This window comes from Paenibacillus silvestris (genome assembly GCF_009882985.1).
GTDB lineage: Bacteria > Bacillota > Bacilli > Paenibacillales > NBRC-103111 > Paenibacillus_E > Paenibacillus_E silvestris.
The window spans coordinates 343,999-401,669 of the sequence record NZ_WTUZ01000020.1 but is presented as its reverse complement, the minus strand read 5'-3'; the positions used below and the strand labels follow the sequence as shown (position 1 = coordinate 401,669).

Below are 57,671 nucleotides of genomic sequence, written 5' to 3'. Positions count from 1 at the left end.
TATATAAAACGACGCAGCAGCGCGTTTTTTGGGGCCACGTCAGCGCCTATCTGTTTTCCAGCGAGGCTCTGAAGCAAGGGATTAGTAAATTTATGGACGGATCTGTTCGATACAGTGAAACAAGATTTACCCAATGGATCTATAGTACAGATGAGTCAATTGAGGCCATTTTCTCGGTTGTTCCTTTTTTCAATGTCTCCCCGATGGCTTCTATTTTGATGAATCCTATTGAGAATTATCACCAATTGTCCTATATACGTCCATTCCGATTGTACAGGGTTGCTGCTTTGCTTCGTGAACCTGGTTACACCTTGATGATGCCAAACTTGAGTATTCAAGAAGATACCTGGAAGAAAAGTCAGAAGCCTGATCCTAAGCTAGAAGTTAACGGTGTTTATGCGATAGGAAAAAACAATCTGGTCGAATGGTTTTCATATAATCAGTTTAAAGGAGACCGCTGGATGGAGAAAAGCAGCGCTCGTTCGCCATTAGTCGTTTATATGAATGGGAAGCCTGTTCAAACCGTTTCAGTTGAAAGACCGAAACCCCACATTAGGCTGCGCAAAGACAGTAATCAGATCTTTGATGTGCACATGAAATGCAAGGTGATCACGATTGAATCCCTGGAGAGAGCGGACGAGGCATCCTTGCAAAAACAAATTGAAAAGCAGATCGCAGAAGAAATTGAGCAAACATTCAAGATGGCCAAAGACCGAGGCGTTGATATCTATCAGCTGGAACATAACTTATATAGACAGGATTTTAAGTTATGGGCTAAGCTGACTTTGAACGGTAAGCATTCGCTTGAAGACTATGAGTTGGGGGATGTCCGGGTGGACGTTCAGCTTACGCATTCCGGGATGTTGAGAGAGAGGGTCAAAGATCAGCAGTACTGATCATAGAGAACAGTGTTTTTATACAGGAGGTAGTCTTAAGAGGTGAGCGAAAGCTTGCCTTTTTTTGCTATGTCCTTTGTCAGGTATTGCTGTTGATGAGGAACTGGAATCCGCTATTTTCCGGGAAATGCAACATTTGGCGAGTGAGGGGAACTCTGTTCCGCTATTTCGTCATTTTTGGCTCGAACATGTGACTTAAGAGGGAAATAAGACCCTGTAGTTCTTCTGTGTCGGTGGAGAAGGCCAATTCTGCTTAAATAGCGGACTCTAGTTCTCTTATGTGAGGGAGGGGAGGCACTCTCCGGCAGAGGAGGGACTGAACATGAAAATAGTACAGTAAATATTCGAATATTTGAGAATTCGGGAGATAAACCTGCATAATGTACATCAAATCATCGGGGGTATGCACATTATGAGGGATTTCCGTGAAATTTGCTGTACAAATTACATGATCTCTTATCCAAACGGTGGTGAGGAGGTAGTTTTGATGTACTTTTACAGGTGGTTTAGGAATTACCTACTTTATCAGCTCCCTCGCAACGTTAATTCGTATATCAGAGTCAATTCACCGCGCCGCGCCTATTCTTATCACCACAAGTCGCTCCATACCTCCCGCCTACATGCTGACTATCTTAGCTACTCCCCGCCCTGCGCCCACATGCACGATTAGAGTGACTTCCACCTCCCGTCTACATGCTGACTATCTCAAGCTACTCCCCGCCCTGCGCCCATATACACGATTAGAGTTACTCCACACCTCCCAGCTACATGTTCACCACGCAAGCCACTTCCCACCCTGCTTCTACATCTGCATCTCCGCAGTTTAGAAATATTTAAGAATTGTTTTAGGCGAGGTTAATAGGTGATTTAGAGGCAATTAAGATCGGCGGGATAAGATGATTATATGGAAGCGAGGAACGCATCCAAATTAGATAGAGCGTTAGAAGACGCGGAGGCTATAAGGTATGAATAAAAAGTTAGCGATGATGGGATTAGGCGTGGCGGTAGGCAGCATGATGCTGGTAACGTCGGTATACGCTGGTGTGGGCGATGCGCCCGGGTATGAGACGTTCAAATCAGCCGTGAAACAAACGGCAACGGTACACAATGTAACACGCCAAGTGAACGTGACCTTGCAGGATAACGGAGCTCAATTACTTAACGTGAAGTCCACGATTAAAAGCAGCGGTGAGAATCACGCAGGAAGCGCAGAAGTGACCGTCAATAACGGCACGGCCGAACAAACCATTCATTTCTACAACCAAGAAGGCAAACAAATTATAAAAACAGGCGATTCCGATGTTTACAAAGTTTTAGAAGGCAAGGGCATGGGTGGCAAATTCAAAGATTATGAAGGCACAGGACACACACCGGACCCTCAAGTTGTTAGCGAAGTGGAAAATGTGGTAGACGCCCTGGTCGGCAACCTCAAAAACTATGTCACCATGGATGAAGCCCCAGGCAACGTGAAGGAGATTCATTTTAAATTATCAGGCAGCCAAATTTCTCCGGTGGTCAACACGATCGGCTCCCTTGCCATCAAACATGGTGCAATGGAGAACAATCAACGTCCAATGCCATCCAAGGCAGATACGCTTGGTATCGATGTAACGACACTCAAAAACAGCCTTCCTCAGTTAACCTCTGACATCAAAATGGATGAAGTGGAAGTAAACGCCAGCGTGGATAGCGATAATCATATCACCAATCAAACCGCACAAATTCATATTTCCGGTAAAGATGCACAAGGTACAGCACACAACGTCGTATTGAGTGTGGATATGACACTGTCCAGCTTGAACTCGACAACACCGGATACCGTAGATTTGACTGGTAAGCAGCTGGAAACCGTTAAGATTGACCCAGAGAAAACTCACCACAGAAATTAAGGAAAAAGGAAGGAGGCAAGGGCAAGTGCCCACCTCCTTATTTCCCTGAAGGGCGGCTAATGTATGAAGCCAGTCGTAGAAATCAATCGTCTCACGAAAATTTACAATAACTTGCGCGGCATCCACGAGGTGAACATGACCGTGCAGCAGGGCGACATTTATGGGTTCTTCGGACCGAATGGCGCCGGAAAGACGACCGTCATGAAGATCATGACCGGGCTAATCAAAGCGCAGCAAGGGGAAGTGAAGCTCTTTGGTCATCCGGTGTCAACGCATTATGAGCAGGCGATGGCCAAGGTAGGCGTGCTGATCGAAACCGCTGAAGCCTACTCCTATATGAGCGGTAGACGGAATTTGGAGCTGGCCGCTAGGTTTTATCCAGGCATCGGTAAGCAGCGTGTAGACGAAGTTTTGGAGATCGTCGGACTTACCCCTTTTCAGAAGGAAAAGGTAGCAGGTTACTCGCTGGGCATGAAGCAGCGTTTAGGACTCGCGGCAGCGATGCTGTCGAAGCCGGAGCTGCTCATCCTTGATGAGCCGACGAATGGCCTGGACATCGAGGGGATGGTTCACATCCGCGAAATCATTATGCACCTGGCGCGAGAAGAGCGCATCACCTTCCTGATCTCCAGCCATCTCATCCATGAAATGGAGCTGATGTGCAATCGCATGGGCATCATTCATCAAGGCCGGCTTGTCCGTGAGGGGCTCGTGTCCGAGATAGCACAAGGAAGCGCGACGCTGGAAGAAGCGTATCTGCGCGAAATTAAAGAAGTAAGGAGGCTCGCTGCGCATGCATAGCCTAACCGCCAACGTCTGGAACGAGACGATCAAAATGACGTCCAAGAAGAAAACGATTTTTTTCCTTGTAGTTACGCTGCTGCTTCCGCTCCTAGCAGGGCTGCTGCTGTCACAGTTTCAGAGCGGCATCGGAATCGGAGCCATTGCTTCGCAAGATTTTCCCATCATCATGCTGGGGCTGCTTACGAGTATTTTTCTGCCGTTGTTCGTTTTCATGGGCGCTGCTGATGTATTCTCCGGTGAGATGGGCGACCGCACGATGAAGAACACATTGACGCGGCCTATTACGCGGTTCAAAGTGTTCGCTTCCAAGCAGATTGCGCTTGGTGTTTTTATTGCACTGTACCTAGTTGCCGGTTTAGTGGCATCCGTCATTTCAGCGCTGTTTTTCCAGAATTATGGCGGCTTTGGCACGATTATGACCTGGTTCCTCGCTTATGGCGCGGCTTTCCTGCCACTGGTGGTGCTTAGTATTGCGGCTGTGTTTCTGGCGCAGTTCTTCTCCAGCTCCTCCTCGGCACTCACGGTGAGCATACTTCTCTATTTGGCGTTTAAAGTGGCCGCCTTTTTTATCCCGCAGATTGCCACGTACTCGCCTACTGCCTATACAGACTGGCATATGCTTTGGATTGGAAGCGGTATGGCGCTTGGCAAGGTGAGCAGCATCTTTATGTTTCTGATCGCGTGTAGTATATTGTTTTTTACAGCAGGTTTTTATTTGTTTGATAAAAAGGAGATTTGAACACGATGTCGATTCGCTTACGGCTGGTACTCTCATACATTGCTATGCTGCTTGTACCTCTCGTACTCTCGGTGCTAGCCGTAATTCTAATCTCCATCGCAACATTCGGTACGCTGAAGTCCGGTTTTCAGGTCGATTTCTCGCAAGGCAACCCGATCAAACGCGTCGTCGATCAAGAACTCGAGAATGTCGCCTACATGAAAGCAAAAACGGAAACCGAACCGGATGCATTTCTCGATCCCGTGTTTATTCAGGATTTGGAAGACCGTTTTCATAAAATCAATATGGGCATTATCATTCGCAAGGATAAAGAAATCACGTACAGTTCTCCTTATCTGAAAGAGGGCGAAGCGCAGAACAACGCCAAACTTCCCGCTTACGGCACCTCATCAGGCCAATTCCAGCGCAATCAAGGTTCCCTGTGGATAACTCGGCAGCAGGATTTCCTGTTTTCAGACAATAGTAAAGGGTCCGTCTTCGTATTTTTGGATGGAGGTCCTTTTCAGAAATATTTGCATCAGTTTTCAAAATCAGTGATTTTGACGTTTATCCTTATTCTTGTTGGTACGAATGGTGTGCTGACTTACTTCGTTTCTCGCAGTATCATTAAACCTCTCAGGGCTCTCAAGCGGGCGGCAGAGGAAATTAAAGACGGCAATCTGGATTTTGAAGTGGTACAGCAGTCCGATGATGAAATCGGGGAGCTCAGCAGAGCCTTTGAAGAAATGAGGCGCAAGCTCAAGAAATCCGTTGAACTTCAGCTTCAATATGAAGAGAACCGCAAGGAGCTCATCTCTAACATTTCGCATGATTTGAAGACGCCGGTTACAGCGATTAAAGGATACGCCCACGGCATTATGGACGGTGTCACGAACTCTCCGGATAAGCTGGAGAAGTATATTCGAACCATTTATACGAAAGCGGCAGATATGGATCGGCTGATTGATGAGCTGTTTTTATTTTCGAAGCTGGATCTGGGCAAAGTGCCGTTTCAGTTCGAAACCGTGGATCTGGGACAGTATGTGCTGGATTGCGCGCAAGAATTACAGTTCGATATGGAGAAAAAAGGCGTTCATTTCGCGCTTACCGAGCTGCCCAAAGAGCCTCTGCTTGTAACGGCAGACCGAGATAAGCTGCGGCGCGTATTGCTGAACATCATCGAAAATGCAGTCAAATACAGTGATGAAGGCAATTGCCGCATCACCTTAACACTCAGAGAAATCGACGGCAATGCCGTCATACAAATAAAAGATTCCGGTCAAGGCATCTCGGAGGAGGCGCTGCCTCATATATTTGACCGATTTTATCGGGCAGACCCATCGCGCAATACGGCGACCGGAGGAAGCGGGCTCGGCCTTGCGATAGCCAAACAAATCATGGAAGAGCACGGCGGACGCATTGGTGCAACGAGCATGATCGGGCAGGGAACGACCGTCTATATGGCATTACCGCTTAACAAGCAGGAGGAGAGTCAAGGATGAGCCGGATTTTAATCATTGAGGATGAACAAAGCATCGCCGAGCTGGAGCGGGACTATCTAGAGATCAGCGGCTACGAAGTCGACATCGAAAATAGCGGAGACAAAGGGCTGCAGCTTGCGCTCTCCACGGAGTATGACCTCATCATTCTCGATTTGATGCTGCCGAAGATGGACGGTTTCGAGATTTGCCGGCGCGTTCGCAGCGAGAAGGACATTCCGATTCTCATGGTTTCCGCTAAAAAGGAAGACATCGATAAAATTCGCGGTTTAGGCCTCGGCGCCGACGATTACATGATCAAGCCCTTCAGCCCCAGCGAGCTGGTGGCGCGGGTCAAAGCGCATCTCGCCCGGTATGAAAGGCTGATGGGCCGTCGTGAAGCGAAGAACGACGAAGTTCGTATTCGCGGTTTGATGATTGATAAAACAGCGCGGCGCGTTTTTGTGAATGAGCGGGAGGTTGTCTTTACGACGAAGGAATTCGACCTTCTGACGCATTTGGCGATGAACCCTAATCGGGTGTACAGCAAAGAGCAGCTATTCGATCTCCTCTGGGGGATGGATGCTATGGGAGAAATCGCGACAGTCACGGTGCACATCCGCAAGCTGCGGGAAAAAATTGAGCAGGATCCTTCGAACCCGCAATATATTGAGACGATTTGGGGCGCGGGATATCGGTTCCGTATTTAAAGTGAGGCCTGGAAAGAGTGTTAACTCTGGATGGGCTTTTTTTGTTTACTTAAAATATACAAATTGTAATAATTTTTCATTTTAATGGGGGATGATGTGTAGTATTTTTCACGATAGTTTCAGTTATCAAAAAGAAGCCCGCCAGAGTGAGCAACTCTAGCAGGTTTTTTTTGTATTTATTTCCTAAAAAAGCAATTCATTCATCCCTGTTTATATACACTCTATTAATGTTAATATATTGTAAAGGTTATCAAACATAGGGGAGACTACAACGATGATGGTGACTGTGGACATACACGATTTAATAAAGCTAGGAATCGCAGCTATTTTTGGGTTAATTATTGGTCTAGAACGAGAAATCAGAAATAAACCGCTGGGGCTCAAAACCTCTCTAGTCATTTGTCTAAGCAGTTGCTTGCTGACAATTGTATCTATTGAATCTGCGAATAAATATGCAGTTCCCGGGCTTCATGTTATGGATCCTATGCGGCTTGCGGCGCAGGTCGTTAGCGGGATCGGGTTTCTTGGCGCAGGGGTTATTCTTAGGAAGAACAATGATGTGATTATTGGATTAACGACGGCGGCGATGATCTGGGGAGCGGCTGGGTTAGGAATTGCCATTGGCGCAGGCTTCTTTGTTGAAGCGTTTGTGGGACTGCTGCTAATTATGGTGAGTGTCGTGGTATTGCCGTACTATATTAAAAAGATAGGGCCAAGGCCGCTGCTAATGAAAGATTTGCGTGTCAAGCTTATCGTGTCGCATGAGGGTAGTTTAACGAATATCATTAAGGACATTATTGCTAGAGGATATAGAATGAAAAGTGTACACATCAAAGAGTTGAGCCAGGAGCTGCAGGAACTCAATTTCATTGTTTTTATTGACCGTAAGTACGCTTCAGAAGTATATGAAGAGTTAAAGAGCATGCCGTATATTGAAATGGCTGAAGTAGAGACTCTGTAGAGATAGGATTGGAGCAGCGGATTAGAGCTGCGTTCCGATCCTTTTTTGCGTGGTTTAAAAGGTTGTGGCGGGTGCTTTGTTGCATGATGTGCAGCAAAAGAGGAGATTTTCGCTACCTGAGGGGTAGTTCGTTGTACAAAATACAACGTCATCAGACAAATGGCAGAGAATCGGGCGATTCCAGCTAAAATGGTTGCACAATATACAACGAGGAACGGAGACGATACTTCTTTTAATCCATAGTATTGTAATATGTGCAATATAGGTTGGGACGATCTCAATAAGAAGCGAGCCTAGCAAGGTGCCAAAGCCCGCCAACATGTATTAGGCCGAAACAGCGACTGCAGCAGCGAATTTCGCACCTAGCTCGCGACATAATTTCTTTTGCTCGCTAGTCGGATTAAATTCGATTTTCAAACCGTCAAACACTTTCTCAGTACCGATCTCGGCAAGTCTCTCTTCGATTGTGTCTACCGCTGCACCGAAATGTGTGTAGGAGGAATCAGCGGAACCGAATGCACCGGATTTGCGGCCACTTAGATCCAGATCTTCTAATTCATCGTAGAAGTCTTCGAATTCGTCTGGCAGATCGCCGTCGCCCCATGTATAAGCGCCAAGCAGAATACCATCGTAGTTCACGAGATCTACACCACTCACATCCATGACGGACTTCACAACAGGCTCAATGCCTGCCTCACGAATACCTTCTGCGATTTCTTCCGCAATTTCCTCCGTATTTCCTGACATGCTGGCGTAAACGATAATGATTTTTGGCATGGGAATCCCTCCACGAATTGTTTGTATAGGTATGTAGTCATCTTGTAAATGTCTTGTTGTTACCAACCACCTTCATATTATTTGATAATGATTATCATTGTCAACATTTAATTGAGAATTAATTGAGAATAAACATTTTTGGCTGAGGTGGCCGGTTAGGAAGGACTATACGACTTAGAGGCAGAAATCATGTTACAATATCGAAAACATGTACTTATCGCAGCTTATGAAAAGGGGAACTGGCATGGAGGATATCCACCTGCATTTGAAAAATCTCGGCTTCACAGACTTGGAAGCCAAGTGCCTGCATGTGCTTGCTGAAAGTGGCACACAAACGGGTTATGAAATCGCCAAGCAGCTTGGCGTATCGCGTTCGAATGTTTACTCCGCGCTCCAGAAGCTGGCGGAGAAGGGCGCAGTGCTCACCAGTCACGGTGAGCCGACGCACTACCAAAGCGTGCCGATCGAGGAGATCGGCGAGCGTGTTGAGGCGGAGCTGCAAGCGTCGATCCGCTATGTGAAAGAGCATATGCCGAAGCAAGGTGCGCATCGTTCGGAGTATTTCAGCTTGGAAGGCGATGCCAAGGTGCTTGATCGCATCCGTACGGAGCTGAAGAAGGCGAAGGAAGAGGTGCTTTGCGACCTGTGGGCGCAGGAAGCGCAGCTGCTGAAGGAAGACCTGCGGAAGGTTCCGGCGCAAGGTGTGCGTCTGCTTGTTTCGACGATCGGCGATGCGTCTCTGCCGAGTGGCGTGCAGCAATTCTCGCATAAACGTGATGCCCTGTGGAACGAGCGCAATGGGCGGAAATTTACGCTGCTGATCGATCGCAAGCTGGCCATTGTCGGCACAAGAGGCGGCGATGAGCCGACACTTGCGATGCTGACCGAACATCCAGCGATGGTGGAGCTGCTGATGAATAGTTTCATGCGCGATGTGGTGATTCACGAGCTGCAGCAGGACATGGGCGCGAAGCTCGAAGATAAATATGGGAAAAATTTTAAGAAAATCATACAGAAGTATACGGCTGCTGAAGGTAGAGAGAAGGATGCACCCACTGTTGAGGCAGAACGGGAACCTGTAACTGTTGAGAGTGAAACGGTTGAAGAAAAGCTCAAAGATGGAAAAGCTAGTGAAGGAAAGTCTAGCGAAGGAAAGTCAGGCGAAGCGAAATCCGGTGAAGGAAAGAGGAAAAAGAAGAAATGACGCAGCATGATGGGGAATATTTAGCGAGAGAGCAACAAGAGAGCATTCTGCTCGCGGCGGAGGCGCTCGTGAAGGAGAAGCTGGAGCGCGATAGCAGTGGCCACGATTGGTGGCACATCTATCGCGTTGTGCAGACGACGAAGCGCATCGCCGCCCAAGAGGGCGCCGACGCTTTCGTCTGCGAGCTTGCAGCGCTGCTTCACGACGTCGTCGACGAGAAGCTGAATGCGGATCCAGCCGCTGCGCAGCGCGAGCTGGAAGCATGGCTGGCCGCCAGTAGTGCGCCGGCGGCCGCCGTGGATCACGTGCTGGAGATCATCAGCACGATGTCGTTCAAGGGCGGCGCGCGGCCTCCGATGCGCACGCTGGAAGGCCAGGTCGTGCAGGATGCCGACCGGCTGGATGCGATAGGCGCGGTAGGCATCTCGCGCGTATTTGCTTATTCGGGCTGGAAAGGCCGCCCGATTCATGATCCCTCCGTCACGGCGCGTGAGCACCTGACGGAAGCGGAGTACCGCGCGGGGAATGACACCGCGATTAATCACTTTTACGAGAAGCTCCTTAAGCTGAAGGAGCTGATGAATACGGCTTACGCCCGCAAGCTTGCGGAGGAGCGGCACCGCTTCATGGAGCAGTACCTCGAGCAGTTTTATGCGGAGTGGGAAGGCGAGCGTTAATCTTTTGGCTGGATAAGCGCAAGAGCTTGTCTCGTGCGACATTCGCACCAGATATGGAAATGAACAGGAAATTCTCCCGTTAATTTCACCCAAATGAGCCATTTGAGGAGATTAACTGGAATTTCTCCATCTAAATGCCACCAGAAACCCCCAAAGCAGGTATCCGTGGCTGAATTAACAGGACTTTTTCCAGTTAACTCATACGAATAATGGACTTAAGTGGAAATTAACGCCACTTTTTCCTGTTAATTTCCTACTTAATCGATACCCAAGAAAAACCGTCAGGCAAAGTGCCTAACGGTTTTTTGCGTTTTCACTCAAAGGATGGCTTCGTCAACGGACAATTCGGCAAAGCAAGAATCTCCACGTTGTAAGCAGCCAGTTTCCGCAAGAAATAGCACGTTTCCGGCAGGTGATGCTCAAGGAAACGCAAGGTTAATCGGCTAAGCAGCTCGGTATCCTGATACTCTCGGACCACCTCTTCGACGACCCGATAGAAGCCGATAACCGTCTCCGCTACTTGTCTGGCGAACTTCTGCTGGACCGGAAATCCCGGTGCTGTGAAGCGGAGGAAGCCTCGGATGGCCGTGTTTTTGACGATATGTGCGCTGAATTGCTGCGCGTATTCTTGGGTGCTTTTCAGCAGCTCAATTTCTGTTGGGTCCAAATGATTGCTCAGAAGCACGGTATGTCCAAGTTGATCCTCCAACCACATCTCCATGAGTGCAACAAGCGGCAGGGGCTCGTAAGGCACACCATTCATCCAAGCATGCAAAATCCGTAGATACTCGCCGTTTTCCAACAAAGTTCCGTTAAAATACACAGGCGTAAGCGAGATGACGACCTTATTTTCTATTCGCAAATGTTGCATATAGCCCTCAAACTGATAGTACCCGTGCGCAACGGGGTAAATATCTTTAGAGAGCTGAATCATAGTTTCCGAGGAGATCGGCAGGGAAGGATTTGTTTGCAAAATGCGGTTCCGCAGTTCGGTGAAAGCGGCTATGTACCGTTTGGCAGTGGCGATCCACTGCACCTCTTCATTAGCAAGCGCCTCGTCCACAAAAATGGCGTGATCCTGTAGGATTTCAACCCAAAACAACTGTTCCTGCCAGGGCGTGATGGTCTCATTTAGGCTCATGGAAAGGTTCCTCCTAGGTCTCTTAACTTCGGGCAAAGCCTTGCCGATACTACACTTACCGAAGTGTATTCAACAGTTTCAGGTTCGAGAACAGCTTTCGTCGGAATTTGTGGTAAAATAGAACGAATAGTGATTGAAAATCGAGAAAGAAAGAGATGTTATGACGATGAAAAAAGAAGCAAAGTATATAGCAACGGTTTCTTTAGGTGTGATGGGTGCAGGCTTTTTGGCTACAATTCCTGTAGCTTCCACGGTGTGGGGAGGCTTCCTGCAAGGCGGCTTTGAAGCTGGGGTTGTAGGCGGTTTGGCGGACTGGTTCGCGGTTAGCGCTTTGTTCCGTCACCCGATGGGCATTCCGATTCCGCATACAGCGCTGCTGCCGAAGAATCGTGAGAAAATTACGAACGCGCTAGTCTCCACAGTTCAAAATGAGCTGCTCTCCAAAGAAACCATCCGTGCCCGTTTGCAGCAAATTCGTTTTCTTGAAAGAGGGCTTGAGCTGGCGGAGAGTCATTTGGACAGCGAAGCGCTACACAAAGGCCTAAGCATGCTTGCCAAACAAGCGTTAAATGCTATTGATTTGGAAAAGTTAACACCGCTGCTGGCGGATGAGATTAGCAAAGCGCTTCAGGAGGTAGATACGAGCCGGCTCGTTCGCGCGCTTGTTGATACGGTCAAGGACGGCGGTTATGATGGCAAAACGTTTGATTTTGTCCTCGATAAAGTGGAAGCGTGGGCATTCAAAGCAGAGACACGCGATCAGCTTGGAGCCATGGCGCTCAAGGCGTTCGAGGGGCTGCAATCCAATGGCTTCATGGCATTTGCTGTGAACGCGTTCATCGGGATGGTCAATGAAGAGAAGATCGGGGGCATTATCCAGAACTTCTTGCTTTCCTACATTGAACAAATGCGCACGAAGCAGCATCCACGTAGAGAGGCTGTGCTTTCCTTCATTCGAAGTGAGCTGAATAAGTTGGAGAGAAATCCGAAGCTTTTGGCCGAACTGGAATCGCTCAAAACGAAGCTGCCAGATATGTTCGAATTGGATACGAAGCTATCAGGACTTCTTGCACGTCTGAAAGCTAGAGCTGAGGAGTTCGTGGATCAGCCTGATTTTGTTCCTGTACATGTCGTTCCGATCATTCGGCATGTGCTTGCCTCCGTGAAGGAGAACGAAGCTTTGCTGCAGCGCGGCGAGATCTGGGTGCAGGAGCAGATTGCTTCCTATTTGGAGAAAAATCATAGCAAGATCGGTCAACTCGTCAAAGAAAACCTGGATAAATTCGATAACGAGAAGCTGACTGAGCTGATGGAAGACAAGATCGGCAAGGATTTGCAATGGATTCGCGTCAACGGTGCGATCTGCGGATTTATCATCGGGCTTGGTCTCGCAGGATTAAAGATGCTGTTTTAATATAAACGACTACGGGACATACCCGAGTGGGGGGAAGCATTTTGATCGAGATGAAAGGTGTCAGCAAGACGTTCGTACAGCGAATCGGCGGCAATTACAAGGCGCTTGATAATATCACATTAACGATAAAAAAAGGGGAGTTCGTCTCCGTTCTGGGACCATCTGGCTGCGGGAAGTCGACGGTGCTGAACCTCGTTGCAGGCTTCGATACACAAACGGAAGGCACGATTGAAGTGAATGGTAAAAAGGTAACCGGCGCTGGGGCAGACCGGGTGGTCGTGTTCCAAGAGCACGGCCTGTTCCCGTGGCTGACTGTACTCGACAATGTCGCATTCGGCCTTAAGCAGAAGGGCATCCCCAAAAAGGAGCGCCATGAGCTCGCTATGGAGCAGATCAAATCGGTGCATCTCAGCCGCTTTGCAGATCGATACCCGCATGAGCTATCCGGAGGGATGAAGCAGCGGGCAGCGATTGCCAGAGCGCTGGCGATGGATCCTGAAATCCTGCTCATGGATGAGCCGTTTGCGGCGTTAGATGAGCAGACTCGCCTTATTTTGCATAAGGAATTGGAAGAAATCTGGATGCGTACACGTAAAACGATTCTCTTCATCACCCACAACATCCGGGAAGCGGTCATTCTATCAGACCGAGTTATCGTCATGTCCACACGTCCTGGCACGATTAAGAAGGAGTTCGCCGTGCAGGCGGCAAGACCCCGCGATACCGCAGATCCACTGCTGCATCATGTAGAGAACGCGGCCATGGACGCGCTGGCGGATGAGCTTGAGAAGGTGGTAAGGGAGGAGACGGGTGATGAGTACCGCATTAAGAAGAACGATTTTTCTGGTACTGCTTCTGATAGCTTGGGAGGCGGGATTTAGGTTGTTTGATTGGGGCTGGAAATTTCCCTCTCCGACCCAGACGCTGCAAGCTTTCTATGACGGATTGGTGCATGGCGAGCTGCTGGCGGCGACCTTGGCCAGCATGATCCGGTTATTGGTTTCCTTCGCCTTGTCGCTAGCGATAGGGACGACGTTAGGTTTTCTATTCGCACGTTACCGTCTGCTGGATGATACGCTGGGCTTTTTGGTTGTTTCGCTGCAGACGATTCCAAGTATTGCTTGGCTGCCTTTTGCCATTATATGGTTCGGTCTTAACGAATCTTCGGTTATTTTCATTACGACCCTTGGTGCAACATGGACAATGGCTCTCGCCAGCCGCACAGGCATCAAAAACATTCCGCCGATTTACCTGCGCGCCGCACAGACGATGGGAACAGGCAATGGGTATAAAATGTTCGTGCAGATCATGATTCCAGCGGCTTTCCCACATTTAATCAACGGTGTGCGTACAGCTTGGGCCTTTGCTTGGCGCGCCTTAGTTGCCGGGGAGCTGATTGCCAAAGGGGCAGGGCTCGGTCAGCTGCTGCAGGACGGGCGTAATTTGGGTGATACTTCGCTCATGCTGTGCATTGTCATCATTATCGCTGTGCTTGGTACGGTCTCTGATCATTTCTGCTTCAAGAAACTAGAAGACAAAGTGCTGGAGCGCTACGGCCTCGCCGGCTCGAAGTCTTAGCAGGGAGCGGTTGCATGAGAAAAAAAGCATGGATGCTGCTGCTGTTGTTGTTGTTCGTTGTTACGATGCTGAGCGCCTGTGAGGAGAAGCTCACTGCTTCCGGGAAGCCACAGGTGGTCAGGGTCGGTGTATTTAAAAATGTTACACATGCCGCAGCCTATATCGCACTGGAGAAAGGCTATTTCGCCCGGGAGTGGGGCGATGAGGTGAAAGTGGAGGTCACGGCCTTCGATAACGGCTCAGACTTATCTATTGCGATGGCGACAGGAGATATCGATGTGGGCTTCGTAGGTCCTGGACCTGCGACAACATTTTTCCTGAAAAGCGGGAATTATCGGGTCGTTTCCGGCTCCAATAATGGCGGTGCGGTGCTTGTCGCCCGTAATGGCGCAGGAATTAATGGCGTTAAGGATTTGGTGGATAAAACAATCGCAATCCCGTCCAAAGGGAATACGAATGAGATTTCACTGCGGATGCTGCTGCAGCAAGAAGGCATTTCCTTAGGCCGAGACACGGGGAGCGCGCATCTTATCGTGCGTTCTCCATCGGATGCGCTCATTTCCTTCCGGCAGAAGGAAATTGATGCGACGCTTGTTCCCGAGCCATGGGGGACGCAGATTGAGAAGGCCGGGCTCGGCAAGGTCGTCGTCGATTGGCAGGGGGTACCGCCGAATCATGGCGATTATCCGACGGTGATTATGGTGGCGAGCGATTCGTTGATCCAGCGTCACCGGGATATTGTTAAGGGCGCGATCAAAGCCAATATGGATGGCATCGCGTTCATTCAGAACAATCCGGAGCAAGCCTATGAGCTCATCAACAACCAGCTGAAGCAATACAGCGGCAAAGGCATGGACAAAGGCTTGATCAAAGCCTCCCTCAGCCGTCTGAAGCTCACCACGGATGTTGATGTCAAAGTGATGGAAGAGATGGCGAGGGTCTCGATCGCGGCTCGATATATTAAGGGCATTAAGGAAAATGAACTGGATCTACGCAAGTTCGTTGATTTATCGATGCTCGAAGAAGTGAAGAGTGGGAAGTAGGGAAAGAAGCCTGTATCGATCCGAATCTGGATGGGGTACGGGCTTTTTTAATGCAGTTAAAAGTTCCTATTTGTTACAATTGCTGCTGATATGGATAGTTAAGCAAGCTATTAGGGAGAAACACCAAAAGGACCCTCAGGGTGAACTGTTCCACAGTAAAAGCCTGCCCACGCCGCGCATTTTGCCGCGCGAGCAGTAGAAAAAGACCGTCTCGCAAGCCGAGAAGGCCCAGAGATCCAAGTGAGACATCCCAAAAGGCCATCTCACAGTAAAAAGTCATTCGCGGCGCTCGAGCGAAAACCCACAAAAAAGATGTTGTCAAAAATAACCAACTCAACTATACTTGGTTTAATCCCATATGGAAGCGATACCAGAAAACGCTTACTTAAAGCCAATCCTCTGCATGAGGATTTTATTTGAGGGTAATCTGGAATCGATTCCAGAAAGAATGAGAACGCGATAGGAAGGTGGTCATGACATGGAAACGAATCTGCCGCAAGCGGGTGTCAGCACTGCGGTGAAGAAGAGAAATGCTGATCTGGGAAAACGAATATGGCAGCACAAGCATTTGTATCTCATGCTCCTTCCCTGTGTGGTGTTTTTCGTTATTTTCTCGTACATCCCCATGGGCGGATTGATGCTAGCCTTTAAGAATTATCAGTTCAACAAAGGGATCCTGGGCAGTCCATGGGTGGGACTCACATATTTCAAAGCATTTTTCAACGACTACCAAAGTGGGAAATTAATTAAAAACACATTGATAATTAGCAGCATTAAAGTTTTCGTAGGACTGCCTTTTCCGATTCTGCTTGCATTGATGTTTAATGAGATCAGACATCGGAGATTTCGAGGAATCACGCAGAGCATTTCGTATCTGCCGCATTTTCTTTCTTGGGTTATCGTTATTGGCCTCATGCAGCGGGTGCTTGCTCCGGATACAGGGCTGCTCAACGAGGTGATTCGATTTTTCGGAGGAGATGGAAGTACGTTTTTCATGATGGAAAGCAAGTACTTTTATCCTCTCATGTTTGGAAGTCATATCTGGCAAAGTATTGGCTGGGATTCAATCATCTATTTGGCCGCTATTGCTGGCATTAATCCTGAACTGCATGAAGCTGCCAAAATTGATGGCGCTAATAAATGGCACGAAATCTGGCATGTTACCTTGCCGGGTATTCGCTTAACGATATCCATTTTGTTTATTTTATCGCTGGGTAATATTTTGCAGGCAGGCTTTGATCAAATCTATCTCATGCGAACCCCCGGCAATATGGAATTGGCAGACATCCTTGATACCTACATTATTCGGGTAGGACTTCAAAATGGGCAATACGGCTATGCAACGGCTGTTGGCTTGATGCAAGGCATTATCGGATTAATTCTTGTTGTGGCTGCAAACCGAGCTTCAAAAAAGTTTTTTGACGAGTCAATATGGTAGCGATACCAGAACCATTCACTTTTCGACAGTTAGAGTGTTGAAGATCACCGCCAGGTGTTATTCATAATATTTAATGGAAAAGGGGAGTATGGGATGAGCAAAAGATGGATGAAATGGGTGACCATGCCGTTAGCCGCAAGCTTGCTGCTAGCAGGCTGTGAAAGCTCCGATCAACCTGCGGCAGGAGGAGACACAGCTTCTACAACACCTTCATCTGCAGCCAGCAGCGGCAAGCCCGCAACTTGGATTGCAGACCGCACCATTAAGGGACTACTGTTTATTGACAGCGATGATATAACGAAGGATATTAACCCCGAGATTGCCAAGAAGGTCAAGGAATTGACGGGAATTACGCTGCAAATGGAAGGTGTAAATTCCCAGCATGCCATTGACGGACTCATTGCAGGGCTGGCTTCCAATGATTTACCGGACTTCATCGTCTATTATCTAAATAACAGCGGCCGGCCGGAAATGCCCGTCATTTTGAAGGCAGCCAAAGAGGATATGCTCACAGATTTAACACCTCTTATCAAAGGAACGAAGGTGTTCAGCAAGTACTTGGATGATAAATATTTACCGCTGGACACGAAAAATGGCGTGATGTTCCGACCGGAATTTAACGGCTCCAGTTATTTTGTCCACATGAATGTCCAGAGAGAAGGCGGCTACGAGGAGCGCAAGTATGTTTCTGGCCCCTACATTCGTAAAGACATTGCCGAGAAGCTCAACGTTGATCCACGAACGATTAAAACAACGGATCAGGTGTATGAGCTGGCGCAAAAGATCAAAGCTGGTAATTTCAAGGATAAAAACGGTAAAGATATTCTGCCGCTTGGACCTCGTTATTGGGGGAACAGCAATCATGAGAACGGACCGCTCTTCAGCGATTTAACGTGGGGAGCGATTGACCAAGGCTTTGACAAGAATAAGGAAGGCAAAATCGTTCACGAAAGTAAAACGGAATTTCCGATGAAGCGAATTGAGTTCGTTCAAAAGCTTTTGAAAGAAAAATTGATGGTGCCTGATTACTACGCCATGCAGGAAAACAAAGCGACGGAAGGCGCGATTAACGGGTCATTTGGGATCATCGGCGATATGCATAACTATCTGGATTTTAATAAAGACATGAGTTATATCCCGCTTGGGCCTATTAATTCCGTGGATGGTACCTACCGGATGAACGTTGATTATAAAAGCGGGTATATGGCCTGGTCCATTCCGAAAACAACGAAAAATCCACAGGACATCGTCAAATTCGCCGATTTTCTCGCTAGTCGTGAAGGGAAATTAATCTGGCAGTACGGTCTGGAAGGAAGGGACTATACGCTGGATGCCAAAGGCAATCCTTTGGTCAAAAAAGAAGTGCTAGAGCTTCGTAACAAGGATCCAAAGGCGGCCAAAGAGCTGGGTTTTGACGGCGTAGGGAATGGCTGGGGAGGTTACCTTGGCAGTACGGACATTAACAGACTAGGCGATTTCGGTGAGATGCAGTATGCTGATAGCGTCTCTCCGGAAGCTAATGCGACACCACTGAAAATTGCCGATTACTGGGGCTACGATGACAAAAAGAAAAACGCGCTTATCAACGATGGTTATCGCCCGCTTTCATTCATTAATGAGCTTCCTACTGGCAATGAGTTAAAGACAGCCTTAACGAACTATAATGAAAGCATCATTCGCGCATTTTATGCGAAAAGCATGGATGAAGCGCAGAAAATTCTTGATTCCGCGAAAAAGCAGCTGCAAGCAGCAGGTTTGGACAAATTCGAGGAGTTGCTGCAGAAGAAAGATAGCGACCCTAAAACGAAAGTGATTCTCAAATAGTTCAAGGTTGAATTGGGAGGCTGGCGCTCCCGTAAGGATGACGGGAGCGCACTTTTACTAAGAGGAGAGGTTAACGTGGGAAATGAATTCTATAAGATCTCAACAGGTGAGAAAATAGTTAAGTTCGTTAATTATGCCCTAATTATTCTCCTGTGCTTGTCCATCGTGCTTCCTTTTCTGAATATATTGGCACTTTCCTTTAACGCAGGTAAAGATGCAGAAAGAGGGGGCATCTACTTCTGGCCCCGCGTGTGGACGTTAGAAAATTACCATGAAGTGTTTACGTCGGCTAATATCGGCAGAGCCTTTGCCATCTCTATATTTCGTACAGCTTTGGGTACGATTGCAGGCGTCTTTCTATCAGCTATGGCAGCTTATACGCTAAAAAGCAAGACGATGCCGGGTGTCCGATTTTTTACGCTGATGGTTTTCTTCACCATGTTGTTCTCCGGCGGGATCATTCCTTATTACATGCTGCTCAAAAGCTTGCATTTGACGAATACCATCTGGGTTTATGTCCTGCCAGGGCTGTATAGTGCATGGAATTTGATTATTATGCGCACGTTTTTCCAGCAAATCAGCATCAGCTTGGAAGAGTCGGCGAAGCTGGATGGCTGCAGCGATTTTGGCATCTTCATGCGGATTATTATGCCGTTAAGTAAACCTGTGCTAGCAACAATCTCCTTATTTACGGCTGTGAGTCATTGGAATGATTGGTTCACGGGTGCTTTTTTTGTCAGAACCGCATCATTGAGACCTCTGTCTACCTTGCTGCAGGAGATGTTGACCAAGCAAGATGCCATTCGGGAATCCCTGATGCAGGCAGCAGGCTCGAACCAATTTCAAATGCTTGAAAGGATGCAGCTAACGGGCGATTCTTTGAAAATGGCGACGATTATTGTGGTTGTAGCGCCCATTATTGCGGCCTATCCATTTATACAGAAATATTTTGCAAAGGGAGCTATGATTGGATCGGTCAAAGAATAAACAGCTGCAAACTGGATAATTCATGACCTTCGTCATACCCAATGTGTGATAATATGTATAAATATGGTTCTGTCGAATAACAGAGAAAAATGTTCTAGGTTGCGAGTTAGGAAGGATGATAATCATGGCGCCAAAAATTAAAGATGTAGCCCAAAAAGCGGGAGTATCCGTCACGACGGTTTCCAGGGTATTAAACGGAGAGAAGTACGTGAAGGACGATCTGAAGGCCAAAGTGAAACAAGCGATTGAGGAACTTGGTTATGCACCCAGTCATATCGCGAGAAGCTTGGTACGGAAGAAAACGAACCTGATTGGTGTTATTGTTCCCGATCTAACCTCAAGCTTCTATTCGACGATCTTGAGCAGTATCGAGGAAACGGCGAGCTTGAATGATTACAACCTGCTGGTCTGCAACATTATTGAGGATACGGATAAAGAACTGAAATATTTGAATGTCTTTCATGAGATGCGTGTAGATGGCATCATTATTATGCATGAAAAGTTAAGTGATGAAATTCGCAGCTTCATTCATAAATTGGATATTCCAATCATTTTTTCAAGCGTAAGACCTGTAGATCATAAGTTCATATCTGTCATTATCGATGATTACGAGGCGGCTTATGATGCGACCAAGTATTTAACGGAGCTCGGTCATGAGCGAATTGCTTTTTTAGGCGGAGATATGAGAGATGTTACCTCAGGGCAGAACCGCTATGTAGGTTATCGCAATGCTCTGAAAGATCAACGAGTGAGAATTATCAACGATTATATCCGGTTTGGTGACTACAAAACACAAAGTGGATATGACTTGATGAAGGAACTGCTGGCATGTGAACCTCGTCCAACTGCATTATTCGCCGTGAGTGACGATATGGCAGTAGGGGCTATGAACTGTATACATGACCATCAGCTTAAAGTTCCTGACGATATATCGATTATTGGCTTTGACGGAAGTCAATTGACGGAACTCGTACGCCCGAGGTTGACCTCGATGGAGCAGCCTATTCAAGATATGGGGAAAATTACGGTGAATACGATGATTGAATGCATCACGAATCCTGCTTCCAGTCCGCGTGAAGATTTGATATTGGGACATAAGCTCGTCGTACGCGACAGCTGTAAGGCATATCAGCAAGAGAGATAGGCAGAGAACAGAGCGGAAGAGGGAGAGCGGAGTGGAAAAGTTTGATGCGGTAGTCATCGGCGATGCCAATGTTGATCTCGTGGTCGTGGGCTGTAATCAAATCCCTCAACCCGGTCAAGAGATTTTCGTAGATAATATGATGATGCATGTTGGTGGAGGCGCAGCTTTATTTACGATTGCATTAGCCAAGCTAGGTCTGGATGTCGCATTCGACGGTGTTCTTGGAGATGATGGCTACGGTCATTATATCCGGGATCGTTTTGCTGGATATGGTATCGATACCAGAATGATTCGAACAAGTGAAACAAGTCGTACTGGTATCACAATTGCCATTAATCCTGAACAGGATCGTTCGTTTATTACCTACGTAGGTTCCAATGCTGAGATGCATGTTGAGGAGTTGGATTTAGCTCAAATCGCGTTAGGCAAACATGTCCATGTCACCGGCTACAGGGGACGGCGCAATCATATCGAATTCGTGGAAATGGCCAAGAGATTGAAAGAAGCGGGAGTTACCCTTTCTTGCGATGTAGGGTGGGATGATACCGGAGAATGGTATTCGGGCATTTTTGAGTTGATGCCATATGTGGATGTATTTCTGATGAACGAAACGGAGGCTCTGCATTATACGGGTTTGGAGCAGATTGATGAAAGCTTAAGTTATATGTCGCGCTTCTGTCGTCACATCGTCGTTAAGCTTGGGCCTAAGGGAGCCGCAGCTATGAAAGACGGCTTGCAGACGAGCAGCCCCGGATTCTCGGTGGCAGTCATAGATACGACAGGAGCGGGGGATTCGTTTAACGCTGGTTATATGTATGGCTTTCTGACGGGGCTTGATGTGGAGACATGCCTGCTGTATGGCAATGTATGCGGAGCTTTGTCAGTTGGAGCTTACGGTGGCAGCACAGGTACACCAGACAGAGTAGGGTTAGAGACTTTTATCAAGCAAAATCGGTGAGGAGGAATCTGGATGAAGGCTATGCATATACAGGGTGTGGACAAAGCTATCTCGCGCTTGATCATGGGTACTGGGGATTTGAGGAAATTGGAGGAGCCGGAACGGATGATGCTGGATGCTTATATTCGCGCAGGTGGAAACACCTTCGACACCGCTCATCAATATCGGAATAAAGAGGTTATTCTTGGCCAGTGGCTTGCGGAAAAGAAGCTCCGTGAGCAGGTCGTCATTCTTACGAAGGGGGCTCATCATGACGATGGCAGCCCTGGTCCGCGGGTAAATCCACAGGCAATCCGAAAGGATCTGTTGGAGAGTTTGGACAGATTAGGTACGGATTATGTGGACTTGTACGCTCTCCATCGTGATGATCCTGATGCAGCGGTAGGTCCGATCATGGAAGAATTAAATGAACATATTCAGGCATCGCGCATCCGGGCCATCGGAGCTTCAAACTGGTCTTTTCAGCGCATTCAAGAAGCGAATGAATATGCTGCTTCCCATGGGTTGATCGGGTTTACATTCAGCAGCCCTAATCTAAGTCTTGCTAAGCCAAATGAGCCCAGATGGGAGGGCTGTGTGTCGGCAGACTCAGACACCTGCGCTTGGCATGGGCGGAATCAACTGCCACTCCTTGCATGGTCCTCGCAGGCAGGAGGTTTTTTCTCGGGTCATTTTACGCCGGACAATCAAGAAAATCTTGAAATGGTTAGGGTTTACTATAGTGCTGACAATTGGGAGCGTTATCGCCGTGCGGCCAAGCTTGCCGCGGATAAGAATGTCAGCCCGATTCAAATTGCGTTAGCTTATGTGTTGAATCAGTCGTTTCCGACTTGTGCTATCATTGGCCCCAGAAATCCTGATGAGCTTCAATCATCTATTGAAGCTATGCATATTCAATTTACGCTAGATGAGCTTGCGTGGTTAAATCTAGAACGGGAGGGAGCTGCGAAATGATTAGACACAAGCTGGCAGCCCAGTTGTATACACTAAGAAATGAGCTTAAACAGGATTTTCCGAACGTGTTAAGAGAGTTGAAGAAGATGGGATGGGCAGCCGTCCAAATCGATGGATTGCATGGGTATCCTGCTGCAGACATTGCTGCTGTTATGAAGGAAACAGGACTGCGTACCGCAGGCATGCATGTTGGCTTAGATCGGATGAAAAACGATCTTGAGGCTGTATTGGAGGAAGCAAAGCTGTTCGATACCAAAGATTTGATCTGTCACTCCTTGCCGGATGGGCTGCAGAATCCGGAAGGCTACCTCAGCGTGCGCAGCGATTTGCATCAAGTTGCCTCTAAGGTCAGCAGCTCAGGTTATCGTGTTGGTTACCACAATCATGATTTCGAATTTCATACAACGATGGAAGGAAAGTTTGCGCTCGAATATTTGCTTGAAGACCCAGCTGTTTATCCGGAAATCGATACGTATTGGGTCCAAAAGGCGGGCCAAGATCCGTTGTCCTTCATCAGCCAGTATGCACATCGTATGCCGATTCTTCATTTGAAGGATATGACGGCAGACGGAAGGCAATATTTTGCCGAGATTGGTACTGGACTGATCGATTTTGCGCCTATTTTGGCATGGGGATTACAAAGCGGGGTTGAATGGTTCGCTGTTGAGCAGGACTACTGCCCAGGCAGCCCAATGGATAGTTTGGCCATCAGTTTAGCTCATTTGTTGGAGCTGGAGAAAAAATTGGTTTAGGTTGATTGAGCTTCGAGTTACAGGCTACAGGGTACGAAATACGAAATACGAAATTGAGATATTGGGAACTGTGGTCTTCTATTTCAGTGGAAATCGACTCTATGGCCGATGAGAGGGAACTAGGATCCTCTATTTCGCTAATTTCGGCTTAAATGTAGGTTTTTTAGGCGAAATAAGACCCTGTAGTTCTCCTGGCATCGCCATTTCGCGGATTTAGCTGAAATAGCGCCCTGTAGTTCCCTCGGGCGCATACAAATAAGGACTGTCCCCCAAAGAAGATTGTTTTCTTTGGAGGACAGTCCTTATTAATTTCCGCCCGAAGCAGCTTGCTGCTCGTTCTTCTGCTGCTTATGCGCCTGCGCGTCGATGACCTTGCCGCCTTTGTCACTTATCGCTGCGATCTGCATCGCGCTGCTGCCTTGGAAAATCCCGCCCTCCTGAATAATGAAGGAGCGGACATCGATGTTGCCCACCAGCACGCCGGAGCTAGTGACGATAAGCTTGCCTTTGGTCTGGATGTTGCCTTTCACTTTGCCAGCAATGATGACGTCGCGCGCCAGGATGTTGGATTGGACGACAGCATTCTCGCCAATCGTGATATCACCTGCGCATTCAATATCGCCATGCAGCTGGCCTTCAATACGAAGGCTGGCTTCGGACATGATTTTACCTTCGCAAATGGTGCTGCCCCCGATCAACGTGTCCGTTGTTTTCGTATCAATGCGCTTCGATTTTGAGCTTCCAAGCATTAGCGTTCATCCTTTCTATTGCTTATTAGATAAGGGGTTGGGTCAATGGGGACACGGTTTTTCTGTACCTCGTAATGCAGATGGGAACCGGTGCTTCGTCCTGTGGAACCAAGCAGGCCGATCAGCTGACCTTTTGTTACTGATTCTCCGCGTTTAACGAGCATTTTATGCAGATGCATATAACCGGTTTGAATGCCGCGCGAATGATCGACAAGGATACGGTTGCCGTATTCACTGTCGAAGCTGGCTTCGATTACTTTGCCTGAAGCCGTTGCATAGACGGGGTCACCTAACTCGCCGTCAAGGTCAAGGCCCGTATGCATGGACGGCTTGCCGTTGAAGGGATCTCTGCGGATGCCGAAGCCTGAGGTAAGACTATGCGTTGTGATGGGCCAGAGGGTTGGCGTGATGCTCCGCAAATAGTCGGCTTGCTGCAACCGTGCTTCGGACTCGCTGAGATTAATAAGCAGTGCGTTAATATCCCCGACTAAGCTAGAAAGCCCTTCTTTCGTGCTGCTAACAAGCTGAGTCACTTCCTGTGAACTGACCGGAACCTCGTTGCCTCCGACATCGGTGTCAGAAGCGGAATTACTTAAAGCGGGCAGCTTTTTGCTTGTCCTGTTTGTCTCTTCTGATTGGCTCATTAACTGTATGACATGATCTAGTTTCTTAATTTCTTCGAGCTTAATCTTGAACTCATCGGCTTGCTGGGATAAGTCAATCAAATTAGTTTGAAGCTGCTCAAGTTCATTATCTTTAAGTGTAATTTGATCAACTAGTTGGCGCTCTTGTCCATCGAACGTTCGCTGCAAGTTTTCTTTTGTTTGATGGGAGTAGGTATTCATAAAGTAAATCGTGACAAAAAAACCAATCAGCACGAGCAGGATCACGCTAGGCACAATATACAAGCTACTGTGCGGAAGCTTGAATCTTACGGTACGGCGGTTGGCGCCCGGAATGATCATTAAGGTTAGTTCTTTTTTACCCCATATGAATCTCAACCGATCCTCTTCCTTTCCGTAATAAAGTCCCCCCTCCTTGATTGGATTGTATTCGTAAAGAAGATGAGTCATGCCTAATTTATTATTTTGTGAGAATCTGCCAATGAATGACTTGATGCAGGACATACTAAATTTGGGTATAAATATGGGTGTAGGCAGCCTGCTCTGAACTCAACTTTTTAATGAAGAGTTACGTCTATAGGGAAGAGTGGCGCATGACAAGAATTGGAAGGAGTGAAGATGATGTTGAAGAAATATGTACCTATATTGGCCTTAGCTGTTATGACGCTTACCGGATGTGAGTCGTCAGGAACAACGAATGGAGCTGTGAATGTTTCCGACCCGCCGCAGTCGACTGCGGCTGCAACATCACAACCAACCGAGCAGCCAACCGCACAACCAACGGATACAACAACAACTCCCTCTGGGACACCTGTAGCAGGAACAAGTGATAAACCATCAAAAGTAGCTATGACTGGGGTGACGGCTGTCCGTTTAGCGGATGCCAAATCCGGATGGATTGGCGGCAATGGCTGGATAGCTCATACAGATGATAGCGGTGCGAAGTGGCAGGTTCAATATGAAGGCAAAGGCGATGTCAAACAATTGTTTGCTCTAAATGGTAAGGAAGCTTGGGCGAGTGTCGGAACGGAAGGCAGCTTGCTGAGCACCCAGGATGGAGGGCAACATTGGGCATCTGTTGGTAAAATGCCGAACACCGCATTCTTTCATTTTGTATCGAAGGGGGAAGCCTTCAGCGGGAATGCGCATACCGTTGATGGCGGTGCAAAATGGACGAATATGCCTATACCCGAAGGTATTACGGGAGATCCCTATTTCCATGATGCCAGCAACGGGTGGGCTGTCAAGCAAGGGAAAGGCACCGTGGAAGTTGTGAGAACACAGGATGGGGGCAAGAGTTGGAAGACCGTGATGTCCCGCAATAATGCCGCCAATCTCACAGGTGCCGTGATTCGTTCCGCCGGAGCGAACGATGCATGGATTGAGCTAATCGGGGAGTCAGGCATGACCCAAACGTCGTATTCCTTGTTCCACACGAAGGATGGCGGGAAGACCTGGCAGACGGTGCTCGCGAATAGCACGGCTGGAGGCGGGCCAGCCCCCGGTATCGCTGCAGGGGATACGGCAGGGCCGAAGAACACGGGCTCGAAGCCAGGGCCGCTATACGTCGTAAGTCCCGACGTAGCTTTCATGGGCGGCCAGTGCCCGAGCTGCGACAAGCCGAACTCCGTCGGATGGACGAAGGACGGCGGCAAGACCTGGGTGAACGGCAAAGAGACGTTCACGGGCTACGGCGAGCTTCTGCTGGGCATGGCAGATGCGAATCAAGGCTGGCTGATCACGAATGATAATGAGCAGCCGAGCGTGATGTACACCACCGGTACAGGTGGTGTGAACTGGACGAAGGTGCATACCTTCGATGCACCGAAATAACAATAAGCCTTACCGGAAGCGGACTGCTAACGGTAAGGCTTTTTCTCACATCCATGAAATTCCAGAGATTACGACCCCCTGACCTCGGGGGTGGGGTGAGAATGGTATGTGTAGACTTGCTATCTTTGCACATACACAGGAGGTCAGACATGCTAGCCCCTAAATATACGATTTCCACGCTAGTCATCGCACTTGCCGTGCTAATTGGTTTTACTGTGCAAAATCCAGAAAATATGGCGCTGAACGCGGCATATACGAATACGACGAATACAAATGCGAACGCGAACGATCCAAAGACCATAACGACGGAACCGACACTACCCGCTGAATCGGCGACTCCCGAATTAACGACATCGGCCACGCCAATAGCCAAGGGGATGATGGTGGAGACAGCAACTTCCACGTCATCTCCGGCGCGAACAGCAAAGCCAATTGCGAAGCCTGCAGCCACGCCCAAAGCAGCAACCCCAAGCCTCTCACCACCTGCGGTTCTACCTAGTGAAGTAGAGAGTAGTCCCACTGTGGCACCAGTAGCAACGGCAGCCGTGCAAGAGAACTTAGCACCACAAGCAAGTCCTACCCCATCTGTGGTGATTGCTGCGACTGCGACCCCGCCCATAAATAAGCCTGAACAAGTACGAGAAGGGGATGACCCTATTCCAGGTGTGAAGAAGGTGAATCTCGCTTCAGCCGAGATCGTGAAAATCAAGGAACAATACGAACAAACTGCGGATGCTTCCGATAACAAGGATGCAACGTGGCAACGCAAAGCCGACGCCATTATTGTCAAAGGAATGAGCTTCCTTGGCACCCCTTATGTGTTCGGAGCAAAGGAAGGTCAAACGAACTCGTTCGACTGTTCCTCCTTCCTCCAGTACCTGTTTGCGACCCAAGAGATAAATTTGCCGCGTGATGTAGGACTGCAAAGTGAGCGAGGGACCGAGGTGTCGATCGATGAGCTGCGCGAGGGTGATCTCGTGTTTTTCACCACACCCAAGCGAAAAAATAAAGAAGGTACCGATCAGATTGGCCATGTGGCGGTCTATATGGGTAACGGACTCATCCTGCATACCTTCCGCCTAGGCATCGGCGTAACGGTATCGGAACTCGATGCCGTTTGGAAAGATCGTTTTGTTAAGGCCAAGCGTGTGCTGTCTTAATGAATTTTCGCGGGGATGGCCTTGTTATAGCCCAGAAGCTCTGATACGGTGATTAACTTGTATCCTCTGTTTTTTAATTCAGGCAAAATAATCTTCAAAGCTTCGATGGTTTGCGTTGGACCTTCAATATAGTCATGAAACAGAACGATGTTCCCATTTTTTGCATTTTTAAGCACCGTATTCACAATACGATTGACCCCTGGAGTATTCCAATCCTTCGTATCCAGCTGCCAGCTCCACATAATCATTTTGTATCCCTCATCTTTAACGACAGACACAAGATGCTCGTTGTAGAAGCCACCAGGTGGTCGAAACAATTGTGCTCGTTGTCCTGTTTTCGCAACAATCAGATCTTCCGTCGTGTTCAGTTCTTTCTTGATGTTGGTATTCCGTCCGATGTAGGCATGGCTATATGTATGATTAGCAATCTCATGACCTTCTCGAGCGGTTTGTTCCAGTACATCAGGATAGAGCTGGATTTTGTTGCCGACAACGAAGAAAGTCGCCTTCGCATCGTACTGTTTAAGCAGCTCTAGAACTTGAGCCGTATACTTAGGATGTGGGCCGTCATCAAAGGTAAGGGCGATCACCTTCTCATCCGTATTCACTTCCCAGACAATTTCTCCGCGTGTTTCATAGTAGGTGCGGTCTTTTTTCGGAGCGGCACTGGCTGCTACGGGCTGCATCAACAACAAGCAAGTACACAAAGCTGCAATGATTCTCATGATGTCTCCTTCGCCTATTTGATACAAGTAGCGTTTCCAAATATCCTCAAAGGAATTCAAGATTTTGGGGGTTCGCTCCCGTTTCCAGTGCCATTCCCATTTCCGTTCGTACTTCCATTTCCATTGAAAAAAGTCGTCGTAAGCGCCTTGATTTTTTCCATAAATTTACCATACCCGTATCCGGTCAAAAAGGCGATAGAGATTCGTGCTGACATGGAATCGTCGACTTGCAGCAGCATAATGCCGCTCTCGAATAGGACGATAGTGATGATTGCGGAACCGAAACAGAGGATAGGCCGCATGAAATACCAGTACATCCACTGCGGAGTCAGGTCATGGTAATGCTCGTGGAACATCCTAAGGCCGTATAACGCTCCACCCAAAGCGCCTGCAAAGCCAAAGCAGGCATACTCATGGTACAGACTTACGTCAACGCCTAACAGCTTCCCCTGGACGGATCCGCTGCCGAGCACAGCCATCATCCAGAGACTGCCGATGAACCAGATGAGCAAATAAACAAAGATGATCTGCTTGCCGAAACGTTTCAAGGGGTCCAAAAAAAATCACCGCCCTATACATGGTTAATACCATTGTATGAGCGGTGTTGTTGTTGATGCCTGCCGATAGGGGCGTTGGTCGGATAACTTTAGGTACTGAATGATCGCTCTAGAGCAATCTTGGGCGCCGAATTTCTGATGCTTGCGAATCGTGATGCGGCGTTTCGAGAGCTCGGGATACTGTTCCAGCAACAGCTTGAACCAGTGGTCGACCATTTCGAGTGATGTAATCATTTGACCGTAACCTTGATCCTGGAAATACTGGCAATTCGTTTCTTCCTGCCCTGGAATGGCGCTGTAGAACAGCATTGGAATGCCTTTGGCCATGGCCTCTGTGCAGGTCATCCCACCAGGTTTGGTGATCAATAAATCCGAAATGTCCATCAGCTTATTAATCTCATTGGTGTATCCAATCAGGTGGATATTCGGCTGGCGGAAAATCTCTTCCTCTAAAAGCTGCTGGCGCGCTTTCTCGTTCGTTCCTAAACAGATGAGAAGCTGTATATCCTTGCTCCAACTTGCCAAATACGTTAGCAACTCTTCTTTTTCCTCTTTTTTAAAAACACCCCAGCCGCCGCCCATCACCATCACCGTAGGCATGGCGTTAAGCCCGAACTGCTTGCGGGTCTGCACTTTGCTATGCTCGAGATGGAAATCAGGGTGCACGGGAATCCCTGTGACTTCAATGTTCGTCTCTGGTACACCGCGGGCAATAAGACGATCCTGCACCTTCGGCGTTGACACAAGGTACTTGTCTACAGCAGGGTCAATCCAAGTGCCATGCACATCGTAATCCGTGATGACTGTGAACAGAGGGACCGTAAGCCCAGCACGTTTCAAGCGAGAAACGATGATGCTCGGAAAAGGGTGTGTGCACACGATAATATCCGGCTTGAGCTGCTGGATGATCGCTTTGGTCTGGGAATAAAACATCCGATGCAGGAAAAGTCCAGCGAAACGGCCCAGCGACTTTTCATATTGATTGCGGTAAAGCATACCATAGAGTTTGGGTTGTGAAGTAACCGTGCGGCGGTATGCCGAGAAGATCCAAGGTGCAAGGGTAGGGTGCAAAAATGCGCCGAGCTCGATAACACGCGTAATAATTTCCGAAGAGTTCTGTCTCAGCTCAACGGAAAGTGCGTGCGCAGCTTGTGTATGACCTTTCCCGAAGCCCTCAGATAAGAGCAAAATCCGTTTTTTTCGCAAGGAACTCACCTTTCTTTGACAACCATATCAATCTTATTCGTAGATTAGACGTAATTTGCGGGTAAATCCCTGCAAGTTAGACGCTAAGCGTTGCTTTCAGCTTCGATGCATAGCATTTGCGGCAAACGGGAACATAACTCTCATTACCGCCAATTTGGATCTGCTCGCCATGGAAAATAGGCTCTCCATCCTTGCAGCGCATATTCATGATCGCTTTCTTATCGCAATACCAACAGACCGTCTTAATTTCCTCAATCGTATCGGCAGCCGCAATCAGCGCAGTGCTTCCCTCAAAGAGTTGCCCCATGAAATCCGCCCGCAAGCCATACGCGATAACAGGGATGTTCAGATCATCGACAATCGTGATCAGCTGCGCGACCTGCTTTTTGTTCAAGAATTGAGCCTCGTCCACAAGAATACAGTTGGGAGACTCAACTTGCGCGAGTTCAATCATATCCAAAGTATCGTCTACAACAATGGCATTCTTTTGCATACCAATTCGGGATACGACCTTGCCAACACCAAAACGGTCATCAACGACGGATGTCAAAAGGAGAACTTTCTTGCCTTGTTCTTCATAATTATGCGCAACGCGCAGTACTTCAATGGATTTACCGCTGTTCATCGTACCATAACGGAAATATAATTTTGCCAAGCTGGCCAGTCCCCTCTGTAGGTCTAGGATCGAATGGATGTATGACTATATGTTAAAAAAATAAGTAGCTGAAAGAGATTGAAGCTCTTCTAATTTCACGGCAGCTTGGAAGCTTGTTTCCGAAGCTGGTTTGTCGCCGATCAGCGGCTGTTTCTTGTATATTTTACGAATATTAACTTCTATGCTGCCTTTAACTGGCTCTTCGGTAATTTGAATGCGATGCGGTTCGTACATTAAGACATTCATCGTGTCCCTAGCTACCTTGTTTGCACTTTGCAACAGCTCCTGAATAAGCTCGTGATCCAATAAGGATGGAAGCCGTTCTTTCATACCCGGGTTCTCTTCGCAGTGATGAGCAACCGCTTTGGCGAGCAGCGCATCCATGGCAAGGAAGGGTGGGCTTAGGAAAATACGGTGGTCTTCCACGACTGCATGAACGAGGGCCGCCGCCGTTTCTTCATCTGTTTCTATATAATTCCCGCGAAGGCGAAGCTTTCGGACGAGATCAGAAGGCGGCATGAGCTGCTGCCCAGCATAGGTAGTATCCCGCAGGAAACTGTCCAGATGATCAAGACCCATCAAGGAAGTTTTATTCGTTAGTGGGCTGTCCTGATTCAAAATAGACACGATCGCCGCTGGGGAGATCCCATGCTCAGTCAGGATGTCAGCAACTGTTCCGCTGAGGATCAATCGCTCTGTATGTTGGTGGTGGTCGTAACCGAGTGTCCGTTCCACCGCATGCGAAAAGGGCAAATGGCCGATGTCGTGCAAAAGTGCAGCAATGCGAAGCAAGGGTTCGTCCGGGCAAAAATGGGCCATCAAGGACCACACACCTACGGTGTGCTCGAACCGTGAATGGGTCATTGGTGAGAAAAGCGCGGATGCTCCGAAGTGATGCAAAAACTTCAAACGGCGAACCGGCTGCGATCGGAAAAGCTGGACTTCAACCGGATGGGCTGGTATGTGCCACTTATAAAGGGGCTCCCAAATCATCCCAGTCGAAAAAGTATGCTGTAGACTCAAAGCAGCGTTCCTCCTAGGCTGTGGAATCTGGATGTATATTTCATTTCAGCGCATTAGCTATCATAGCATGAAACATAGAAAGTTTGCTATCATGAGCGAATGAAAAGGCACCGTTAAACAGGCACGACAAGCTGCAAATCCAATGAAAAAGGAGGTAAATGGCCGTCCTCTAACGGTCCTTCCTTTTTTTAGGACTATATTATAAAAATATTAAAATGAAAACCTTTACATTTAGATTGAACTATACTATTTCTGGTGTTAATATAATATAAAAAATATTGGGACTATTTCATCAATTTGCATTATTCAATATATTCAGATGGAATAGGCGGCACCATGTTTCGACCATGTAATACTTTAAAGCGTACATTGGACAAAGTGAGTCCAAAAACCAGAAAAGAAAGGTTGCACAACATGACCAAAAACGGGTTACCCCCCAAGCAAGGATTGTACGATCCTCAGTTCGAGCGTGATGCCTGCGGTATTGGCTTCGTAGCCAATATTAAAGGTATTAAATCGCATGAAATCGTCAAGCAAGCGCTTCGTGTACTTTGCAATTTAGATCATCGCGGTGGTCAAGGCAGTGAGCAAAACACAGGCGACGGAGCGGGAATTTTGATGCAAATCCCGGATGCGTATCTCCAAATTGCTTGTGCGGAGGAGAACATCAAGCTTCCTGCAGCAGGTCACTATGGTGTAGGTATGGTCTATTTGCCTCAGGATCTGGAGGCACGCCAAGCATGCGAGAAAATTATTGAGCGCATTGTTAGCGAGGAAGATCAGCAATTCTTAGGTTGGCGAACTGTTCCCACGGATAACAGCTCACTTGGAGAATCCGCACAGTCGGCAGAACCTTTCGTACGTCAAGTGTTTATTGGAGAAAGCGCAGGTGTGGCGAGCAATCTCGATTTTGAACGGAAGCTGTATGTCATACGTAAACTTTCTGAAAACGCTATCAAGGCAGCGCAGCAGGATGCGCAATTTTACTATTCTAGCTTGTCTAGCCGAACAATCGTTTATAAAGGGATGTTGACGCCCAAGCAGGTCGACGCTTACTACGTAGAGTTGCAGGACGAGAAGGTAGAGTCAGCGCTTGCGCTCGTTCACTCCCGTTTCAGTACGAACACATTCCCAAGCTGGGAGCGTGCGCATCCCTATCGCTATCTCATTCATAATGGTGAAATCAACACCTTGCGCGGAAATGTGAACTGGATGTATGCACGTCAAGCGATGTGCGATTCAGAACTATTTGGCGAAGACTTCAAACGCATTCTTCCTATTATTGATACGGACGGCTCCGATTCACAGATGTTTGATAATACACTTGAATTCCTCATGCTTTCAGGACGCTCACTGCCACATGCAGCGATGATGATGGTGCCTGAGCCGTGGTCCAAGCATGAGTCTATGGATGACTCCAAAAAAGCGTTCTACGAATACCACAGCACACTCATGGAACCATGGGATGGACCGGCAGCAATTGCCTTCACGGACGGCAGCCAGATTGGCGCTATTCTTGATCGCAACGGATTGCGCCCATCGCGTTATTATGTCACTACGGATGATTTGATCGTTTTGGCCTCAGAAGTTGGTGTCCTGGATATTGAACCAGAACGAATTTTGTACAAAGATCGCCTCAGACCAGGGCGCATGCTGCTTGTTGATACCGTAGCAGGCCGCATTGTAGCCGACGAAGAAATTAAGAGCGGCATTGCCAGCGAGCAGCCTTATCGCGACTGGTTGAACGAGCATCTCGTTTCGCTCGAGGATTTGGATGATGCGCCTATCGTGCTAGGTTCCGATCACGACACGGTCTTGCAGCGTCAGCAAGCTTTTGGATATACATTTGAGCAGCTGCGCAAGGTTCTTGAGCCTATGGCCAAAACAGGCGTAGACCCTATCGGCTCTATGGGCACGGATGCGCCTTTGGCTGTGCTGTCCGACCGGCCGCAGCTGCTGTACAACTACTTTAAACAGTTGTTCGCGCAAGTCACGAATCCGCCGATTGATGCGAATTTCGAAGAGATTATCACCGCGCAGGGCACAACGATTGGGCCAGAACGCAATCTAATAAGCCCTGAGCCAGCGAGCTGCCGCCAGATTCGTTTGAAAACGCCGTTCCTCTCTAATGAAGAACTGGCGAAGCTGCGTCATATTCAGCGTGATGGTTTTAAGACAGTAACACTGCCTACGCTTTTCGAGGCCGCTCAAGGTACCGCAGGCTTGGAAAGCGCGATGCAAGCCCTTTATGCCGCCGCAGATACGGCCATCGAGGACGGTGCGTCCCTGTTAATTCTTTCGGATCGCGGTGTTGACAGCCAAAAGGCGCCCATTCCGGCGCTGCTGGCAACGTCAGGACTGCATCACCATTTGATTCGCCAAGGCACACGGACCAAAGTCAGCTTGCTAATTGAGTCGGGTGAACCGCGCGAAGTGCATCATTTTGCTTTGCTGCTTGGCTATGGTGCAGGTGCGATCAATCCGTATCTGGCTTTGGAAACGTTGGATGATATGATCAGACGCAACCAGCTTGTCGGTATGGATCATGAGAAAGCCACCTATAACTACATCAAGGCAGTGACCAAAGGCGTTGTGAAAGTTTTGGCCAAAATGGGCATCTCCACGATTCAAAGTTATCGTGGGGCGCAAATTTTCGAAGCGATCGGTCTCAGCCAAGAACTGATCGATGCGTATTTCACATGGACCTATACGCCGGTTGGCGGGATAGGTATCGACGTTGTGGCTACCGAAGCGGTGCTTCGTCACAAGCGTGCCTTCTCTGAGCAAGAGGGACGCGATAAGGTGCTCGATACCGGTGGGGATTTGCAGTGGCGCAGGGATGGGGAAGACCATCTGTATACACCAGAAACGGTGCATGCTCTTCAATCAGCGGTCCGTACGAACAATTACGCCCAGTACAAGAACTTCACGAAGCTCATCAAGCGTGAGGATGAGAAATATATGGCACTGCGCGGGCTGCTAGCCTTCAAGGCAGGCAGCGGGCCGATCCCGATCGAAGAGGTGGAGCCGATCGAATCGATCTTCAAGCGCTTCAAGACCGGAGCCATGTCCTACGGCTCCATCTCCAAAGAAGCGCATGAAACGATCGCGATCGCAATGAACCGCATCGGCGGCAAGAGCAACACCGGCGAGGGCGGCGAGCATCCGGAGCGTTTCACGCCGGATGCGAACGGCGACCTGCGCCGCAGCGCGATCAAGCAGGTGGCGTCCGGCCGCTTCGGCGTCACGAGCCATTATCTCGTCAATGCCGACGAGATTCAGATCAAGATGGCGCAGGGCGCGAAGCCCGGCGAGGGCGGCCAGCTCCCAGGCACCAAGGTTTACCCTTGGGTGGCTGAGGTTCGCGGTGTTACGCCAGGCGTAGGCTTGATTTCGCCGCCGCCGCATCACGATATTTATTCGATCGAGGATCTCGCAGAGCTGATCCACGATCTCAAGAATGCCAACCCTCGTGCACGAATCAGCGTTAAGCTGGTATCTGAGGTTGGGGTTGGCACGATCGCTGCCGGCGTAGCCAAAGGGAAAGCGGACGTGGTCCTCATCTCCGGCTACGACGGAGGAACGGGCGCGTCGCCGCAGACGAGTATTCGCCACGCGGGATTGCCGTGGGAGCTGGGTCTGGCGGAGACGCATCAGACGCTCGTGCTCAACAACCTGCGCAGCCGTATCACCGTCGAGACGGACGGCAAGCTGATGACAGGGCGCGACGTTGTAGTAGCTGCGCTGCTCGGTGCCGAGGAGTTCGGCTTCGCGACAACTCCGCTGATTACAATTGGCTGCGTAATGATGCGCGTGTGCCATCTGGACACATGTCCGGTTGGGGTAGCTACGCAAAATCCGGAGCTTCGCAAGAAATTTGCCGGCGATCCGCAGCATGTTGTGAATTTCATGACCTTCATCGCGCAGGATGTGCGTGAGTTGATGGCTGAGCTTGGATTCCGCACCATTGAGGAAATGGTCGGCCGCACAGATGTGCTTGAGTCTAAGCAAGCTGTAGCGCATTGGAAAGCCAAAGGCGTTGATTTATCGCCGCTTCTGCATCAGCCGGATGTTGGTGAGGACGTGGGTCGATTCTGCCAAATGGCGCAAGACCACGGCTTGGATCGCTCTTTGGACGTTAGCAAGCTGCTTGAGATCTGCGAACCCGCGATTGAGCGCAAGGAACATGTGCATGTGAGCATGGACATCGCCAATACGAATCGGGTGGTCGGCACGATCGTGGGCAGTGAAGTGACGCGCCGTCATGGTGTGGAAGGTTTGCCGCACGATACAATTCGCTTACACTTTAACGGCTCAGCTGGGCAAAGCTTTGGCGCTTTTGTGCCCAAGGGAATTACGCTCTCCCTTGAAGGAGATGCGAATGACTATGTGGGCAAAGGGTTATCCGGCGGCAAGATTGTTATTTTCCCGCCTGCCCAGTCCACTTTTGTCCCAGAAGAGAATGTCATTATCGGAAATACCGCTTTCTATGGAGCAACAGACGGTGATGCTTATATTCGAGGCATTGCTGGTGAGCGTTTCTGTGTTAGAAACAGCGGTGTGCGCGCAGTTGTCGAAGGCGTCGGCGATCATGGCTGTGAATATATGACAGGCGGCCGTGTTGTTGTTCTAGGCTCGACTGGCCGTAACTTCGCAGCAGGGATGTCAGGCGGAATAGCTTACGTACTCGATGAGAAGGGTGATTTTGCCGACAAGGTGAACAAAGAGATGATCCATCTTGAGCAAGTCGAGGAAGCTTTTGAAATGAATGAACTGAGAACGATGATTCAGCATCATGCTACATTTACGGATAGCAGCGTTGCCCACCGCGTCATTCAGCACTGGGATGAATACGTTTGGAAGTTCGTGAAGGTGATACCGAAGGACTACAAGCGGATGTTTGATGCCATCGAGAAGGTGAAACGATCCGGACTTGGCCAGCAAGAGGCAATCATGGTTGCTTTCGAGGCGAATATGCGGGATGTTTCCCGTGTCGGTGGGAACTAACGAATCAGAGCAGAGGCTTACGGCGTAAGTTTTGTTGAAGCAAAACTCTTAGGAGGGATTAAACGTTCATGGGTAAACCAACCGGTTTTATAGAACATCGCCGTGAAGTGGCAACCGAGGCTGCTCCGCTGGTCCGAATAGGCCATTGGAAAGAGTTCGCGACACCGCTGACGGATGATAAATTGCAGACGCAAGGTTCAAGATGTATGGATTGCGGCATTCCATTTTGCCACACGGGAGCTTTGATTAGCGGCATGGCTGCTGGCTGTCCCGTTAACAATCTCATTCCGGAATGGAATGATCTCGTGTATCGTGGCCAATGGCGGGAAGCGCTGGATCGTCTGCACAAGACGAATAATTTCCCGGAGTTCACGGGTCGTGTATGCCCGGCGCCATGTGAGGGCTCCTGTACAGTGGGGCTTAAGGACACGCCAGTTACGATCAAAAGCATCGAGAAAGCCATTATTGATAAAGGCTTTACTGAAGGCTGGATCAGGCCAGAGCCGCCTGAAGTACGTACAGGCAAAAAGGTTGCCGTTGTAGGCTCGGGTCCTTCCGGACTCGCTGCCGCAGCGCAGCTGAACAAGGCCGGTCACTGGGTGACGGTGTTCGAGCGCGCGGACCGCGTCGGCGGACTGCTGATGTACGGCATCCCGAACATGAAGCTGGACAAAAAGTACGTCCAGCGCCGTGTAGACCTGCTTGAAGCCGAGGGCGTCACGTTCATTACCTCCGCGCACGTCGGTGTGAACTATCCGATTGAGAAGCTTCAAGAAGAGTTCGATGCCATCGTGCTGTGCGGTGGAGCCACCAAAGGACGCGACCTTCCGATTGAAGGCCGCGAGCTTGGCGGTATTCACCTGGCGATGGAATTCCTCAGCAAGAATACGAAAAGCTTGCTGGATACAGAGCATTCCGACGGCGAGTTTATCTCCGCCGAGGGCAAAGACGTGATCGTCATCGGCGGCGGTGATACGGGGACGGACTGCGTGGGCACTTCTTTGCGTCACAAGTGCAAAAGCGTGACGCAGTTCGAGATCATGCCGAAGTCTCCGGAGACGCGTCCGGCGAACAATCCTTGGCCGGAGTGGCCGAAGGTGCTCAAAGTAGACTACGGCCAACAAGAAGCTGCTGCGGTTCAGGGCGAGGACCCACGCCAGTACTTAATCAACACGAAGAAATTCGTGGGGGATGAGCACGGGAACTTGAAGGAGCTGCACACGGTGCTGATCGAGTGGCAGAAGAACGAGAAAGGCGCGTTCGTGCCTGTGGAAGTGCCCGGCAGCGAGAAAGTGTATCCAGCGCAGCTGGTCCTGATCGCGATGGGTTTCACTGGACCGGAGAACACGGTGCTGGATCAGCTTGGCGTCGCCAAAGACGAGCGCTCCAATGCGAAAGCGGAGTACGGCAAATTTGCGACGAGCGTGGACGGCGTTTTTGCCGCTGGTGACATGCGTCGCGGGCAAAGTCTTGTCGTCTGGGCGATCAATGAGGGGCGCGCGGTGGCTCGTGAGGTTGATCGTTATTTGATGGGATCGTCGAATTTGCCATAGGATGTAAATAAAGCTGCTTGCAAGTAAGTAATTTACTTGGCAAGCAGCTTTTCTATTTGAAATGGCTTCATCATTTATCTGCCAGTATTCATCCATTTATCAAACTGATCATGAATGCCATGGTGAAAGGGGTATTTATCTTTAATCGCAGATAACTGTTTCAAGGCTTCCGTACGGTTGCCCTTAGCGTAGTCAATTTGACATTTTAAAAGATGTACCTGTGGATCTTCGGGATTGCGTTCAATTGCTCTCCCAATTTCATCTTCCGCAATGGCTAAAGCATTATTAACCTGCTGGGGAGGATTAAGATATTCATTTATTAGTAGTCTTGCGATCTTCTCATGTTGCTCTGCTGGAAAAAACGCATACTTTTCACTTTGCTGTAGTAATCCGATAGCTTCTTTTGTATTTTTCTGATTAAGCGATATTTGATCGGATTTAATAATCAGAGATTCGGCAATACCTAATCGGATGCTGAAGTACGCAGCTATGAGGAGACTTAAGGAGAGTGCAATTCGGACTGTCCAGCTATTGCTAACATTTTTTAATTTCGGATTAGTAGGTTCAAGTGATCTTTCTGAGAATAGAGGGAATATGGTCCAAAGTGCAAATAGCATGGAATAGCTGAAGCTAAAGTCAATTGTAGAGTGGCACAAGAGACAAATGCCTGCAAGAAAACAACCAACAATCCAAGTTTTGGTGTGTCCGGTTGCTGTTCTGTACTTTAAGAGGCTGATCCAAATAAAAGTAACTACCATTGAACTTAGAAGGAGCAACCCTAGCAGCCCTGAATCAATCCAAGTCTCTAACCAGAAATTATGCAAATATCGGACCGTATAATCAGCCGTTTGATATTGGTATTGAAGAATGTGCCAAGCTCCGCCACCATATCCAAGCAGGGGAGAATCCATAATGATGGACCAAGCGTCTCGATAGTAACCAAGCCGTGATGTCCACTCTGAAGCCTGAAGATTAATATTCGTTAATCGCTCTAGTGAGCCTGTTTGATGTGAAATGAGTACGGCAGTAAAGAGTATGGAGAGTGAGGCAGCCAAGTATACAGTTATCCAGAGGATTTTTTTTTGAGGCATCATTGATAACCATCTATTTTTACCTACTAGCAGAAGTTGCAAAGGTATCAAGATTAACATAAGCACGAAAACGGTACGGGATCCGGTAAGCAGTACACCACCAATGAGTAGGAGGCTTATCCATTTATCTGCTTTTTTATTGTCTATCATAGAGACTGTAAAGTTTAAAATAAGTGCTGCAAGAAGCAAGATTCCCCAAGAGTTGGCATACCCCAAAGTTCCTTCGAAACGCCCATCCCGATATTGTTTGAACAATAATCCGACTACGATCCAGCCTGAAGATAGATAAATCAGTATGCGAATAAGTAGTAGTCTGTGCTTGTTCGTAAGTTGTGAAGCTAGAATTACAAATGGGATTGCTAGAGAAAAACGAAATGCTGTGTTTAATGCTTCCTGCTGGTTGATAGCATACGAAGTTGTCAAAAAAGTCCAGCCTACGAAAGAGATTAGGAGGTAAAAGAAAAGCTGTTTGGGAATGAATCCGCGAATGATTAGCAGGCTAGCACCAATATAAAGAAGGCTGCCTATGATTAAATATTCTGGCTTAAACAATAAGCCATGTTGCATGAAAGCAAGAAACAGGAAAAGGGTAAGTAAGGCTAAAGATAGTGTTGAGGTCCAATTGGAGTCACTGATCCATTCATTTTGCCGCCGAGACATCTAGTATTGTCCTCTCCAATCGAAATTTAGTGAAAATTTAATGATATGTTCCTGTATCTTCGCCTAAATCTCGGTTGACGAATATTGTCGAAAATTGGGATTTCAACTATTATTAGATTTGCTGTTACATTTATCCAATAAGAGGAGGGAGTTACTTGTTATTGCAAGATAATTCACATAAAAATTTGGTGGGTCGCGCATCTGCAACAATCGTACTTCTATTAATGTTAAACTTATTTACCCCGCTACTAGCATCTGCGGCATCTTTCTTTAACTTTCAGTTTAATCCTGTTTCTGGTGAGGTATATGGATATATCTACTCCGATCAACCGTCTGTTTCGGTTAGTATGTATGATGAGACTTACGGAACTAGATCAGTTGTCCAAAATATGAATTCGGAGTATAGAGGCAACGGCTCCTACTATTACAATTTGGATGGCACGCCAAACAATGCCTTGATTGGTTTAAAACCAGTAACTGCTTCCGTATACGAGAATCCTACAACACCTATTGTATCAACTTTAAATAATGTTTCTGGAAATGTCTATACATACGGGAATAGTTATACAATTGGATCATTGACTGGACTACATGCAGAATTTAATCAGGGTTCTTGGGAAATTAAGTGGGATCCGATGAAATCCCCGGCTATAAGTGGGATTAAAGAATATAGAAATGGATATCCATACCAATATTCGATGGATGGTATGCCCGGTTCTTGGAAAACTTCATATATATTCGGCAGCGGAGTTACCGAATATCAGTATAGCCTAGTAGATGTGTTCGGCCATGAAACTCCGCTTAGCGAAAAGCTAGTTTTAGAAGCGGACGATAGGCCAGATGGATACGTTTATCACGGAAATATTTATCTTAACGGATATCCTGCGGCAGGAACGCAATTTGTAGTTAAGGATAGAGACGGTGAAATTGTATACAACCTAGCCTATGAGGATCATGCAATCTCAGATAAATCAGATTTAGGGAGCTATAGTATCTTTACTACGGATCCGGGTGGTTCTGATAAATATTTGGAGTGCTATTTCAGCTTGCCTAGCGCGGATTACCACGTTGAAGTAACGAATTCAGTGGGAGACACATATAAACTAAGCAATTATGAAACAGATTTAGGGTACCCGAGTCCAGACGAGGGTAAGTTCTCCTTAGTGAATTTATCTGATGTGATTATGCAAAAGAATTTTAAATCTGCGCCTATTTTTCATTTTAATAATAAGGAAGTAGGTCATTGGTTAGCCCCTAATGAAGATATAGTAAGTTTTACTCCTTCCAGAAGCCTCGGAAATCAATTGACGGTTTATTTCCCGTATGATCGTTGGCATACAACTGAGTTTGGAGAAAACAATTCTACTACCATTCAAGAAGCTGAACTTCAAGCATCTGATGTACAATTAATTAAAAAATCGGATAATTCGATTGTACCTATTACCAATTGGATACATGCTAGGAACCTTTACCAAAAAGGGCTCATTACTTTTATGCTGGATAAAGAATTGAAAGCAGATGAAGAGTACGTTTTGAGGATGTCGTCGACAAGTAAGTCGAATGAAATCAAATTGCCGACTTGGCCTGGGTCAAGATTTAGTGCTGGTTTGGCAACTTCAAAATATCAAGTATCTTATTTTACTGAAAGTGTTCCAGGTATGTATGAAATGTATGAGGCATCTGAATCTATCACGATTAAAAGTCCCCCAATTGTTCAAGCACCTGTTGTTATTGGCGGTGGTGGTGGTGGCGGATATGACAGCAAGACATACGAACTTACAGATGATGGTGCTAAATTAAAACCCGAAGCGATGACGATTGCCAAAGAAAACGGAGTAGATGGGAAAGAAGTTTCCATTATTCGGTTTAAATCAGACTCCGTTCGTAAAGCGATAGATGCACTAAAAGAAAATGATAATAAACATACTAGATTAACTCTAGGGGCAACGGATACTGATAATGGAGCAAAAATCGAGATTTCAGCGTCTGAACTTAACGATGCTATTACCTCAAAATCTAATGTGCTTCTCTCCATTCAAACGGATGCGGGAACATATCATGTTCCTGTTAGTGTGTTCAATCATCTTGCTGAGAAATTTCAAGGAGATTTGAAAGACGTAAAGTTAACGATTTCGATAACAAAGGCTTCTGAGAAATCTTACGAAGTATTAAAGCGAGTGAATCCGGATGTAAAGCCTTTACTGGTAAATCCAATTGAATTCAATATAACGGCAGAAAAACAGAATGGATCTAAAGTAGAGGTAAACGATTTTGGCGGTACGTACATTGAGCGAATTATTATTTCACCAAACGTGGTTGATGGAAATACAACGGTCGTTTCCTATGATCCTACTACAGGTAAAATGGTGTTCATTCCTGCTGTCTTTCGTCAAGTCAATGGGAAATCCGAAGTGACCATTAAATCTTCCCATAACAGCATCTACACGTTGGTAGAAATGAAAAAATCCTTTCAAGATGTTCAAGGGCACTGGGCTCAAAATGATATTGATCAGCTAGCATCTAAATTCATTCTTCAAGGCACAGATGATCAATCATTTGAACCAAACCAGTATGTTTCCCGTGCTCAATTTGCATCTATGCTAGTCTCAGCTCTAGGATTAATACCTGATGATACAGGGGCTGCTTATAATGATGTGAAAGCCAGTGATTGGTTTGCAGGGGCAGTAGGTACGGCTGCCAAGAAAGGTCTAGTACAAGGTAATGAAAGTGGGCAATTCCAGCCAAATGAGCTTATAACAAGAGAACAAATGGTGGTTATGATTTCAAGAGCCATTCAATTCGCAGGTAAGGGGTCAGCATTGGCGATATCCCAAGATAATCTATCCAAGTATACAGATGGAAATGAGATTAGTGATTGGGCAAAAGGTGCCGTCGGACAAACAATTCATGCTAAAATTGTAAATGGGTTGACCGAATCAAGGTTTGCTCCACAAGATTCTGCAACACGCGCACAAGCTGCTGTCATGCTGAAAAGGTTTTTGCAATATGTACAATTTATTAATTAAAAAAATCTAACAAAATAAAAAGAGGCTGCTCAGAGTTGTTTGATGAACTGAGTAAGCCTCTTTTTTATAGTGAGATTAACTTATTTATCTGATGACTATTGAAACCGCCGAATCGCCGGCACACAAAGCACACTGGCGACAATAGCCAGGCCTATTGAAGCGAATATCGTGATAGTAATCACACCGCCAATTTGATCAGCAATCCAGCCGACAAGGAAATAGCTTAGCGGCAACAAGGCAAAAGATCCTAACAAATCCAAACTGACCACCCGCCCGAAAGCTTCGGGGGGCACTAATTCCTGAAGGCTGGTCTCCCAGATGAGACCGAAAATCATAAGTCCAAACCCTTGGACGGCCATGAGCAAGGAGAGCGCAACAGGTGACGTTGTGAAGGTCATTGCCAGCAGTGCTGCGCCACTCAGGATCACTGCGCCATAGGCGAGTATACCACGGTGACGCCAGTGCCGTTTGGACCCGAAGAGAAGTGCTGCCGTAATAGCTCCAGCGCCGGAGCAAGTGATGCCTACGCCATAAGCGAGTGGATCGAGCCCTAGATGAACCTTGAACAGCCAAGGGACGAGAATGACAATAATGCCCGTGTAGCAAATATTAATGAAACAGAAGGCAAGGATCGTGATCCAAAGCCAGGGATGACCTTTGAGAATGGTAATACCTTCAAGGAGTTCACGCTTCCAGGCAAAGGATAGCTTGCTTGTTGAGGTTTCAGGCTTGTTTTGGCGCGAAACGAATGCTTTTTTTACTAACACTAAAAGACACAAATAGGAGATCAGATAGGTGAGCGCATCCAATCCGAATCCATAGCTGGCAGACATGGAGGATATGATGAGCCCGCCTAGGATAGGGCCAATGATCCTGACCCCTTGATTGCTCACTTGTGTCAGCGCATTGGCAGCATTGCGAATGTCCGGTGTGAACACAGTGGCTCGCACTGCGGAATAAGCCGGGTGAAAAAGTCCTTCCATAAGGCCATAAAGGCTTACCAAACCGAAAAGCATGCGGACAGACAAGCTGTCTGTGAAAATAAGCACCGCAATGGCCAACATGACGATGAAGCGGACGATGTCGGAAAGCATCATAATTCTCACACGATCATAACGGTCGACAATCCATCCCGAGAGGGGGAGCATGAGGACATAGGGCAGCATATAGGCAGTCATGACCAAGCCCATCATCGTCGTTGACCCTGTGAGCGAATAAACGACCATTGGTAAAATAACGGTTGTGACAGATCCTCCAAGCATCGAAATGAGTTGACTTAGCCATAAATAAGGGAAGGAGCGTGATTGGATAAAGGGAAGCAGGAATAGGTCGAACATGCGTGGCTTCTTTTTGAGTGGTGCATCAATTTGCATAGGAATTGGCCCCTTCAGCTTAATTAAGAGTTTGAGTAGATTATAGGCCAAGAATAGTGAAAGCACGATTGGAAGTCAATGGGAAATCAAAAAGGTGAACATTTCCGCAACTTCATGTACAATAAGATGGATAAGCAGTGGAACGATTGCTGCGACATGAAACGGTAATGGAGGAAGCCCATGAAGAAAGAGAATCTCATGACGGCTGCGGAGCTGTATGCGCTGTTAGCCGAGAATGGCGAAGACGCTCCAGAATTTGACGCGGATGAACCTATGGGGACACAACATCTGTTATTATTGCAAAAAGTGGTCCTCCTTCTTTCGCGGCAGGTAGCCGATCTTCAATCTCAGCTTCATGAGCAATATGAGCTCCATAACAAGCAGCATGAACAGCTGCTTCGGCAAATGAATCATCAGATGGAACATAAGCTCTATGAGCAGATTATTAACCGGGTTGTTCGAAGACTCGACTCTCCAGTGGATGAGGAACGAACCACGCTGCAGGTCATCGAAGAAGAAGAGCCTTCAACTGCATTGACGCTGTATTCGGAAAGTCCAACATCGGTGGAGGAGCAGCCTACTTATTCCCGAGTGAAAAGCTATCGGAAGATTCGCAAGAGGAAAAAGGGCTTTCTAGAAAAGCTTTTTGAGTAGTCAATAGCTACGCGGCTAGGCTCCAAGGAACAGTGGTCCGCTATTTATCAGTAAGATAGCCATATGGCAGATAAATGGGAACTGTGTTCCGCTATTTCGCGGATATAAGCTCAACAGCAACTGCCGGATGCCAAATAAGGCCCTGTAGTTCCGCATTACGGTTGAAATAGCCGATTTGGGCTAAATAGCGGCCGTATAGTTCCCTTAATCTGTGGAACACCCAGGAACGGTGCCGTGCAGTGTATGCGGCAGCTTGAGCAGTAAGTTTGAATTCCAGCAGCCGATCCAGATTCTGCTTTCGTACTCGGCTTCTTTTTAACAAACAAAGGGTTTCCCGGAAGTCACCAAAATGACCGAGGGGAACCCCTTTTTTTGAGCTTATGGGACAGCCTTATGAACTTCGCCCTAAAGCATACCTTCCTCATGCGCCTTCTTTGAAGCTTGCACACGGTCACGAACGTCCATTTTGGAGTAAATGCTGGAAATGTAATTTTTCACTGTGCCTTCGGAAAGGAAAAGCTTCTCGGCAATTTCCCGGTTGTTCAGCCCGTCAGCGATGCAGTGCAGCACCTGCACTTCGCGATCGCTCAGGCCATATGCGTCCGTGCGAGCCGGCTCTTCGCTCGCCGATCTCGAAAGCTCCGTATCACGAACGGTTGACTCCGCAGCGCCTCTGGCTTGCTGGACGAGCATTTTCGCGATATCCTGCGGGATGAGGGTGCCGCCTTGATGCACCCATTTGATACCTGCGGCCAAATCCTTCGGATGTATGGCCTTAAGCAGATAGCCTTCAGCTCCCGCTCCCAAGGCATCAACGACATAGGTGATCTCCTGGAAGGTAGTCAGGATAATGACACGGATTTGCGGCCATGTCTCCTTGATCTTCCGGGTGGCCTCGACCCCATCCATAACAGGCATGTGAATGTCCATCAGGACGACATCAGGGAGATGTTCTTCGCACTGCTCGATGGCGACACGGCCGTTCTCGGCTAAGCCCACGACGTCAATGTCCGGGTCCATGCCCAGCACAATGTGGAGGCTTTCTCGTATTAAATCCTGATCGTCAACCAGGAGTAGTTTCAGTGGGACATTGTTCATACGGGACTCCTCCTAGTAGCGTAACTTGCTTGTGTTGTTAGCCATATTGTATCATCCAAGGCTGACAGCTTGAAAGAGAGGTTTTAAAAAGAAGGTAAACGCTTAGCAGGAATGAAGCACTCAACAATCGTCCCCTGACCGACGGCTGAGCTTACCTGTAACGTCCCTTGCAGCGCAAAGATCCGCTCCTGCATGGCATTAATTCCAAAGCCGACTTTGAGCTGCTCGGTACCGACGCCATCATCTTCGATACGAATTCCGACACCTTCGTCCTGATAATTGAGCTTGATTTCTACAGAGGTAGCACGGCCATGCCGTTTGGCATTCGTCAAGGACTCCTGCAAACAGCGAATGAGCGAGAGCTTAGTTTGTTTAGGAATATCAAATTCCTCCCCAACCGTCGTAAACCGGATCTGAGTGCCGGTATGGAGGGCAAACTCGTTAGCCAGCCTTGTTAATTGTTGCGATAGCAGCATATCGCCTTCTTTGGGCACCATTTGATGAATGCTTCGTCGTACTTCTTCCAAGCCGTTGCGGGTGACAGTTCGCAGGACGTCTAGCTTTTCCTTGGCTTTGTCAGGCGCAGCTTCAATTAAATAGGAAACAGCATCCATGCCCATGATGACGGAAGTGAACGTATGCCCGACGGTATCGTGCAGCTCGCGAGCCATCCGATTGCGTTCTTCCAGCAGAGTCAACTGCTCGATTTGGTTGGCGTACTGCTCTAAGGCATTATTTTGCTCATGGATTAAATAGTATTGACGTTGATTTTCCGCTAAAAGTTTTTCCGTCTTCTCATTAGAGGTTACAACTCTCTGCAAGCTGAGGCCGATGGCGAAAAACAGCACGGCATTCAGGATGATGCTGAATAACTCGCTAACACCCATCCCCATACCTCGATGAAGGATTAAGAAATAGGCAACAGGCATCGCAACTAGTGAGATTGGAGCGGCCCACCATGCATTTTTTCGATCTGTGAGGAATCCAATGACCATTAATGGGCAATTAATAGTAAGGTAGGCATCTTCTTGCATCCATGATAGATAGATTTGTAGAGGAATCCCTGTCAGTAATACGGAAATCGGGTACATCGTTGTGTTAATGTAGGTAGGTCTCCAGAATAAAAAAGGAACACCGTAGGATAGAAGCAGGGCTAATATGGTTAAAAAGATATTACCGTGCTCATTCTCATTCATATGGAGCAGCGCGTAAAGCAGGCCAAGCAGCACAGAGCCGGTCAAAACGATAAATAACGACCACTCCACACCATGCCAAGGTCTTCTTTGAATCATAGAGGAACTCCTTCTAGTTAAAATCGTATAAGATCATTGTACCTAATTGTTGGAAAAATCCATAGTGAGCGCAGTCATATTGTCAGCAGCACCTCTGTATGACTCTTATGACTTATAGCGGTAGGGAGCGATAAAAGATGGCAGCAGCAGCGCAAGACCAATCGCCGATTGTACAGATCGAGCGGATTACCAAACGAATCGGCGCTAAGACGATTATTGATCAATTAACGTTCGACGTCCCGCGGGGGGAAGTTTTTGGATTTCTGGGCCCGAACGGGGCTGGTAAAACAACCACGATCCGAATGATGGTCGGGCTCATGTCGATTACGGAAGGGGATATCCGGATTGGCGGGTATTCGATTCGGACCCATTTTGAACAAGCGATTCGCCATGTTGGCGCTATTGTTGAAAATCCGGAAATGTATAAGTTTCTGAGCGGCTATAACAATTTGGTGCATTACGCCAGAATGTTTCCGGGAATAGGGGCGGACCGTATTGATGAGGTCATTGAGCTTGTAGGCATGGAAAACCGGATTCATGATAAGGTGAAAACCTACTCTTTGGGCATGCGCCAAAGACTCGGTATTGCGCAGGCCTTGCTGCATAAGCCGGATGTGTTGATCTTGGACGAGCCAACGAACGGCCTAGATCCAGCTGGTATTCGCGAGCTGCGCGATCATTTGCGCAAGTTGACGCGCGAGGATGGCATATCGGTCATTGTATCCAGCCATCTATTGGCGGAGATGGAGCTTATGTGCGACCGGGTTGCCATTATTCAGAACGGGAAACTGGTAGATGTCAGGCTGATCAAAGAGTATACCCGGTCGGACGGCAAGCTCCATGTTGCTTTTGAAGTGTCGTCGCCGGATCAAGCATTGGCTTTGGCTGCTGCACAATCTGTCAAGGCTGAGGTAGAGGGTGATGATCTAATCCTGATGCTCGATAAGGAAGAGACCGCCCTGTGGAACAAACGATTTGTAGAGGCAGGAATTGCTGTCTACGGAATCCGTACGGCAACGAAGTCGCTGGAGGATCAATTCTTAGAAATGACGGGGAGTGATCCAATTGCTTAATTTAATCCAAAATGAACAGATGAAAATTTACCGCAGGCTGCGCACGTGGATACTGGGGCTGCTGCTGATCGTTATTGTCGTCTTGGCTGGGCTGGTTTCACATCCGGGTGCTGATGATGGCAACGATCAATGGAAGGTTAGAGCGACAGAGACTATTGAGCATAATAAGAAAGAGCTGGAAAACGTTGAACTTCCGGAAAAATTCAAACAACAGATGAAGGAAGAAATCGCGCTTCAGCAGTACATGCTGGACCATAATTATCCACCAACGGATAATACGCTTTGGGGCGGAGCGCTGCGGGCCTCTGGCATGATTATACTAGTGACGCTGTTTACCGTCATTATTGCCGGGGATATGGTGGCCGGCGAGTTCACTTGGGGAACGATTAAGCTGCTGCTTATTCGCCCAGCCAGCCGAGCCAAAATTCTTTGTTCCAAATATATTACAACACTCCTGTTTGCTGCGACCTTGTTGATTCTATTGTTTATCACTGCTCTCATCGTGAATGGATTCCTGTATGGCTTTCAGAGCCTTGGGCTTCCGCATCTGACGGTAGATGCAAAGGGGCAAGTGCATGAAGGGAGTATGCTGCTATTCACGCTCGCAACCTATGGCTTGAAGCTAATTGAGCTTGTGATGATTGTGACGCTTGCGTTTATGATCTCTACCGTGTTCCGCAGCTCCTCGTTGGCCATCGGTCTCAGCATTTTCATCATGTTCGCAGGGCAGGTTATTGCGATGCTGCTCTTGAGATACAGCTGGGGCAAATACTTCTTATTTGCCAATACGGATCTTACGCCTTACTTGGAAGGGCAGCCGCTTGCAGAAGGAATGACACTTGGATTTTCAATTGTCGTCCTGATTGTCTACTTCCTGGTGTTCAACCTGCTTTCCTGGGAAATCTTCCGCAGGCGCGATGTGGCGGCTTAAGTAAGCTAGGCTGATTCAGATTTAACGGGAAGTTCTCCCGTTATTCCATGTAAATTGAAAAATAGCGTCAGTTTTTCCCGTTAATTTGAGAAGGCTGGCCAAACAAAAAAAGCTGGCCCTTGGTCATTTAATGACTTTAGGGGCAGCTTTTTGCGTTAACGCGTTATTTATTTCATGATATACGATTGAATTGTCGTGGGAACTTCCTGTAAGGAATCCAGTTGGTAGAAAGCTCCTTGAGGTGCGATATCAATCGTTCCTGTATTGTACGCCCAATCCTGCGCGACTGGAATGTGGATGGAGTGGATACCCGCATGGAGGGCAGGCAGCACATCCGTTTTGACGGAGTTTCCGATCATCCACGTATGTTTGCGATCAAAACCTTGCTCATGCATGATCGTTTCCATGAATTCCTTGGTCTTATGCGTGGTGACGAAGATACGGTCATGAAAATACGTGTCGAGGCTCAGGTCCTTGACCTTCTTCATTTGAATCGAAGCATCGCCGCCCGTGTACAGAAAGAGTCGATGGCCATCTTGTTGCAGCTGATCGAGCGTTTCGTTCATGAGTGGATAAGGTTCGACCGTGTATTCGTATACGGTATGGCCTAATTGCATCAGCCATGATTCTTCTTTGGCGCTCATTTTCCGATTGAAATGCCCGCTAAACCATTGATACGTTTCAACAAAGGACTTGGGGAAACGTTCGGGCATGAAGCCGTGGATATGAATGCCGGCCAGATCAATTTGGAGCTGCTTTTGTTTAATATCATGCGCAACAAGCCCGTGACCGGAAAACCAAGTGAGCATGAGATCAACGAACTGGTCAATAACCACATCAAAATATTTATTGCAATGCACTAATGTATCATCAAGATCAAAAAGTATCGCTTGTTCTTTCATAGGCCCTGTCTCCTGCATCAGTTAGAAATGAATTTCCAACCATTATACCATGCTCTTATCCCATCTCCTAGGGCAGCTTTGATGAGGGTTTTCCTTACATAGCAATGGTATTTCCTTTATAAGCGCTATTTGCAGCGGGGGCTTGCGGATTATTGCTATCCAGCTCGTTTTTTGGCTGAGGTGCTGCTGTAGCAGTTGCGGTCTCCATTTTGCTATTTCCTTGGAATTGCCCGCCTTCTTCAATAATGAAGGAAGCTGCGCTAATATTGCCATAAAGCGAGCCGGTTGATGTTATGGTCAATTTGCCTTTGGTGATGATATTGCCATGGACATTCCCGGCCAGAATCACATCTCTGGCGGAAACATTGGACTTCACTACGCCTCGCTCCCCGATGATAACATCCCCGGCACATTCGATATCCCCTGTGATGCCACCTTCAATACGAATACTAGCTTCGGATTTAATGCGTCCTTCGAAGGTGGTCCCTTCTCCAATTAACGTATCTGTCGTATTTGGATTCATAAGATTTTTCTTGGATTTAAACATGATGTCTAGTCATCCTTTCGATTCGCTTTGAGATATGGTTTAGGATCAATGCTTTCCCCATTTTTGAGCACTTCATAATGAAGGTGGGGGCCAGTGCTGCGTCCTGTGGAGCCGACTAGGCCTATAGTACTACCTTTGACTACATTGTCTCCATTATTGACAAGAATTTTATTTAAATGCATGTACCAAGTGCGTAGGCCCTTGGAATGCTCGATGACGATGTTATTGCCGTGATAAATATCCTTTCCGGTACTGACGACCTTTCCATCAGCGGTGGCGTAGACGGCATCATTCTCCCTGGCCCCGAAATCAATGCCGGAGTGAAAGCTCGGGCGATGCGTAAAGGGGTCGGTTCTATAGCCGAACGTCGACGTGACGATCTTGATATTCGTCGGGTACAGCGTCGGCGTTATGGCAAGCAGGTGCTGTTTGTCGGCAACCTTTTGTTTCGTTTCGGTTAGACTGGTTTGCAGTTCTTTCACTTCGCTGTTCAGCGCTGTAAAAGAGGCAGATGTCTGCTCGCCAAGGTGCATAATAGCTTCCTGAGAAGCTGGGTTAGGACTTCCGCCTATTCCGCTGATTGCAATAGGGGGAGTCTGTTCCTCCGTAGATTTGTTGTCGCTATTTACTGTTGTGCTGGCAACCGCTTTGCCGGTTTCATTAGCATCGAGCCCAGCAATGGACTTGAGATCATTCTCGAATTTTTTCATCTCTTCGACTTGCGTTTTCATCTGCTCCGCTTGCTGAGACAGTTGAATGACTTCATTTTGCAGTTGTTCAATTGCTTTGTCTTTCGAGGTTAAGGTGGCGTTCCATTGCTGGTTCGCTCCACTAAGTTTAGCTTGCAGCGCATTGGCCTTTTTCGTGGTTTGCGCGTGCAGGGCATACGTAATGAGGGTTATTAGGAGCAGCAGTGAGAAGCTGGCCCCAGCGATATAAGCGAATAAATGGGGTACTCGAAACCTGACGACCGATTGATTGGCATCTGGTATGATCACCAGCGTCAGTTTTTTGGGTTTCCATTTGAGCTTCATAAAGGCTAATTTGTCTCCTTGTCGTGGTTGAATTTGGTAAACTTTATCTAACAACAAGATTCGTCACGATCCGATAAAAACCTTCCTTGTACCTACTGGTCCTAGTCAAAATGAGTCGAAAGTAGGAAGGAATAGTGTCGTATATAATCGAATCTTCTTAGTCATTACAGGTTAGACAGTAGATTTGGAGTGGAGGCACGCATGATTAAGCTAGCAGGTATTGATATTGGTAACGACAGCATTAAGCTGGTTCTCGATGGTTCCAGGGAACCTTTGGTCATTCCGAACATTATTGCGCCGGGATACGAAAGGCATATTTTACAAGAAGAAGATTCCCCTTGGAAAGCGCTCGATGTCATGATTTACAGTCCCTCTCTTTCCCAAAGAAATCAGCGTTACTTCGTCGGTCAGCTTGCGCTGGAGCACGAAGACAATCTGGAGCTTGAAGATACCGATAATAAGGCGGTTTCGGATCAATCCCTTATTGTCGCGCTTACTGCGCTGGCCTATCAAGGTCTCGCCACGCAAGCGATCAACAGCGGCTACGGCTCCATGGATGAAGTCGAGTACACAATCGGAACAGGTTTGCCCGTTCGCTCATTTGCGAAGTACAATCAACAGTTCGAGCAAAGATTGCTTGGCGAGCATGAAGTGACGTTTCTGTCTACGCCGCAATTTCATAACCGGAAAATTAAAGTATCCATTCGCAAGGTTGCCGTTTCGATTGAAGGCGCTGCAGCTATTTTCCATCTGGCCACCCACGATAGCCTGCAGGTGAAGGACGAAGAAATTTACAACGGCTGTATAGGTGTTTGTGAAATTGGCGCGCTGACGACTGATTTCCCTGTTATTAAAAGGATGGCGATTGACAATCATTTCAGCCACGGCGAGCAAATTGGCATTGCTACGTATCTTGATAGCGTCATTCGCGATGTGGAAGATGCTTACAGCTATGTGTTTCCAAGCCGTGCCAAGCTCGTGCAGCGGATTAAACAACGGGATTTCACGATTCAATTGCTTGGTGAAGGTCAAGTTGACATTAGGCCGATCGTTGATCAGCATTTCCGGCGTGCGGCTTTGCGCATGATCGAAATGATCAAGAAACGCTGGCGCAAATATCCTGACATTCAATGCTTTTATGTCATTGGCGGCGGCGCATCTGCCCTAAGACCCTACATCCAAGAAGCGGCAGGTTCACTTAAATTACGTTTCGCGAATGAAAGCGAATTTCTCAATATGTATGGCTACCTGAAAGTGGCCAAAAGTCGGTTAAACCAAGGAGTTCCAGTTTAAGACGAATTTAAAACGAGCAAGCACCTGTGAAAACAGGTGTTTTTTATTTCCAGTATCATTTGCCGGCCTCCAATTGTTTCAGTTGGCTCACCTCCATATAAGTCGTGAGTGAGGTCAGCAGCATGCAGATGGCGAAAATGATGGCGCAGACGGTTCCGATGCCCGGATGGTATTTACTGAACATAAGCCCTACCATTAAGCAAAGGGTAGCAAGGAGGATTAACGCATTGCCTCCCCAAAGCCAGTGCTTGTACGATAGCTTCTGACTGAGCTTTCCAATTTTCTGAGACGCCTTCACGCCAGAAGAAGACTGCCCATCAAATGAGGAATCCTGCGCAACCGTTTGATTGCCCGTCTTGCGTTTCTTCCTAGCGACAGCTATCAAAAGAATAGCCATCACCAAAGGCTGGTAGGCAAGAGCGAAAACTGGAGCGCTATAGTTAGAGAATGCTAGCAGATCCGTTGTATTTTTGAAGGACAACAGCGTTGCCATCACCATGAATAGTGCGACCGGCTTGTTAATGGTCGGGTAGTTGCGTTTATCCAGGATGGCGGAGATACCTATGAGAAGCGCCATATAGATGGCAATCATCTTGCAAGCAACCGTTGGGTACCAGATCATCAAGATGATGAGATCGACACGATCAAGAAAGTCGGTGACATGAATCATTTGAACCAAATTGTACACGGGATATAAGAAATTCCCCGGCATCCTGGGGCCAAGAACGACCAGAACTGAGAAAATCGCTATGGTAAGCAGGAAAATGCCGAGAAGGGATCCATGCCGGATGGAAGCCCTGACTTGGTTAGGATTGCTCATCATATGAAGAAAGGCCCCGAGAATGAAGATGTCGCCTGCGCTGCCGATTGTGAGCAAAGAGCTAGCGGCGACGTGCTGCACCGGCATGGTCATTGCGGGCGTAACAAGCTGGAAATAATACTCGTTAGACAGCAATAGCGGCATGCTCAGAATCGTAATAACAAAGAGGGGGTAGAACAAATCATTCACCCGGGCGATGACTTCCACGCTGCTTTTGCCAAAATAAATCAGTAGCAGACAAGGTAGTAAAGTTAATATTTCAAGCGGTGTATTGTGTAGCAAGAGCGTTGTACTAAACCGTGAGACGGAGGAGATATCGCGCATCACAATTTGCCAGAAATGAAACAGCATAATCAGATTGACGATTGCACCGCCAAAACGCCCCAGCAGCTCTTGTGAAATTTCAAAAATATGTTTTTGGGGATAATGTTTTGTGATGTAACCAAAAAAGCTGGCAACCCCAAAGACATAGAAAATAGAAGGTAAATAACTGTACCAAGCATCCATCTGTGAGACGCGTATCAGCACATTTTGAAGGGTGAGAATCCCTCCGCTTGTGATGACAGAAGAAGCTAGCCAGGAGAGTTGCCTCTGATTAATCACTTGTTTCCGATCTATGGTGAACACCACCTTTTTCCCTTAATCCTTAGCACTTAGATGCCCAATATTCTTGCAAACCATGGGGAAACTGTATGAACAAAGAAAAGCGTAGGCATGGGGATTTTCCATTGCAGGTACTTGCTGAAGAAGAGGCCTAAAGTGAGAAAAGTGAAAAGCCAATAGGTAATCTTGATCGAGCCTTTCTCTTGTCTCAGCATTCTGCGATCGATGAGCAGTGAGCCTGCCATTGTAACCAGAAAACATAACATGAATATGCGATCCACAGGTTACATCCCCTCGTTGATAACATTTTTGTTGATCAGGCCGGTTTCTTGAATGGAAGCAGTGACGTGAATACGGAATTCTGCATCTTTGAAATAAGCCTCCCAGTTCGCTTGTATTCCCTTGCTCCACTCATTCGGCATGCTTCTCCAAAAGATCAAACCGAGATGGGCGGAGTCCGTTCCTTCTTTTTTCATTTGCTTAATCGCCGCTTGGGTGGATTTACTGATTTGCTCTGCAAATTGCTTTTCAACCTTCCGCATCACCTCGGCTTTGGCCAGATCTAGATTCGATAGATCTTCTTTCACTGAGCCTTTCGCTTCGATGTGGATATCAAAGATGACCTTGTCTTGTTGAAGCTTAGGTTTGATTTGTGTTTGTCCCTTCGCCACTGCTATGGATATTTTGTTGTCGTTACCTTCCTCTGGTGGGAAGGTAACCAGATATTCTTTGACATGATTCCTCAGCCACATGAGCCCTTCTGCCTCGTGATTCTTATAAATACCAACCAAGCGGTCGCCTTTAAATTGTCCATACCCAATCATTTGGATTTCATGGGAAGGGTCCTTGGAGCCTTGCGATTCCTTTGGCTCCAAATAAGTCAGGATTGGATCACTGTTGAAGCTCAAAGTAATACCAACATCCTTGGTGGAAGTACCCAGGGACTGCCTGGACTTCGTCAGTTCACGAATCACTTCGGCAGGGAACCGTTCGAATCTCGGTTCGGTGTTCAACAAGTCATAGCCTTTGCCCTTTGTAACGACAAGAAAGGACGTCATCCGGCTTTCTGGTGAGCGCGGCACGATATCAAAGATCGCACCAATGCCTTTCTTGGCCAGTTTCTCACCAATAACGATTGTCCTCCGATGGGAGAGAAACAAGCGACGCGACATGCGCATCTGCAGCCTTGTGTTGGCTTCGTGAAACGTAGCGCCTACATCGGAGTCGATGTAGTAGCTCTTGCCACCGGAGGTGCCTCCGCCTCCGCCGCTTGCTCCACCCATGGAACCGGGGAGAGGCAGCATGTAGGAGACACGAAATTTGCCGTCATCCTCCAAATCGACGGCAGACGTGAGAACAAACGCAATATCGTTGGTTTCAGTTCGATCCCAGCAGCCTGTCAGGCAGACAAGGATGAGGGGGAGCAGTAAGAGCTGGCATAGCCGTCTAGGATGAACCATTCTGATTGCCCTCCTCACTGGAGTGATGCTTATGTTGGATAGAGCTTCCGTCTAGGCCTCCGTCCTGTTTAATCTGTTGACTGAGCTTGTCGTCCATGCGCTGAGCATCTTGAACGGGCAAGAATTCTGGACGTTTCTCCATCTGCCACCAAGGGGCGCGAACGAATACGTCTTTGATATCACCGGAGGATAAAGGTCCAATCGGTGATAAGTAGGGCACGCCAAAGGAGCGTAAATTCGCCATATGGCCAATTAGAATCATGAGCGAGAAGAAGATGCCATAGAAGCCGAATAGCGCTCCTGCCAAAAGAATGGGAAAACGCAGCATGCGAATCGCGATAGCACCGTTAAAACGTGGGATCGTGAAGGATGCAATCCCGGTAATGGAGACAACGATAACCATCGGCGCAGAAACGATCCCGGCTTGCACGGCAGCCTGTCCGACGACGAGTGCCCCTAAGATAGAAACGGCAGAGCCCACTGCTTTGGGTAAACGGATCCCGGCTTCACGCAGTGCTTCGAACGTAATCTCCATGATGAAAGCTTCAACGGCAGCGGGAAACGGAATGGCTTCTCTGGATGCAGCAACGCTTAGCATCAAGGTCGTTGGTAGTAGTTCTTGATGGAACGTCGTTATCGCAACGTACAAAGCGGGAGTCGTCAGCGATAAAAAAACGAAAACATAACGAAGCATCCTTAGGAGAGAGCCAATTTGGAACCGCTCATAGTAGTCCTCAGCTGTTTGCATCGTTTGGATAAAAACAAAAGGAACGATGAGCGCAAACGGCGTGCCGTCCGTGAGGATGGCCACCCGTCCTTGCAGCAAGGCCCCCGCCACAACGTCAGGCCGCTCCGTATACTGCATCTGCGGAAAGGGGGAATACGCATTGTCTTGGATCAGCTCTTCAATCATGCCGGACTCCAGAATAGCATCGATTTTGATGAGCTCGAGCCGTTTGACGACCTCCTCAACAAGGGAGGGCATCGCCAAGTCATCCATGTAACAGATGACGAGATTGGTGTTGCTCTCTTTGCCGACGCACATGGACTTCATCTTCAGTCTGGGCGTCTTCAGCTTGCGGCGGATCATCGAGGTGTTCGTGCGAATGCTCTCCACGAACCCCTCCTTCGGTCCGCGCACGACGGTTTCCGTCTCCGGCTCTGCGACGGAGCGCTTCTCTGTTCCGCGGATGCCGAGCAGGATGGCCTTGGCGTTTCCTTCGACGAGCAGGGCGGCATCCCCGCCGAGTACGGAAACGAGCAGGTCTCCGTAATTATCCGAGATCTGTGTTTGGGAGACGGGCAGAATGACGTCTGCGATGCGCTGGATGGACGTTTCACCGCCGCCAATCAGCATGAGCGATTTCATCGTGTCA

General features: G+C 47.9%; 50 protein-coding genes (2 of these 50 only partly in view). 29 read left to right on the top strand and 21 right to left on the bottom strand.

Annotated features, from left to right (window positions below):
• The 7 genes from GQF01_RS17150 to GQF01_RS17120 form a co-directional block, all read left to right on the top strand.
• Positions 1-896, top strand: partial view of a Ger(x)C family spore germination protein gene (locus GQF01_RS17150; RefSeq protein ID WP_161407944.1) — the 3' portion only. Its footprint begins 265 nt before the window's first position; 896 of the gene's 1,161 nt are visible here — the last part of the coding sequence; the start codon falls outside the window, past its left edge; the stop codon is at positions 894-896.
• 965 nt (positions 897-1,861) lie between these two features.
• Positions 1,862-2,785, top strand: a complete 924-nt coding sequence (locus tag GQF01_RS17145) for a hypothetical protein (protein ID WP_161407943.1) — start codon at positions 1,862-1,864, stop codon at positions 2,783-2,785.
• Positions 2,786-2,848: 63 nt separating this feature from the next.
• Positions 2,849-3,586, top strand: a complete 738-nt coding sequence (locus GQF01_RS17140) for an ABC transporter ATP-binding protein (protein WP_161407942.1) — start codon at positions 2,849-2,851, stop codon at positions 3,584-3,586.
• On the top strand, positions 3,579-4,328 hold the full coding sequence (locus GQF01_RS17135) for an ABC transporter permease (protein ID WP_161407941.1): 750 nt from the start codon (positions 3,579-3,581) through the stop codon (positions 4,326-4,328). Before GQF01_RS17140 ends, GQF01_RS17135 begins: the two co-directional genes overlap by 8 nt.
• Before the next feature lie 5 nt (positions 4,329-4,333).
• Positions 4,334-5,809 (top strand): sensor histidine kinase, encoded by a 1,476-nt coding sequence (locus GQF01_RS17130; RefSeq protein WP_161407940.1) that lies wholly within the window; start codon positions 4,334-4,336, stop codon positions 5,807-5,809.
• Positions 5,806-6,495 carry a response regulator transcription factor gene (locus GQF01_RS17125; RefSeq protein ID WP_145658534.1) on the top strand — a complete coding sequence of 230 codons (690 nt, stop codon included), beginning with the start codon at positions 5,806-5,808 and terminating at the stop codon, positions 6,493-6,495. Before GQF01_RS17130 ends, GQF01_RS17125 begins: the two co-directional genes overlap by 4 nt.
• A gap of 277 nt (positions 6,496-6,772) precedes the next feature.
• Positions 6,773-7,456: an MgtC/SapB family protein gene (locus tag GQF01_RS17120; RefSeq protein ID WP_407945413.1), complete on the top strand. Its 684-nt coding sequence runs from the start codon at positions 6,773-6,775 to the stop codon at positions 7,454-7,456.
• A gap of 324 nt (positions 7,457-7,780) precedes the next feature.
• Here GQF01_RS17120 and GQF01_RS17115 read toward each other — a convergent pair whose 3' ends face one another.
• On the bottom strand, positions 7,781-8,233 hold the full coding sequence (locus GQF01_RS17115; protein WP_161407938.1) for a flavodoxin: 453 nt from the start codon (positions 8,231-8,233) through the stop codon (positions 7,781-7,783).
• A gap of 244 nt (positions 8,234-8,477) precedes the next feature.
• Here GQF01_RS17115 and GQF01_RS17110 point away from each other — a divergent pair, with 244 nt between their 5' ends.
• Positions 8,478-9,437 (top strand): TrmB family transcriptional regulator, encoded by a 960-nt coding sequence (locus tag GQF01_RS17110; RefSeq protein WP_161407937.1) that lies wholly within the window; start codon positions 8,478-8,480, stop codon positions 9,435-9,437.
• A complete protein-coding gene (locus GQF01_RS17105; RefSeq protein WP_161407936.1) occupies positions 9,434-10,114 on the top strand; it encodes an HD domain-containing protein in 681 nt (226 codons plus the stop codon). The genes GQF01_RS17110 and GQF01_RS17105 overlap by 4 nt, the downstream gene beginning before the upstream one ends.
• Positions 10,115-10,427: 313 nt before the next feature.
• Here GQF01_RS17105 and GQF01_RS17100 read toward each other — a convergent pair whose 3' ends face one another.
• The gene (locus GQF01_RS17100) at positions 10,428-11,255 is read right to left on the bottom strand and encodes a DUF2935 domain-containing protein (RefSeq protein WP_161407935.1); all 828 of its coding nucleotides are present in this window, start codon (positions 11,253-11,255) and stop codon (positions 10,428-10,430) included.
• A 166-nt stretch (positions 11,256-11,421) separates the two neighbouring features.
• Between GQF01_RS17100 and GQF01_RS17095 the strand changes: the two genes are divergently transcribed.
• The 11 genes from GQF01_RS17095 to GQF01_RS17045 all read left to right on the top strand — a co-directional run bounded on the left by GQF01_RS17095 (position 11,422) and on the right by GQF01_RS17045 (position 23,347).
• The gene (locus GQF01_RS17095; protein WP_161407934.1) at positions 11,422-12,669 is read left to right on the top strand and encodes a DUF445 domain-containing protein; all 1,248 of its coding nucleotides are present in this window, start codon (positions 11,422-11,424) and stop codon (positions 12,667-12,669) included.
• Positions 12,670-12,710: 41 nt separating this feature from the next.
• Positions 12,711-13,550: an ABC transporter ATP-binding protein gene (locus GQF01_RS17090; protein WP_161407933.1), complete on the top strand. Its 840-nt coding sequence runs from the start codon at positions 12,711-12,713 to the stop codon at positions 13,548-13,550.
• On the top strand, positions 13,483-14,247 hold the full coding sequence (locus GQF01_RS17085; RefSeq protein ID WP_161407932.1) for an ABC transporter permease: 765 nt from the start codon (positions 13,483-13,485) through the stop codon (positions 14,245-14,247). Before GQF01_RS17090 ends, GQF01_RS17085 begins: the two co-directional genes overlap by 68 nt.
• A gap of 14 nt (positions 14,248-14,261) precedes the next feature.
• Positions 14,262-15,290, top strand: coding sequence for an ABC transporter substrate-binding protein (locus GQF01_RS17080; protein WP_161407931.1), 1,029 nt, complete (start codon positions 14,262-14,264; stop codon positions 15,288-15,290).
• A gap of 478 nt (positions 15,291-15,768) precedes the next feature.
• Positions 15,769-16,728: an ABC transporter permease gene (locus GQF01_RS17075; protein ID WP_161407930.1), complete on the top strand. Its 960-nt coding sequence runs from the start codon at positions 15,769-15,771 to the stop codon at positions 16,726-16,728.
• A gap of 93 nt (positions 16,729-16,821) precedes the next feature.
• Positions 16,822-18,552 carry an extracellular solute-binding protein gene (locus GQF01_RS17070; RefSeq protein ID WP_161407929.1) on the top strand — a complete coding sequence of 577 codons (1,731 nt, stop codon included), beginning with the start codon at positions 16,822-16,824 and terminating at the stop codon, positions 18,550-18,552.
• Positions 18,553-18,627: 75 nt separating this feature from the next.
• Positions 18,628-19,539 carry a carbohydrate ABC transporter permease gene (locus GQF01_RS17065; protein ID WP_328803472.1) on the top strand — a complete coding sequence of 304 codons (912 nt, stop codon included), beginning with the start codon at positions 18,628-18,630 and terminating at the stop codon, positions 19,537-19,539.
• A 124-nt stretch (positions 19,540-19,663) separates the two neighbouring features.
• Positions 19,664-20,683, top strand: coding sequence for a LacI family DNA-binding transcriptional regulator (locus GQF01_RS17060; protein WP_161407928.1), 1,020 nt, complete (start codon positions 19,664-19,666; stop codon positions 20,681-20,683).
• A 31-nt stretch (positions 20,684-20,714) separates the two neighbouring features.
• Positions 20,715-21,641 carry a carbohydrate kinase family protein gene (locus GQF01_RS17055; protein WP_161407927.1) on the top strand — a complete coding sequence of 309 codons (927 nt, stop codon included), beginning with the start codon at positions 20,715-20,717 and terminating at the stop codon, positions 21,639-21,641.
• A 12-nt stretch (positions 21,642-21,653) separates the two neighbouring features.
• Positions 21,654-22,595 (top strand): aldo/keto reductase, encoded by a 942-nt coding sequence (locus GQF01_RS17050; RefSeq protein ID WP_161407926.1) that lies wholly within the window; start codon positions 21,654-21,656, stop codon positions 22,593-22,595.
• A complete protein-coding gene (locus tag GQF01_RS17045; protein ID WP_202556420.1) occupies positions 22,592-23,347 on the top strand; it encodes a sugar phosphate isomerase/epimerase family protein in 756 nt (251 codons plus the stop codon). Before GQF01_RS17050 ends, GQF01_RS17045 begins: the two co-directional genes overlap by 4 nt.
• A 305-nt stretch (positions 23,348-23,652) precedes the next feature.
• Here GQF01_RS17045 and GQF01_RS17040 read toward each other — a convergent pair whose 3' ends face one another.
• Together GQF01_RS17040 and GQF01_RS17035 are read right to left on the bottom strand one after the other, a co-directional pair.
• The gene (locus tag GQF01_RS17040) at positions 23,653-24,096 is read right to left on the bottom strand and encodes a bactofilin family protein (RefSeq protein ID WP_161407925.1); all 444 of its coding nucleotides are present in this window, start codon (positions 24,094-24,096) and stop codon (positions 23,653-23,655) included.
• The gene (locus tag GQF01_RS17035; protein WP_235959842.1) at positions 24,096-25,097 is read right to left on the bottom strand and encodes a M23 family metallopeptidase; all 1,002 of its coding nucleotides are present in this window, start codon (positions 25,095-25,097) and stop codon (positions 24,096-24,098) included. The genes GQF01_RS17040 and GQF01_RS17035 overlap by 1 nt, the downstream gene beginning before the upstream one ends.
• A gap of 243 nt (positions 25,098-25,340) precedes the next feature.
• Here GQF01_RS17035 and GQF01_RS17030 point away from each other — a divergent pair, with 243 nt between their 5' ends.
• Together GQF01_RS17030 and GQF01_RS17025 are read left to right on the top strand one after the other, a co-directional pair.
• Positions 25,341-26,552: a WD40/YVTN/BNR-like repeat-containing protein gene (locus GQF01_RS17030; protein ID WP_235959840.1), complete on the top strand. Its 1,212-nt coding sequence runs from the start codon at positions 25,341-25,343 to the stop codon at positions 26,550-26,552.
• 149 nt (positions 26,553-26,701) lie between these two features.
• Entirely contained in the window at positions 26,702-27,712 is a 1,011-nt protein-coding gene (locus tag GQF01_RS17025; RefSeq protein WP_161407922.1) for a C40 family peptidase, read from the top strand.
• Here GQF01_RS17025 and GQF01_RS17020 read toward each other — a convergent pair.
• The 5 genes from GQF01_RS17020 to GQF01_RS17000 form a co-directional block, all read right to left on the bottom strand.
• Positions 27,709-28,437: a polysaccharide deacetylase family protein gene (locus GQF01_RS17020; RefSeq protein WP_202556418.1), complete on the bottom strand. Its 729-nt coding sequence runs from the start codon at positions 28,435-28,437 to the stop codon at positions 27,709-27,711. The genes GQF01_RS17025 and GQF01_RS17020 overlap by 4 nt on opposite strands.
• Before the next feature lie 56 nt (positions 28,438-28,493).
• Positions 28,494-28,994 (bottom strand): hypothetical protein, encoded by a 501-nt coding sequence (locus tag GQF01_RS17015; protein WP_161407921.1) that lies wholly within the window; start codon positions 28,992-28,994, stop codon positions 28,494-28,496.
• 24 nt (positions 28,995-29,018) lie between these two features.
• The gene (locus GQF01_RS17010; protein ID WP_161407920.1) at positions 29,019-30,200 is read right to left on the bottom strand and encodes an MGDG synthase family glycosyltransferase; all 1,182 of its coding nucleotides are present in this window, start codon (positions 30,198-30,200) and stop codon (positions 29,019-29,021) included.
• A 76-nt stretch (positions 30,201-30,276) separates the two neighbouring features.
• Entirely contained in the window at positions 30,277-30,855 is a 579-nt protein-coding gene (locus tag GQF01_RS17005; RefSeq protein WP_161407919.1) for a thymidine kinase, read from the bottom strand.
• 45 nt (positions 30,856-30,900) lie between these two features.
• Complete coding sequence (locus GQF01_RS17000) at positions 30,901-31,878, bottom strand: HD domain-containing protein (RefSeq protein WP_161407918.1); 978 nt, start codon at positions 31,876-31,878, stop codon at positions 30,901-30,903.
• A gap of 414 nt (positions 31,879-32,292) precedes the next feature.
• Here GQF01_RS17000 and gltB point away from each other — a divergent pair, with 414 nt between their 5' ends.
• Both gltB and GQF01_RS16990 read left to right on the top strand, forming a co-directional pair.
• Positions 32,293-36,885, top strand: coding sequence for a glutamate synthase large subunit (gltB, locus tag GQF01_RS16995; protein ID WP_161407917.1), 4,593 nt, complete (start codon positions 32,293-32,295; stop codon positions 36,883-36,885).
• A gap of 68 nt (positions 36,886-36,953) precedes the next feature.
• Entirely contained in the window at positions 36,954-38,438 is a 1,485-nt protein-coding gene (locus GQF01_RS16990; RefSeq protein WP_161407916.1) for a glutamate synthase subunit beta, read from the top strand.
• 74 nt (positions 38,439-38,512) lie between these two features.
• On the opposite strand, the gene GQF01_RS16985 is transcribed toward GQF01_RS16990, so the two are convergent.
• Positions 38,513-40,189 (bottom strand): O-antigen ligase family protein, encoded by a 1,677-nt coding sequence (locus GQF01_RS16985; RefSeq protein WP_161407915.1) that lies wholly within the window; start codon positions 40,187-40,189, stop codon positions 38,513-38,515.
• Positions 40,190-40,344: 155 nt separating this feature from the next.
• Between GQF01_RS16985 and GQF01_RS16980 the strand changes: the two genes are divergently transcribed.
• Positions 40,345-43,215 (top strand): S-layer homology domain-containing protein, encoded by a 2,871-nt coding sequence (locus tag GQF01_RS16980; protein ID WP_161407914.1) that lies wholly within the window; start codon positions 40,345-40,347, stop codon positions 43,213-43,215.
• Between the two features lie 95 nt (positions 43,216-43,310).
• Here the strand turns inward: GQF01_RS16980 and GQF01_RS16975 are convergent, their stop codons facing one another.
• On the bottom strand, positions 43,311-44,588 hold the full coding sequence (locus GQF01_RS16975; RefSeq protein WP_161407913.1) for an MFS transporter: 1,278 nt from the start codon (positions 44,586-44,588) through the stop codon (positions 43,311-43,313).
• Between the two features lie 180 nt (positions 44,589-44,768).
• Between GQF01_RS16975 and GQF01_RS16970 the strand changes: the two genes are divergently transcribed.
• Positions 44,769-45,242, top strand: coding sequence for a hypothetical protein (locus tag GQF01_RS16970; RefSeq protein ID WP_161407912.1), 474 nt, complete (start codon positions 44,769-44,771; stop codon positions 45,240-45,242).
• A 91-nt stretch (positions 45,243-45,333) separates the two neighbouring features.
• On the opposite strand, the gene GQF01_RS16965 is transcribed toward GQF01_RS16970, so the two are convergent.
• From GQF01_RS16965 to GQF01_RS16955, 3 genes are all read right to left on the bottom strand, one after another.
• Positions 45,334-45,564: a hypothetical protein gene (locus tag GQF01_RS16965; RefSeq protein WP_161407911.1), complete on the bottom strand. Its 231-nt coding sequence runs from the start codon at positions 45,562-45,564 to the stop codon at positions 45,334-45,336.
• An 83-nt stretch (positions 45,565-45,647) separates the two neighbouring features.
• Entirely contained in the window at positions 45,648-46,340 is a 693-nt protein-coding gene (locus GQF01_RS16960) for a response regulator (protein WP_161407910.1), read from the bottom strand.
• Positions 46,341-46,423: 83 nt separating this feature from the next.
• Positions 46,424-47,632 carry a sensor histidine kinase gene (locus GQF01_RS16955; protein WP_161407909.1) on the bottom strand — a complete coding sequence of 403 codons (1,209 nt, stop codon included), beginning with the start codon at positions 47,630-47,632 and terminating at the stop codon, positions 46,424-46,426.
• Between the two features lie 137 nt (positions 47,633-47,769).
• Here GQF01_RS16955 and GQF01_RS16950 point away from each other — a divergent pair, with 137 nt between their 5' ends.
• Positions 47,770-48,705 (top strand): ABC transporter ATP-binding protein, encoded by a 936-nt coding sequence (locus GQF01_RS16950; RefSeq protein WP_161407908.1) that lies wholly within the window; start codon positions 47,770-47,772, stop codon positions 48,703-48,705.
• A complete protein-coding gene (locus GQF01_RS16945; RefSeq protein ID WP_161407907.1) occupies positions 48,689-49,636 on the top strand; it encodes an ABC transporter permease in 948 nt (315 codons plus the stop codon). Before GQF01_RS16950 ends, GQF01_RS16945 begins: the two co-directional genes overlap by 17 nt.
• Before the next feature lie 167 nt (positions 49,637-49,803).
• Here the strand turns inward: GQF01_RS16945 and GQF01_RS16940 are convergent, their stop codons facing one another.
• The 3 genes from GQF01_RS16940 to GQF01_RS16930 all read right to left on the bottom strand — a co-directional run bounded on the left by GQF01_RS16940 (position 49,804) and on the right by GQF01_RS16930 (position 52,119).
• Complete coding sequence (locus GQF01_RS16940; protein ID WP_161407906.1) at positions 49,804-50,538, bottom strand: HAD family hydrolase; 735 nt, start codon at positions 50,536-50,538, stop codon at positions 49,804-49,806.
• A 94-nt stretch (positions 50,539-50,632) separates the two neighbouring features.
• The gene (locus GQF01_RS16935; RefSeq protein WP_202556416.1) at positions 50,633-51,085 is read right to left on the bottom strand and encodes a bactofilin family protein; all 453 of its coding nucleotides are present in this window, start codon (positions 51,083-51,085) and stop codon (positions 50,633-50,635) included.
• Positions 51,086-51,090: 5 nt separating this feature from the next.
• Positions 51,091-52,119 (bottom strand): M23 family metallopeptidase, encoded by a 1,029-nt coding sequence (locus tag GQF01_RS16930; RefSeq protein WP_161407905.1) that lies wholly within the window; start codon positions 52,117-52,119, stop codon positions 51,091-51,093.
• A 201-nt stretch (positions 52,120-52,320) separates the two neighbouring features.
• Between GQF01_RS16930 and GQF01_RS16925 the strand changes: the two genes are divergently transcribed.
• The gene (locus GQF01_RS16925; RefSeq protein ID WP_161407904.1) at positions 52,321-53,412 is read left to right on the top strand and encodes a ParM/StbA family protein; all 1,092 of its coding nucleotides are present in this window, start codon (positions 52,321-52,323) and stop codon (positions 53,410-53,412) included.
• Positions 53,413-53,467: 55 nt separating this feature from the next.
• Here the strand turns inward: GQF01_RS16925 and GQF01_RS16920 are convergent, their stop codons facing one another.
• The 4 genes in view from GQF01_RS16920 to GQF01_RS16905 are tightly spaced (at most 50 nt apart) and all read right to left on the bottom strand, a layout consistent with a single transcriptional unit that may run on beyond the window.
• Positions 53,468-54,835, bottom strand: coding sequence for a GerAB/ArcD/ProY family transporter (locus GQF01_RS16920; RefSeq protein ID WP_161407903.1), 1,368 nt, complete (start codon positions 54,833-54,835; stop codon positions 53,468-53,470).
• Positions 54,836-54,885: 50 nt separating this feature from the next.
• Positions 54,886-55,116 (bottom strand): hypothetical protein, encoded by a 231-nt coding sequence (locus GQF01_RS16915; RefSeq protein ID WP_161407902.1) that lies wholly within the window; start codon positions 55,114-55,116, stop codon positions 54,886-54,888.
• Positions 55,117-55,119: 3 nt separating this feature from the next.
• Positions 55,120-56,295 (bottom strand): Ger(x)C family spore germination protein, encoded by a 1,176-nt coding sequence (locus GQF01_RS16910; RefSeq protein WP_161407901.1) that lies wholly within the window; start codon positions 56,293-56,295, stop codon positions 55,120-55,122.
• On the bottom strand, positions 56,282-57,671 hold the 3' portion of the coding sequence (locus tag GQF01_RS16905) for a spore germination protein (protein WP_161408231.1). 272 nt of this gene lie beyond the right edge of the window; the window shows 1,390 of its 1,662 coding nt (coding positions 273-1,662); the start codon falls outside the window, past its right edge; the stop codon is at positions 56,282-56,284. The genes GQF01_RS16910 and GQF01_RS16905 overlap by 14 nt, the downstream gene beginning before the upstream one ends.

Excerpts from the sequence above, each read along its gene's own strand:
- GQF01_RS17145 (WP_161407943.1), top strand. The coding sequence starts at position 1,862 with ATGAATAAAAAGTTAGCGATGATGGGATTAGGCGTGGCGGTAGGCAGC.
- GQF01_RS17140 (WP_161407942.1), top strand. The coding sequence starts at position 2,849 with ATGAAGCCAGTCGTAGAAATCAATCGTCTCACGAAAATTTACAATAAC.
- GQF01_RS17135 (WP_161407941.1), top strand. The coding sequence starts at position 3,579 with ATGCATAGCCTAACCGCCAACGTCTGGAACGAGACGATCAAAATGACG.
- GQF01_RS17130 (WP_161407940.1), top strand. The coding sequence starts at position 4,334 with ATGTCGATTCGCTTACGGCTGGTACTCTCATACATTGCTATGCTGCTT.
- GQF01_RS17125 (WP_145658534.1), top strand. The coding sequence starts at position 5,806 with ATGAGCCGGATTTTAATCATTGAGGATGAACAAAGCATCGCCGAGCTG.
- GQF01_RS17120 (WP_407945413.1), top strand. The coding sequence starts at position 6,773 with ATGGTGACTGTGGACATACACGATTTAATAAAGCTAGGAATCGCAGCT.
- GQF01_RS17115 (WP_161407938.1), bottom strand. The coding sequence starts at position 8,233 with ATGCCAAAAATCATTATCGTTTACGCCAGCATGTCAGGAAATACGGAG.
- GQF01_RS17110 (WP_161407937.1), top strand. The coding sequence starts at position 8,478 with ATGGAGGATATCCACCTGCATTTGAAAAATCTCGGCTTCACAGACTTG.
- GQF01_RS17105 (WP_161407936.1), top strand. The coding sequence starts at position 9,434 with ATGACGCAGCATGATGGGGAATATTTAGCGAGAGAGCAACAAGAGAGC.
- GQF01_RS17100 (WP_161407935.1), bottom strand. The coding sequence starts at position 11,255 with ATGAGCCTAAATGAGACCATCACGCCCTGGCAGGAACAGTTGTTTTGG.
- GQF01_RS17095 (WP_161407934.1), top strand. The coding sequence starts at position 11,422 with ATGAAAAAAGAAGCAAAGTATATAGCAACGGTTTCTTTAGGTGTGATG.
- GQF01_RS17085 (WP_161407932.1), top strand. The coding sequence starts at position 13,483 with ATGAGTACCGCATTAAGAAGAACGATTTTTCTGGTACTGCTTCTGATA.
- GQF01_RS17080 (WP_161407931.1), top strand. The coding sequence starts at position 14,262 with ATGAGAAAAAAAGCATGGATGCTGCTGCTGTTGTTGTTGTTCGTTGTT.
- GQF01_RS17075 (WP_161407930.1), top strand. The coding sequence starts at position 15,769 with ATGGAAACGAATCTGCCGCAAGCGGGTGTCAGCACTGCGGTGAAGAAG.
- GQF01_RS17070 (WP_161407929.1), top strand. The coding sequence starts at position 16,822 with ATGAGCAAAAGATGGATGAAATGGGTGACCATGCCGTTAGCCGCAAGC.
- GQF01_RS17060 (WP_161407928.1), top strand. The coding sequence starts at position 19,664 with ATGGCGCCAAAAATTAAAGATGTAGCCCAAAAAGCGGGAGTATCCGTC.
- GQF01_RS17050 (WP_161407926.1), top strand. The coding sequence starts at position 21,654 with ATGAAGGCTATGCATATACAGGGTGTGGACAAAGCTATCTCGCGCTTG.
- GQF01_RS17045 (WP_202556420.1), top strand. The coding sequence starts at position 22,592 with ATGATTAGACACAAGCTGGCAGCCCAGTTGTATACACTAAGAAATGAG.
- GQF01_RS17040 (WP_161407925.1), bottom strand. The coding sequence starts at position 24,096 with ATGCTTGGAAGCTCAAAATCGAAGCGCATTGATACGAAAACAACGGAC.
- GQF01_RS17030 (WP_235959840.1), top strand. The coding sequence starts at position 25,341 with ATGTTGAAGAAATATGTACCTATATTGGCCTTAGCTGTTATGACGCTT.
- GQF01_RS17025 (WP_161407922.1), top strand. The coding sequence starts at position 26,702 with ATGCTAGCCCCTAAATATACGATTTCCACGCTAGTCATCGCACTTGCC.
- GQF01_RS17020 (WP_202556418.1), bottom strand. The coding sequence starts at position 28,437 with ATGAGAATCATTGCAGCTTTGTGTACTTGCTTGTTGTTGATGCAGCCC.
- gltB (WP_161407917.1), top strand. The coding sequence starts at position 32,293 with ATGACCAAAAACGGGTTACCCCCCAAGCAAGGATTGTACGATCCTCAG.
- GQF01_RS16990 (WP_161407916.1), top strand. The coding sequence starts at position 36,954 with ATGGGTAAACCAACCGGTTTTATAGAACATCGCCGTGAAGTGGCAACC.
- GQF01_RS16985 (WP_161407915.1), bottom strand. The coding sequence starts at position 40,189 with ATGTCTCGGCGGCAAAATGAATGGATCAGTGACTCCAATTGGACCTCA.
- GQF01_RS16975 (WP_161407913.1), bottom strand. The coding sequence starts at position 44,588 with ATGCAAATTGATGCACCACTCAAAAAGAAGCCACGCATGTTCGACCTA.
- GQF01_RS16970 (WP_161407912.1), top strand. The coding sequence starts at position 44,769 with ATGAAGAAAGAGAATCTCATGACGGCTGCGGAGCTGTATGCGCTGTTA.
- GQF01_RS16960 (WP_161407910.1), bottom strand. The coding sequence starts at position 46,340 with ATGAACAATGTCCCACTGAAACTACTCCTGGTTGACGATCAGGATTTA.
- GQF01_RS16955 (WP_161407909.1), bottom strand. The coding sequence starts at position 47,632 with ATGATTCAAAGAAGACCTTGGCATGGTGTGGAGTGGTCGTTATTTATC.
- GQF01_RS16950 (WP_161407908.1), top strand. The coding sequence starts at position 47,770 with ATGGCAGCAGCAGCGCAAGACCAATCGCCGATTGTACAGATCGAGCGG.
- GQF01_RS16940 (WP_161407906.1), bottom strand. The coding sequence starts at position 50,538 with ATGAAAGAACAAGCGATACTTTTTGATCTTGATGATACATTAGTGCAT.
- GQF01_RS16935 (WP_202556416.1), bottom strand. The coding sequence starts at position 51,085 with ATGTTTAAATCCAAGAAAAATCTTATGAATCCAAATACGACAGATACG.
- GQF01_RS16930 (WP_161407905.1), bottom strand. The coding sequence starts at position 52,119 with ATGAAGCTCAAATGGAAACCCAAAAAACTGACGCTGGTGATCATACCA.
- GQF01_RS16925 (WP_161407904.1), top strand. The coding sequence starts at position 52,321 with ATGATTAAGCTAGCAGGTATTGATATTGGTAACGACAGCATTAAGCTG.
- GQF01_RS16910 (WP_161407901.1), bottom strand. The coding sequence starts at position 56,295 with ATGGTTCATCCTAGACGGCTATGCCAGCTCTTACTGCTCCCCCTCATC.